Source organism: Saccharomonospora piscinae (assembly GCF_005862235.1).
In the GTDB taxonomy this organism is placed as follows: domain Bacteria; phylum Actinomycetota; class Actinomycetes; order Mycobacteriales; family Pseudonocardiaceae; genus Saccharomonospora; species Saccharomonospora piscinae.
On record NZ_VCEK01000002.1, the window covers coordinates 637,251 to 694,282 of the forward strand.

The 57,032-nt window shown below is 71.6% G+C and carries 53 protein-coding genes (2 of these 53 cut by a window edge); 28 read left to right on the plus strand and 25 right to left on the minus strand.

The annotated features are described in order from the left end of the window. Positions 1-292, plus strand: partial view of a hypothetical protein gene (locus FFT09_RS08700; protein WP_138382350.1) — the final stretch only. 548 nt of this gene lie to the left of the window's left edge; 292 of the gene's 840 nt are visible here — the last part of the coding sequence; the start codon falls outside the window, past its left edge; the stop codon is at positions 290-292. Here FFT09_RS08700 and FFT09_RS08705 read toward each other — a convergent pair. Continuing rightward, positions 226-1,458, minus strand: a complete 1,233-nt coding sequence (locus FFT09_RS08705; RefSeq protein WP_138382351.1) for an MFS transporter — start codon at positions 1,456-1,458, stop codon at positions 226-228. The two genes, FFT09_RS08700 and FFT09_RS08705, sit on opposite strands and share 67 nt — an antisense overlap. A 65-nt stretch (positions 1,459-1,523) precedes the next feature. On the opposite strand from FFT09_RS08705, the gene FFT09_RS08710 reads away from it, so the two are divergent. Further along, the gene (locus FFT09_RS08710; protein WP_081192896.1) at positions 1,524-1,901 is read left to right on the plus strand and encodes a MerR family transcriptional regulator; all 378 of its coding nucleotides are present in this window, start codon (positions 1,524-1,526) and stop codon (positions 1,899-1,901) included. 34 nt (positions 1,902-1,935) lie between these two features. On the opposite strand, the gene FFT09_RS08715 is transcribed toward FFT09_RS08710, so the two are convergent. The 5 genes from FFT09_RS08715 to FFT09_RS08735 all read right to left on the minus strand — a co-directional run bounded on the left by FFT09_RS08715 (position 1,936) and on the right by FFT09_RS08735 (position 5,836). Then, positions 1,936-2,484 (minus strand): ferritin, encoded by a 549-nt coding sequence (locus FFT09_RS08715; protein ID WP_138382352.1) that lies wholly within the window; start codon positions 2,482-2,484, stop codon positions 1,936-1,938. A gap of 136 nt (positions 2,485-2,620) precedes the next feature. Further along, positions 2,621-3,271: a class I SAM-dependent methyltransferase gene (locus FFT09_RS08720; protein ID WP_138382353.1), complete on the minus strand. Its 651-nt coding sequence runs from the start codon at positions 3,269-3,271 to the stop codon at positions 2,621-2,623. 39 nt (positions 3,272-3,310) lie between these two features. Continuing rightward, complete coding sequence (locus tag FFT09_RS08725) at positions 3,311-4,504, minus strand: arginine deiminase (RefSeq protein ID WP_420852697.1); 1,194 nt, start codon at positions 4,502-4,504, stop codon at positions 3,311-3,313. Between the two features lie 217 nt (positions 4,505-4,721). Then, positions 4,722-4,943, minus strand: a complete 222-nt coding sequence (locus tag FFT09_RS08730) for a hypothetical protein (RefSeq protein ID WP_081192904.1) — start codon at positions 4,941-4,943, stop codon at positions 4,722-4,724. An 80-nt stretch (positions 4,944-5,023) separates the two neighbouring features. After that, on the minus strand, positions 5,024-5,836 hold the full coding sequence (locus FFT09_RS08735) for a CPBP family intramembrane glutamic endopeptidase (RefSeq protein WP_138382354.1): 813 nt from the start codon (positions 5,834-5,836) through the stop codon (positions 5,024-5,026). A 150-nt stretch (positions 5,837-5,986) separates the two neighbouring features. Between FFT09_RS08735 and FFT09_RS08740 the strand changes: the two genes are divergently transcribed. Beyond that, positions 5,987-7,687 (plus strand): BCCT family transporter, encoded by a 1,701-nt coding sequence (locus tag FFT09_RS08740; RefSeq protein WP_081192908.1) that lies wholly within the window; start codon positions 5,987-5,989, stop codon positions 7,685-7,687. 58 nt (positions 7,688-7,745) lie between these two features. On the opposite strand, the gene FFT09_RS08745 is transcribed toward FFT09_RS08740, so the two are convergent. Further along, positions 7,746-8,540, minus strand: coding sequence for a DUF2470 domain-containing protein (locus tag FFT09_RS08745; protein WP_138382355.1), 795 nt, complete (start codon positions 8,538-8,540; stop codon positions 7,746-7,748). A 144-nt stretch (positions 8,541-8,684) separates the two neighbouring features. Here FFT09_RS08745 and FFT09_RS08750 point away from each other — a divergent pair, with 144 nt between their 5' ends. Both FFT09_RS08750 and FFT09_RS08755 read left to right on the plus strand, forming a co-directional pair. Then, on the plus strand, positions 8,685-9,539 hold the full coding sequence (locus tag FFT09_RS08750; RefSeq protein WP_037335481.1) for a hypothetical protein: 855 nt from the start codon (positions 8,685-8,687) through the stop codon (positions 9,537-9,539). Next, positions 9,536-10,168 carry an IclR family transcriptional regulator gene (locus tag FFT09_RS08755; protein ID WP_138382356.1) on the plus strand — a complete coding sequence of 211 codons (633 nt, stop codon included), beginning with the start codon at positions 9,536-9,538 and terminating at the stop codon, positions 10,166-10,168. The genes FFT09_RS08750 and FFT09_RS08755 overlap by 4 nt, the downstream gene beginning before the upstream one ends. A gap of 9 nt (positions 10,169-10,177) precedes the next feature. On the opposite strand, the gene FFT09_RS08760 is transcribed toward FFT09_RS08755, so the two are convergent. After that, positions 10,178-10,786, minus strand: coding sequence for a TMEM165/GDT1 family protein (locus tag FFT09_RS08760; protein ID WP_081193501.1), 609 nt, complete (start codon positions 10,784-10,786; stop codon positions 10,178-10,180). Between the two features lie 248 nt (positions 10,787-11,034). On the opposite strand from FFT09_RS08760, the gene FFT09_RS08765 reads away from it, so the two are divergent. From FFT09_RS08765 to FFT09_RS08780, 4 genes are all read left to right on the plus strand, one after another. Further along, positions 11,035-12,528 carry a cytochrome ubiquinol oxidase subunit I gene (locus FFT09_RS08765; RefSeq protein WP_081192914.1) on the plus strand — a complete coding sequence of 498 codons (1,494 nt, stop codon included), beginning with the start codon at positions 11,035-11,037 and terminating at the stop codon, positions 12,526-12,528. Between the two features lie 157 nt (positions 12,529-12,685). Then, positions 12,686-13,696, plus strand: a complete 1,011-nt coding sequence (gene cydB, locus FFT09_RS08770; RefSeq protein WP_138382357.1) for a cytochrome d ubiquinol oxidase subunit II — start codon at positions 12,686-12,688, stop codon at positions 13,694-13,696. Beyond that, positions 13,693-17,067, plus strand: a complete 3,375-nt coding sequence (cydD, locus tag FFT09_RS08775) for a thiol reductant ABC exporter subunit CydD (RefSeq protein ID WP_138382358.1) — start codon at positions 13,693-13,695, stop codon at positions 17,065-17,067. Before cydB ends, cydD begins: the two co-directional genes overlap by 4 nt. Positions 17,068-17,081: 14 nt before the next feature. Next, a complete protein-coding gene (locus FFT09_RS08780; protein WP_081192920.1) occupies positions 17,082-18,245 on the plus strand; it encodes a GAF domain-containing sensor histidine kinase in 1,164 nt (387 codons plus the stop codon). A gap of 17 nt (positions 18,246-18,262) precedes the next feature. Here FFT09_RS08780 and FFT09_RS08785 read toward each other — a convergent pair whose 3' ends face one another. Further along, on the minus strand, positions 18,263-18,919 hold the full coding sequence (locus FFT09_RS08785; protein ID WP_081192922.1) for a response regulator: 657 nt from the start codon (positions 18,917-18,919) through the stop codon (positions 18,263-18,265). A gap of 77 nt (positions 18,920-18,996) precedes the next feature. On the opposite strand from FFT09_RS08785, the gene FFT09_RS08790 reads away from it, so the two are divergent. The 3 genes from FFT09_RS08790 to FFT09_RS08800 all read left to right on the plus strand — a co-directional run bounded on the left by FFT09_RS08790 (position 18,997) and on the right by FFT09_RS08800 (position 23,238). Continuing rightward, entirely contained in the window at positions 18,997-19,758 is a 762-nt protein-coding gene (locus FFT09_RS08790) for a DUF427 domain-containing protein (RefSeq protein ID WP_081193503.1), read from the plus strand. Positions 19,759-19,858: 100 nt separating this feature from the next. Continuing rightward, the gene (locus tag FFT09_RS08795; RefSeq protein WP_138382359.1) at positions 19,859-22,114 is read left to right on the plus strand and encodes a hypothetical protein; all 2,256 of its coding nucleotides are present in this window, start codon (positions 19,859-19,861) and stop codon (positions 22,112-22,114) included. Then, the gene (locus tag FFT09_RS08800) at positions 22,111-23,238 is read left to right on the plus strand and encodes a hypothetical protein (protein ID WP_081192926.1); all 1,128 of its coding nucleotides are present in this window, start codon (positions 22,111-22,113) and stop codon (positions 23,236-23,238) included. The genes FFT09_RS08795 and FFT09_RS08800 overlap by 4 nt, the downstream gene beginning before the upstream one ends. A 10-nt stretch (positions 23,239-23,248) precedes the next feature. On the opposite strand, the gene FFT09_RS22880 is transcribed toward FFT09_RS08800, so the two are convergent. The 4 genes from FFT09_RS22880 to FFT09_RS08815 form a co-directional block, all read right to left on the minus strand. Then, entirely contained in the window at positions 23,249-23,392 is a 144-nt protein-coding gene (locus FFT09_RS22880; protein WP_167305350.1) for a hypothetical protein, read from the minus strand. A 136-nt stretch (positions 23,393-23,528) separates the two neighbouring features. Then, a complete protein-coding gene (locus FFT09_RS08805; RefSeq protein ID WP_138382360.1) occupies positions 23,529-26,288 on the minus strand; it encodes an AfsR/SARP family transcriptional regulator in 2,760 nt (919 codons plus the stop codon). A 61-nt stretch (positions 26,289-26,349) separates the two neighbouring features. Continuing rightward, complete coding sequence (gene coaA / locus FFT09_RS08810) at positions 26,350-27,282, minus strand: type I pantothenate kinase (RefSeq protein ID WP_081192930.1); 933 nt, start codon at positions 27,280-27,282, stop codon at positions 26,350-26,352. A 113-nt stretch (positions 27,283-27,395) separates the two neighbouring features. After that, entirely contained in the window at positions 27,396-28,016 is a 621-nt protein-coding gene (locus FFT09_RS08815; RefSeq protein WP_138382361.1) for a macro domain-containing protein, read from the minus strand. 109 nt (positions 28,017-28,125) lie between these two features. Between FFT09_RS08815 and pheA the strand changes: the two genes are divergently transcribed. After that, positions 28,126-29,031, plus strand: a complete 906-nt coding sequence (pheA, locus tag FFT09_RS08820) for a prephenate dehydratase (RefSeq protein ID WP_138382362.1) — start codon at positions 28,126-28,128, stop codon at positions 29,029-29,031. Here pheA and FFT09_RS08825 read toward each other — a convergent pair. The 3 genes from FFT09_RS08825 to FFT09_RS08835 form a co-directional block, all read right to left on the minus strand. Next, positions 29,009-30,244 (minus strand): MFS transporter, encoded by a 1,236-nt coding sequence (locus tag FFT09_RS08825; RefSeq protein ID WP_024876613.1) that lies wholly within the window; start codon positions 30,242-30,244, stop codon positions 29,009-29,011. The two genes, pheA and FFT09_RS08825, sit on opposite strands and share 23 nt — an antisense overlap. Positions 30,245-30,307: 63 nt before the next feature. Next, positions 30,308-30,658 (minus strand): metallopeptidase family protein, encoded by a 351-nt coding sequence (locus FFT09_RS08830; RefSeq protein ID WP_024876612.1) that lies wholly within the window; start codon positions 30,656-30,658, stop codon positions 30,308-30,310. A gap of 4 nt (positions 30,659-30,662) precedes the next feature. Beyond that, on the minus strand, positions 30,663-31,826 hold the full coding sequence (locus FFT09_RS08835) for a septum formation family protein (protein WP_138382363.1): 1,164 nt from the start codon (positions 31,824-31,826) through the stop codon (positions 30,663-30,665). 73 nt (positions 31,827-31,899) lie between these two features. Between FFT09_RS08835 and FFT09_RS08840 the strand changes: the two genes are divergently transcribed. The 4 genes from FFT09_RS08840 to FFT09_RS08855 all read left to right on the plus strand — a co-directional run bounded on the left by FFT09_RS08840 (position 31,900) and on the right by FFT09_RS08855 (position 35,217). Further along, positions 31,900-32,487: a hypothetical protein gene (locus tag FFT09_RS08840; protein ID WP_208544385.1), complete on the plus strand. Its 588-nt coding sequence runs from the start codon at positions 31,900-31,902 to the stop codon at positions 32,485-32,487. Continuing rightward, complete coding sequence (locus tag FFT09_RS08845; RefSeq protein ID WP_138382364.1) at positions 32,488-33,654, plus strand: glutathionylspermidine synthase family protein; 1,167 nt, start codon at positions 32,488-32,490, stop codon at positions 33,652-33,654. A gap of 43 nt (positions 33,655-33,697) precedes the next feature. Further along, positions 33,698-34,144, plus strand: a complete 447-nt coding sequence (locus FFT09_RS08850; RefSeq protein WP_024876608.1) for a DUF350 domain-containing protein — start codon at positions 33,698-33,700, stop codon at positions 34,142-34,144. A gap of 161 nt (positions 34,145-34,305) precedes the next feature. Next, a complete protein-coding gene (locus FFT09_RS08855; protein ID WP_138382365.1) occupies positions 34,306-35,217 on the plus strand; it encodes a haloalkane dehalogenase in 912 nt (303 codons plus the stop codon). Between the two features lie 37 nt (positions 35,218-35,254). Here the strand turns inward: FFT09_RS08855 and FFT09_RS08860 are convergent, their stop codons facing one another. Together FFT09_RS08860 and FFT09_RS08865 are read right to left on the minus strand one after the other, a co-directional pair. Further along, a complete protein-coding gene (locus FFT09_RS08860) occupies positions 35,255-35,587 on the minus strand; it encodes an ArsR/SmtB family transcription factor (protein ID WP_024876606.1) in 333 nt (110 codons plus the stop codon). Next, the gene (locus FFT09_RS08865; RefSeq protein ID WP_024876605.1) at positions 35,584-36,009 is read right to left on the minus strand and encodes an SRPBCC domain-containing protein; all 426 of its coding nucleotides are present in this window, start codon (positions 36,007-36,009) and stop codon (positions 35,584-35,586) included. The genes FFT09_RS08860 and FFT09_RS08865 overlap by 4 nt, the downstream gene beginning before the upstream one ends. A 130-nt stretch (positions 36,010-36,139) precedes the next feature. Between FFT09_RS08865 and serS the strand changes: the two genes are divergently transcribed. Both serS and FFT09_RS08875 read left to right on the plus strand, forming a co-directional pair. Continuing rightward, complete coding sequence (serS, locus tag FFT09_RS08870) at positions 36,140-37,405, plus strand: serine--tRNA ligase (RefSeq protein ID WP_024876604.1); 1,266 nt, start codon at positions 36,140-36,142, stop codon at positions 37,403-37,405. Positions 37,406-37,420: 15 nt separating this feature from the next. Further along, positions 37,421-38,383: a DUF3558 family protein gene (locus FFT09_RS08875; protein ID WP_081192944.1), complete on the plus strand. Its 963-nt coding sequence runs from the start codon at positions 37,421-37,423 to the stop codon at positions 38,381-38,383. Between the two features lie 6 nt (positions 38,384-38,389). Here FFT09_RS08875 and lhgO read toward each other — a convergent pair whose 3' ends face one another. Beyond that, complete coding sequence (gene lhgO / locus FFT09_RS08880) at positions 38,390-39,580, minus strand: L-2-hydroxyglutarate oxidase (protein ID WP_138382366.1); 1,191 nt, start codon at positions 39,578-39,580, stop codon at positions 38,390-38,392. Positions 39,581-39,726: 146 nt separating this feature from the next. Between lhgO and FFT09_RS08885 the strand changes: the two genes are divergently transcribed. Then, a complete protein-coding gene (locus tag FFT09_RS08885; RefSeq protein ID WP_244231278.1) occupies positions 39,727-41,430 on the plus strand; it encodes a hypothetical protein in 1,704 nt (567 codons plus the stop codon). A 13-nt stretch (positions 41,431-41,443) separates the two neighbouring features. Here FFT09_RS08885 and FFT09_RS08890 read toward each other — a convergent pair whose 3' ends face one another. Further along, entirely contained in the window at positions 41,444-42,259 is an 816-nt protein-coding gene (locus tag FFT09_RS08890; protein ID WP_138382367.1) for an HAD family hydrolase, read from the minus strand. Between the two features lie 66 nt (positions 42,260-42,325). Here FFT09_RS08890 and FFT09_RS08895 point away from each other — a divergent pair, with 66 nt between their 5' ends. The 4 genes from FFT09_RS08895 (at position 42,326) to FFT09_RS08910 (ending at position 46,142) form a co-directional block, all read left to right on the plus strand. After that, on the plus strand, positions 42,326-43,234 hold the full coding sequence (locus tag FFT09_RS08895; protein WP_081192952.1) for an LLM class flavin-dependent oxidoreductase: 909 nt from the start codon (positions 42,326-42,328) through the stop codon (positions 43,232-43,234). A gap of 201 nt (positions 43,235-43,435) precedes the next feature. Next, positions 43,436-44,659 carry a UDP-galactopyranose mutase gene (glf, locus tag FFT09_RS08900; RefSeq protein ID WP_024876598.1) on the plus strand — a complete coding sequence of 408 codons (1,224 nt, stop codon included), beginning with the start codon at positions 43,436-43,438 and terminating at the stop codon, positions 44,657-44,659. Next, complete coding sequence (locus tag FFT09_RS08905) at positions 44,652-45,209, plus strand: phosphatase PAP2 family protein (RefSeq protein WP_081192954.1); 558 nt, start codon at positions 44,652-44,654, stop codon at positions 45,207-45,209. The genes glf and FFT09_RS08905 overlap by 8 nt, the downstream gene beginning before the upstream one ends. A gap of 3 nt (positions 45,210-45,212) precedes the next feature. Continuing rightward, a complete protein-coding gene (locus FFT09_RS08910) occupies positions 45,213-46,142 on the plus strand; it encodes a decaprenyl-phosphate phosphoribosyltransferase (protein WP_081192956.1) in 930 nt (309 codons plus the stop codon). Between the two features lie 4 nt (positions 46,143-46,146). On the opposite strand, the gene FFT09_RS08915 is transcribed toward FFT09_RS08910, so the two are convergent. After that, positions 46,147-48,939, minus strand: coding sequence for an arabinosyltransferase domain-containing protein (locus tag FFT09_RS08915; RefSeq protein WP_138382368.1), 2,793 nt, complete (start codon positions 48,937-48,939; stop codon positions 46,147-46,149). A gap of 56 nt (positions 48,940-48,995) precedes the next feature. Between FFT09_RS08915 and FFT09_RS08920 the strand changes: the two genes are divergently transcribed. Then, positions 48,996-50,495, plus strand: a complete 1,500-nt coding sequence (locus FFT09_RS08920; protein WP_244231279.1) for a glycosyltransferase family protein — start codon at positions 48,996-48,998, stop codon at positions 50,493-50,495. 61 nt (positions 50,496-50,556) lie between these two features. Here FFT09_RS08920 and FFT09_RS08925 read toward each other — a convergent pair whose 3' ends face one another. After that, complete coding sequence (locus FFT09_RS08925) at positions 50,557-51,171, minus strand: hypothetical protein (RefSeq protein ID WP_138382616.1); 615 nt, start codon at positions 51,169-51,171, stop codon at positions 50,557-50,559. Next, positions 51,171-51,878 (minus strand): hypothetical protein, encoded by a 708-nt coding sequence (locus tag FFT09_RS08930; protein WP_081192964.1) that lies wholly within the window; start codon positions 51,876-51,878, stop codon positions 51,171-51,173. Before FFT09_RS08930 ends, FFT09_RS08925 begins: the two co-directional genes overlap by 1 nt. 211 nt (positions 51,879-52,089) lie before the next feature. On the opposite strand from FFT09_RS08930, the gene FFT09_RS08935 reads away from it, so the two are divergent. Next, positions 52,090-54,255 (plus strand): glycosyltransferase family protein, encoded by a 2,166-nt coding sequence (locus tag FFT09_RS08935; RefSeq protein ID WP_138382370.1) that lies wholly within the window; start codon positions 52,090-52,092, stop codon positions 54,253-54,255. Positions 54,256-54,263: 8 nt separating this feature from the next. Here the strand turns inward: FFT09_RS08935 and dprE2 are convergent, their stop codons facing one another. Together dprE2 and dprE1 are read right to left on the minus strand one after the other, a co-directional pair. Further along, on the minus strand, positions 54,264-55,019 hold the full coding sequence (dprE2, locus tag FFT09_RS08940; protein WP_138382371.1) for a decaprenylphospho-beta-D-erythro-pentofuranosid-2-ulose 2-reductase: 756 nt from the start codon (positions 55,017-55,019) through the stop codon (positions 54,264-54,266). Then, the gene (gene dprE1, locus FFT09_RS08945; RefSeq protein ID WP_138382372.1) at positions 55,016-56,377 is read right to left on the minus strand and encodes a decaprenylphosphoryl-beta-D-ribose oxidase; all 1,362 of its coding nucleotides are present in this window, start codon (positions 56,375-56,377) and stop codon (positions 55,016-55,018) included. The genes dprE2 and dprE1 overlap by 4 nt, the downstream gene beginning before the upstream one ends. Positions 56,378-56,446: 69 nt before the next feature. On the opposite strand from dprE1, the gene FFT09_RS08950 reads away from it, so the two are divergent. Together FFT09_RS08950 and FFT09_RS08955 are read left to right on the plus strand one after the other, a co-directional pair. Beyond that, a complete protein-coding gene (locus FFT09_RS08950; protein WP_024876588.1) occupies positions 56,447-56,881 on the plus strand; it encodes a GtrA family protein in 435 nt (144 codons plus the stop codon). Positions 56,882-56,968: 87 nt separating this feature from the next. Continuing rightward, positions 56,969-57,032, plus strand: the beginning of a protein-coding gene (locus tag FFT09_RS08955; protein WP_138382373.1) for a glycosyltransferase. The gene runs 1,883 nt beyond the window's last position; the window shows 64 of its 1,947 coding nt (coding positions 1-64); the start codon lies at positions 56,969-56,971; its stop codon lies off the right edge, out of view.

The following is a 57,032-nucleotide window of genomic DNA, read 5'->3' on the forward strand; positions in this document are numbered from 1 at the left end:
GACGCCGCCACCGGAGGTCTGTGCGGACTACTCGCTGGTGGAGGGTTCCGAGGCCGTGCGGTACGTGACGATCTCCCGGGAGCGCGGACTGGTGGGAGTGCGCGCCGCGAGCGCCGTGACACCCGAGGGGGTCGGCGTCGGCACCGCCGCGGACCGGCTTCCCAGCGTGTATCCGCACGGCTCCGGAGGTGAGACACGGTTCAGTGCCTCCACCGGGCCGGGGCGTTACGAGTTCGCCCTCTCCGAGGGAATGGTCAGCGACCTCCGACTGGTCGCACCCTCTGACTGCTGACCGGGAATCCGGGGGAAGCCGGAGCCGCGCAGGACCACGACCAGTACCGGAAGCAGCAGGGCGAGCACCCACAGCGGGAGCACGGCCGCACTCGTGAGGCCGATGGCGATTCCGCCCACGGCACCGCCCGCCGCCATGGCGGCGTTCCATATCGTCACGAGCACGGCCTGGGCCGTGTCGGCGACCTCACCGCCCGCGCGAGCCACAGCGGTCTGCAGGAGTGTCGGCGCGCCGCCCCAGCCCAGGCCCCACGCGGCGATCGCGACGGCCACGAACACCGCACCGCCGGTGAGCCCGGCCAGTGCCGCCGACGCCGCACCGACCAGCAGCACGCTGCACAGCGACAGCAGGCGGAGGCGGCGGTCGATGTGGATGCCCACCAGCCAGATGCTCACCATCGAGGCGATCCCGAACACGAGCAGCATCACGTCGACCCGTGAGGCGAGTCCGACGCTGCCGAGCAGGGCGGCGATGTAGGTGTAACCGATGGTGTGCGCGAGGACGAACAACGCGGTCACGACCAGTACCGGCACCACGCCGGGCCGCGCGAGTGCGCGGGCCAGCGGGAGCCGCTCCCGCGCCTCGGCGCCCGGCCGGTCGGGCACCACTGCCACCACCCAGACGAGCAGCACCAGGGCAAGCCCGGTGACCAGTGCGAACGTCCAGCGCCAGCCGACGGCGGTGCCGAGGAACGTCCCGGCCGGGACACCAAGCGAGAGCGCGAGTGGGATGCCCGCCATGACCACCGCGATGGCCCGGCCTTCTCGTCCGGCCGGAGCAAGGCGGCGGGCGTAGCCCGCCAGCAGCGCCCAGACCAGCCCCGCCGCGATGCCGGCCACGAAACGGGCACCCATCACGAGCTCTACCCCGGAGCCGACCGCGGTCACCGTGTTGGCTGCGGCGAACCCGGCCACCCCGGTGAGCAGCACGTGCTTGCGCCGCCATCGCGCCGTCGCGGCGGTGAGCGGTATCGCCGAGAGGGCGGTGCCGATCGCGTAGACGGTGACCGTCTGGCCCGCCGTGGCCTGGCTGACACCGAGGTCGCGGCTCAGGCCCGGCAGGACGCCGGCGGGTAGCGCCTCGGTGAGAACGGTGAGGAACGCGGCCGTGGTGAGGGCCAGCAGGGCGCCTACAGGCAGCCGGTCAGTGGTGGTGTGGTCTCGCATGGACCGTATGCTCGAACCCTCACATCGGTGTGAGGGTCAACGCGAAGCTTTGTGAGGGCGGACACATGCGGATCGGAGAGTTGGCAGATCGCACGGGTACTTCACGCAGACTGCTGCGCTACTACGAGGAGCAGGGGCTGATCACGGCGCGGCGGGGCGCCAACGGCTACCGCGACTACGACGGTGACACCGTGGACCGGGTGGGACAGATCAGAGGGCTCCTCGACGCCGGACTGCCCACCCGGATCATCCGGCGAATCCTGCCCTGCCTGGACGGGCCGACCGACCTCTACTTCCCCGACGCGACGCCGGAGATGCTCGACACGCTGGAGCGGGAGCGCGACCGCATGACGCGCCGTATCGCCTGCCTGTCGAAGAACCGTGACGCGATCGCGGCCTATCTCGACCGCGTGCGCCCGCGCCGCGAGGGGCGAACCCCGTGAGGGCAGCCCCTGCGACGCGACCGCAGGGGTGAACTCACAGCGCTCCGCCCGCCACCGGAGGCATCGCCGGGTCGTTCTCGTCGGTGACCTCTTCGCGGTAGAGGAACTGCTCGACGGCGAACACGTCACCCTTCGCCATGTCCACCACGTTGAGCAACCGGTTCATCGCGGCGATTTCCTCGACCTGCTCCCTGAGGAACCACTGGACGAACTGCTCGCCCGTGTAGTTCTCGTCCTCCCTGGCCGCTTTCGCGATCTGCCGGAAGTCGGATTCGACCTCCTTCTCCTGCTCCAGGGCGAGCGCGACGGGCTCCCGGATGTCGGCGAAATCGTTGCGGACCTCCGGTACATCGGGAATCTCGACGTGGTGGTCGGTGTCCAGCAGGTACTGCACCAGCGCCATCGCGTGATTGCGCTCCTCCAGCGACTGCCGGTAGAAGAATTTGGCGAGTTGCGGCAGGTCCTTACCGTCGTAGAACACCGCCAGCGCGACGTACTGCTGCGAGGCGTGGAACTCGTTGCGGATCTGCGCCTGGAGCAATTCGTACAACTTCGACCGTGGATTCTTCTTCAAGGTGACCATGCCCCCACTATAGAGGCGAGATCGGCGATTATCCACCCGAAAGCGGTGATGTCAATCCCATTCGCGCTATTCATGAGGAAAGGTTTCGCTCAATTAATAAAGGCTAGCCTCAATGAGAGCAGGCTTGCCTAATATCTCACCCGGGTGGGGCCGGGCGCCGCGCGGCAAGCAACACCTGCGGGCGCATCGACGGTTCCGCGGGCAACCGCAACTCCGCGACCACCTCAAGCCCGGCGTCGGCCAGCATCCCGGCCAACTGCTCGGGACGGTACAGGTGGGTCGTCCAGGACACCGGCAGACCGCCGTACCCCTCGGTCCGCAGGACGTCGCCGTCCCCGACGTGCGTGCCGACCAGCGCCTGACCGCCGGGGACGAGCGCCTCGGCGAAGGTCCGCAGCACGCCGGGCAGTGCCGCCCTCGGGAGGTTGAACAGCGACCACCAGCCGAGCACACCGCCGAGCGAGGCGGGCGCGAGAGTGAGCTCGGTCGCCGAGGCGACGGAGAACCGCAGGCCGGGGTACTGCCGACGGGCGTGGTCGACCATGCGCGGCGACAGGTCGACGCCCGAGACCTCCAGGCCGAGCTCGGTGAGGTGCGCGGTGACGGTGCCGGGGCCGCAGCCGACGTCCAGGACCGGACCGAGCCCGCGAACGGACTCGGCGAACGCGGCGAGCACAGCCCGTAGCCACGGCGTCGCTTCCAGTCGCCCCACGGCGAGGTCCACGTAGGCGTCGGCGACCCGGTCGTAGGACTCGCGCACCGTGTCGAGGTCGGAGGGCTGCCGCATGGCGGCACTCTACCGGTGCGTGACGGCACGGCCGGCGCTTCAACCGTTGTCGGTGGACTCCCTGATGACCGGGCACGACATGCAGCGAGGACCACCCCGCCCCGATCCGAGTTCCGACCCCGCGATGCGCACCACCTCGATGCCGGACTCCTCCAGCCGTGTGTTCGTCTCCACGTTGCGCTCGTAGCCGATGACCACACCCGGAGCGAGCGCCAGCGTGTTGTTCCCGTCGTCCCACTGTTCGCGCTCCGCCGTGACCGGGTCGAGGCCCGTGTCGATGACGTGCAGCCGGTCGATGCCCATCGCGTCGGCCGCCGCGTCCAGGAACGGGGTGGGGCCCGCCACGCGCACGCCCTTCTCGTCGTCCGGGGTGAGCGTGTAGGCGATGAGGGAGTCCTGGGCCAGCGGGTACATGACCACGGCGTCGGGGCCCACCATGGTGCACACGGTGTCGAGGTGCATGGTCGCGCGGTCCTGCGCGATGGGTACCGCGAGGACGGTGTGGGCGATGTCGTCGGCGAACACCGAACGCGCCAGCGATTCGGCACCGGCGGGCGTGGTGCGTTCCCCGACCCCGACCGCGAGGACACCGGGTGCGAGCAACAGCACGTCGCCGCCCTCCACCGGCGCCGAGTGCGCGCCGTACGCGCGGACCGCGCCCGTGAACCGCGGGTGGTAGGCGTACACCAGATCGAGCAGGGCGGTCTCCCGCCGCCGCGCGGGCATCGCGAGCGACGAGACGGCGACCCGGTCGCCGATCCACACCGACGAGTCGCGGGTGAACAGCAGGTTTGGCAGCGGGTCCACCGCGAAGTCGTGCGGGTGGTGCATGCGCCGTACGAGCGAGCCACCCTCCGAGGTCGGCAACTCCTCGAACGTCATCCCCGACGTGAGCACCTCAGCCAGCGCGGTGGGGTCGGAGCCCGACAGGTGCGAGCGCAGGACGTCCGCCAGCTCGGCTCCGAGCCGCCTGCCGTCCACCGCGGCGTGAACCCCGGCGGCATGCGCTCGGGGGTCCTCCAGCGCCGAGCGCAGGACGTCGGTGAGCAGCAGGACCTCGACGTCGCGTGCCCGCAACACCTCGGCGAAGGCGTCGTGCTCCTCCTGGGCCCGATCCAGCCACGGGATCGAGTCGAACAGGAGCTGGTCGTTGTTGCGGGGGGTGAGCCGCCGGAGCTCGTTGCCAGGCCGGTGCAGCAGGACGGTCCGCAGCGGTGCCACTTCGCTGTCCACACGAGGAGTGGATCGGGGGGAGTTCCGGTGGGTACGGGGGGTGGTCGTTTCGGTCACACCGGCGAGCGTAATGACCGTGGTCGGCCCGGGGGAGGACGCGAAACGACGCGGCGCGGCGAGGTATGCGTTCGACCGGGGACGGCGTGCCGTCGCAACGAAGCGGATGCCGTGCGCGCGGTTCGTTGCATCCGAGCCGATGAGCTCGCGAACCCGGGCGTCAGGGACGGCCGCGGTGCGCCCGCTGTGCCTGCTGTGCCTGTTTCGGCGCGAGGAGATCGGTGGCCGTGGCGGGGCCCGCGAGGCGTTCCGCGTTCGGCACCGTGGTGAACACCCAGTTCTGCACCCCGCCGCCCATGATGTCGGCGTAGCGCTCGGCGGCGTCCCGGTTCGCGAACCGGATCTGCTGGTCGTTCACGCGGTGAGTGATCTTGCAAGCCATGGTCCCCTCCTGACCGTGCCGTGATCGTGTCGCTGGCTTCATTAGAACACGTGTTCGAATGAGTGGCAATATCAGGGCGGTCAGGGCAGCCACGACACGTGCTCGCGCAGCGCCGCATAACCCACGAACGCCACCACGTCGAGCAGGGTGTGGGCCACGACGAGTGGCCACAACCGGTTCGTGCGCTGCCACACCCTGCCGTAGACCAGCCCCATCACCACGTTGCCCACGAACCCGCCGAGTCCCTGGTAGAGGTGGTACGTCCCCCGCAGCACCGACGACACGAGCAGCGAGGCGTTCTCGGACCACCCGAGCTGCCGCAGCCGGGTGAGCAGGTACCCCACCACGAGCACCTCCTCGGCGAAGGCGTTGCCGAACGCCGCCAGTGTCAACGCGACAGGCCGCCACCACGCCTCGTCCACTGTGGAGGGCTGCACGGCGAGGTTGAAGCCGAGGTGCCATGCGGTGAAGTAGAACGCGAGACCGGGAATGCCGATCCCCGCCGCCAGCGCCACCGCCCACAGCAGATCGCGGCCCGGCCGCCGCCGGTCGAGCCCGATGCGCGACAGCCGGACACCGGCCCGCCACAGCAGGTACAACCCGAGTGCGCCCCAGCCCACGAGCTGCACGACACCGAGCAGTTGTTTCAGCAGATCGATGACGCCGAGTGTCGCCCGGGTGACGTTGATGGCCACCTGTTGTTGCGCGAGCGGTTCCGGCCGCAGCATCGCGTCCAGGAGGGACAACGCACTGCGCACACCGGACAGACCCAAAGTAATGGAGAAAACAAGGACGACTTCGACGACGAGAATGCGTCGCTCACGGGGATCGGTCGTTCGCCCTGGGTAGTCGGGAACACGGGGCCGGACCCAGTCGCGCGCTCGAGTGGACACTGTGGCACGTTACATGAGAACTGGTTTTTCCAGGTCACGAACGTGGCGGACAGGTTGTTAGGACCCGGCTTCATAACTTTCCGCCGAAACGAATAGCTCGGGTACTAGGGTCTTACGGTCCGAAAAATCCCGAAGAAGGAGGCAAGCCTCGTGACGGCAACGTCCGATCCTGAGGCCGTCGCGCCACCTGGTACGCGACGACCGTGGTACAAGACGGTCGCGCCGCGGGTGTTCTGGCCGTCTGCGGCGATCATTCTCGCGTTCGTGCTGGCCACCGTGATCGCGCCGGACGCGATGGGCGACGCGATCAGCGCGATCCAGGAAACGGTCATCGGTACGTTCAGCTGGTACTACATGCTGATCGTGTCCGGCTTCGTGGTGTTCTCGCTGTGGGTGGGGCTCAGTCACTACGGTGACATCAAGCTCGGCCCCGACGAGGAGGAACCCGAGTTCGCCCTCAAGTCGTGGTTCGCGATGCTGTTCGCGGCGGGTATGGGCATCGGCCTGGTGTTCTGGGGCGTGGCCGAGCCGCTGAACCACTTCGCCGGCATCCCCAACCGCGCCACCGGCATCGGCGACGACGAGGCCGGGGCGCAGGACGCGCTCGTGCAGACGTTCCTGCACTGGGGACTGCACCCGTGGGCCATCTACGTGGTCGTTGGTCTCGCCATCGCGTACGCCATCCACCGCAAGAACCGCCCGGTGTCCATCCGGTACGCGCTGGAGAAGCTCATCGGCAAGCGCGTACACGGCTGGCTCGGTGACGTCATCGACGTCGCCGCCATCGTGGGCACGCTGTTCGGTGTGGCGACGTCGCTCGGTCTGGGTGTCATCCAGATCGGTGCGGGCCTGAACTTCCTCGACGTGGTCTCCGAGCCGAGCAACCTGACCTACGTGGTGCTCATCGGCGCGATCACGCTGATGGCCATCGTCTCGGTGGTCACCGGGGTGAAGAAGGGCATCAAGTACCTGTCCAACTTCAACATGGTGCTCGCCGCCGTGCTGCTGGTGTCGGTGCTGGTCCTCGGCCCGACGCTGTTCATCTTCAAGGATCTCGTCCAGTCGATCGGTGACTATCTGCAGAACATCCTGCAGATGAGCTTCAACACCACGGCCTACGAGGGCGAGGACGGCAACGCCTGGCAGGGCTGGTGGACGGCGTTCTATTGGGGCTGGTGGATCTCGTGGGCACCCTTCGTCGGTGTCTTCATCGCGCGCATCTCGCGGGGTCGCACGGTGCGCGAGTTCGTCGCGGGTGTCCTGCTGGTGCCCACGGCGGTCACGATGTTGTGGTTCACGGTCTTCGGCGGCACCGCCCTGTACCGGGAGCTGTTCGGCCAGGGCGGCCTGGTTGGCACCGACGAGGACGGTGCGAGCACGGTGGACACCGAGGCATCGCTGTTCAACGTGCTGGAGGCGCTGCCGGGTGGCACCCTGCTCGCGATCGGCGCGGTGGTCCTCATCGTGCTGTTCTTCGTCACCTCGTCGGACTCCGGCTCGCTGGTGGTCGACATGCTGGCCTCGGGCGGCGACCCGAACCCGCCGGTGTGGAGCCGGGTGTTCTGGGGTCTCGCGGAGGGTGGCGTGGCCATCGCGCTGCTGCTCGCCGGTGGCCTGAGCGTGCTGCAGACCGTGGCGATCCTCATCGCGCTCCCGTTCAGCATCGTGATGATCGGGATGTGCGTGTCGATCTGGCGCGACTTCCGGGGTGAGCGCAACTCGATGCTGCGAATCCAGCGGAGGATGCAACGGCAGGAGCTCACCGAGCACGTCACCAACAGCCTGATCGACGAGGGGCTCGTGGAGCCCAGCGACGACGGTCAGGCGGAAGCGGCCAAGACCAAGTCCTGACCCTTCCATGACACGGACTGCGGCGCCCCGGCATCCAGCCGGGGCGCCGCAGTCGTGTTCAGGGCCGTTCGCGGCGGTTCAGGAACGGGCAGCCGACGAGCTTGCGCAGCTCCACGGCGAGTTCCGGCGGGTGTTCCACGGGGCGCGAGAACGCGAGGCGCACGTCGTGGTCGTCCTCGTCGGTCTCGACGCGCAGCCGAATGCCGTGCCGGTCGACGCCGAGCGGGCGCAGCCTGCCCTCCTGGAGTTCCGGTGGCAGCCGCCGGGTGAGCCCGCCGAGGACGTCGGTGTGGTCGTGTTCGAGATGCCGCAGCCAGCGTGCCTCGTAGCCCAGGAAGGGGTCGGCGACGGCCGCGTCGAAGGTGACGGTCGACAGCGAGTGGGTTCCCTCGCTGTCGGCGAGGACCACCGATGCGGGGGTGAACCGCAGCAACGAGAGGCCGTGCCCGACGTCGAGCAGGCGGGGATCGGGTTCCTCCGCTGCCTCTGCCAGCGTGACGGCACGCGCGCGTGCCGCCTGGTCGTCGAGGCCGCGCAGCCATCCGGTGAGCCACAGCAACCCCCGCACGGGCTGCCGGAGGGCGACGGGCGCCTGGTCGGTGATCTCCAGTGTCACGGCCAGCTCGGCCGCCGCGTCACCGTGGATTCCCGCCGCGAGCGGGTCGTCCGTGGGCAGCACGATGCTGAGGTCGTCACCGGCGTGCAGGTGCCAGCACACCGGGGCGGTGCGGTCGGCGTGCGCCTCGTGGCCGAGCGCGGGCAGCAGGCTCGTGGGGCCGCCGCGCACCGCGATGGTCTTGGCTCGCTCGGCGGGCCGGGGCGTCGGGGGCCGGTGGGGGACGGGTTCGCTCACGGCTCACCTCCTCTTAGGTAAGCCTAACCTTTAGATCTTGGCGGGGGAACGTGGTGTGGCGCACGCGCCAGTGCTGGCGTCCGAATGGCGGACAGTTTTGTCCGCATTCCGTTCGCTACTAGCGTGGGGGACGTGACAAGCGCTGTGGAACTCCCGCCCCCCGGCCCCCGTGGAATCCCACCCCTGCTCGCCCGGCTTGTCGACGACTCGGCACTGTTCCCGCCCGGCGACGCGGCGATGCCCGACGCGCTCACCGGCTACCTGGAACACAGGTCCGGCGAGTACGCCGGAGTGCAGGGAGTTTTCCTGTGCCCGGCGTCCCGGCTCCCGGAAATGATCACTGAGCTGATCAAGATCCGGCCGAAGGAGCCGCTGCCGCTCTCGCTGATCATCGACACCGGACTCGGCGGGGTGCCGAAGGCCATTTCCATCGTCGAGTCCCGCGACGAACTCCTGTCGCTGCGGATGGTGGAGATGCCCGCGCCCTCGGACGTCGACGAGGTCTGGCTGGAACGGGTGTCGGAGTTCGTGCCCGAGGACGTCGTCCGCGTCGTCGAGCCCCGGCGCGGTGTCGGCTGGCTGGACGGGGTGCGCAACGTCATCGAGCACGGCAGCTGGCCCAAGATCCGGTGCGGCGGGCTGTCCAGCGAGAACTTCCCCGGTGTCGCCGAGGTGGCCGACTTCCTCGCGGTGGTCAGCGGGACGCCCGGCGCGTCGTTCAAGGCCACCAACAGCCTCCACCGGGCGGTGCGCCATGCCGAGGAGCACACCGGCTTCGAGCACCACGGGTTCCTCAACATGCTGGTCGCCGCGGGGCGGAGTCTGTCGGGCGGCGACGTGCGCGAGGCACTGGCCAGCACCGACGGCGAGGCGCTCGCCGCCGAGGCAGGGCAGTTGAGCGACGAGGCCGCCAAGGCCGTCCGGTCGCTGTTCGCCTGCTATGCGTCGGCGACGTTCGACGAGTCGATCACGGACCTGTCCGGCCTGGGCCTGCTGTGAGCGGGGAGGGCTCGCTGACGCTCGATCGCGGGCTCGCCCTGTTACAGGCCGTGGCGGACGCGGCGGGGTCGTCGACGACGGTGACCGAACTGGCCGACGTCGTCGGCACGAGCCGCGCGGCCGTCTACCGGCTGCTGGTGCCACTCGTCGAGCGTGGCCTGGTGTGGCGCGACGGCAGTCACGTGCGTCTCGGCGCGGGAGTGCTCCGGCTGGCCGAGCAGATGCTGCCGAGGGTTCGCGCGGCGGCCCGCCCCGTGCTGCGCGGACTCGCCGACGCGACCGGTGCGACAGCGCACCTCTCGATGGCCGAGGGCGATCAGGTCCACGTCGTCGCGGTGGCGGAGCCCTCGTGGACGACCTTCCACGTCGCCTACCGGCTGGGCAGCAGGCATCCCGCCTCGCGCGGGGCGGTGGGCAAGGCGCTGGCGCTGCGGCCCAAGGGCCGGGGGTGGGCCGCGGCCTCCGGTGACCCCCAGCCCGGCATCCACGGTGTCGCGACCCCGGTGCGGGGCGTCGTCGGGATCAGAGCGGCGCTGGGAGTGGTGTCCCTGACCCCGCTGGACAACGCGCTGGTCGGAGCGCAGGTGCAGGAGGCGGCCGGCGCGCTGGCGGCCTCGCTGCGCGGCTGACGGCGGAACTCAGCCGAGCACGGCGCTGCCGAGCGCGACGAGCGAGAACCCGGCGAAGACGAACCCGGCGATGCGCTGGAGCAGCCGGGGCCGCAGGCGCGAGCGGATCTTGCGGCCGAGCAGCACCGCGATCCCGGCCACCGTGACGAGCGCGGCGAAGGACCCCAGGCCGACCGCCAGTGGCTGCGCGGAGCGCGCGACCAGGCCCGCTGTGGCGAGTTGCGAGGCGTCACCCCACTCGGCGGCGAACAGCACGCCGAACGAGGTGAGGGCGGCCCGGACGAACGAGACGGGCGTGCCGCCGCGTGCGGCATCGTGCGTGGCCTCCTCCTCCGAGGGCACCGCGCGGAATCCCTCCCGCAGCAGCATCGCAGCACCCAGGCCGAACATCACGCCCACGGCGACGGACACCAGCGTCTCGGGCAGGAACGTGAGGACGCTGCCGAAGCCGACCGCGATCAGCGCCTGCACCGCGAAGGCGGCGGACACTCCGGCGAAGACCGCTTTGGGGCGAAACCGCGTGGTGAGAACGAGCGTCGCCACGAATGTTTTGTCGGGGAGTTCGACGGCGGTCACCAGGGCGAACGTCGTGGCGAACGCGATCAGTGCGGCGGACACGGCACTCACTCACCCCTTTCGCCTGCAACGATAAAGGGGGAATTGCGAGAAGCCCAGTTGATCGACGTCTCGAATCGGTTTTTCAGGTGCGCTCAGAAAAGCGTGCCGGAATGCCGAACGGGCAATTTCGCCACGCCGAAACGTGGATTTCGGGGCGGCGGCCACGCTGGGGGCAGGACCTTGGTCCTGACCACTGCGGGACCACGGGACCTGACGCGAAACCGCAGGACGAGGGCAGAGTCGATCTCGTGGAAGTCCTGGATCTCGCGCGGTGGCAGTTCGGCATCACGACCGTCTACCACTTCCTCATGGTGCCGCTCACCATCGGCCTTTCCGTGCTCGTGGCCGGTATGCAGACGGCCTGGGTGCGAACCGGTGACGCACGTTACTACCGGATGACGAAGTTCTGGGGGAAGTTGCTGCTCGTCAACTTCGCCATGGGTGTGGTGACGGGCATAGTCCAGGAATTCCAGTTCGGCATGAACTGGAGCGCGTACTCGCGGTTCGTCGGCGACGTCTTCGGTGCGCCACTGGCGATGGAGGGGCTGGTGGCCTTCTTCGTCGAGTCGACCTTCCTCGGGTTGTGGATCTTCGGATGGGACCGGCTGCCGAAGCGGGTTCACCTGGCCTGTGCCTGGGCGTTCTCGCTGGCCACCATCGCGTCGGCGTACTTCATCCTCGCCGCGAACTCGTGGATGCAGCACCCCGTCGGCGCGGAGTTCGTCGACGGCAGGCCGACGATGACTTCGATCTGGGCCGTACTGACCAACTCGACGGCCCTGGTGGCCGTGCCGCACACCATCGCGGGCTCGTTCGCGGTGGCGGCGGCCTTCCTGGTGGGGGTCGCGAGCTGGCACCTGTGGCGCAGGCGGAACGGCACGGACGAGCACCGCCCGGTCTGGCGGTCGTCCCTGAAGCTCGGCGCGTGGGTGGGGGCCGTGTCGTTCGCCGTCCTGGGCGTGAGTGGCGACCTGCAGGGCAAGCTCATGTTCGAGCAGCAGCCCATGAAGATGGCGGCGGCCGAGGCGCTGTGTCACACCGAACAGCCCGCCAGCTTCTCGATTCTCGCCGTCGGCGACGTGGCGGACGCGGACTGCGACAGCGTGAAGACCTTCAACGTTCCCGCCCTGCTGTCGTTCCTCGCGCACGGTGATCTGGAGACCGAGGTGCGCGGGATCGACGACCTCGTCGGCGAGTACCAGGACCGCTACGGCACGCACTACCCGGACGACGACCGGCTCGGCGAACTCGCGGGGCAGCCGATCGACTACGTGCCGAACCTGCCCGTCACCTACTGGGGATTTCGGGTCATGGTCGGCTTCGGTGCGCTCAGCGCGGCGGTCGGGATGGCGGCGCTGTGGCTGACCCGGGGCGGCCGGATACCGGAGTCCCGGTGGTTTCCCCGTCTCACCCTGGGCGCGATCGTGCTGCCGTTCGTGGCCAACAGCGCGGGCTGGATCTTCACCGAGATGGGCAGGCAGCCGTTCGTCGTGGTCCCGAATCCGACCGGAGTGGACGGCGTGTGGATGTTCACCGCCACGGCGGTGTCGGACCTGACCACCGGCGAGGTGTGGACGTCGCTGATCGCGCTGACGACGGTGTACGCGGTGCTCGCCGTCGTGGAGGTGTTCCTGCTGACGCGCTACGTGCGGGGTGGGGTCGAGGGCGTCCTGCCCGCCTCCGGCGGTGACGGATCGGACCGGGACCGAGGGTCCGGCGACGCGCTGGCGTTCGCGTACTGACCGAAAGGACGACAGATGCGACAGGCAAGCACGGTCAAGATCAGGTTCTCCACGGGCCTCCACCTGCGGTTTGTGGACAACTCACCCGGTTGTCCACAGCTTGTGGATCAATTGTTTCACGTGAAATGACCACACTGTCGAGGGAAGGCTGACGTCGGTGGATCTGCCCACGCTCTGGTTCTGCGTCATCACGCTGTTCTGGCTGGGGTACCTCTTTCTGGAGGGCTTCGACTTCGGCGTCGGCATGCTGCTGCCCGTGCTCGGCCGGGACGACACCGAACGGCGGGTCATGATCAACACGATCGGTCCGGTGTGGGACGGCAACGAGGTCTGGCTGATCGTCGCGGTCGGCGCGACCTTCGCGGCGTTTCCCGCCTGGTACGCGGGCCTGTTCTCCGCCGCCTACCTGCCGGTGCTGGTGCTGCTGCTCGCCCTCATCGGCCGTGGAGTGGCGTTCGAGTACCGGGGCAAGGTGGACTCGGCGCGCTGGCGGGCGAACTGGGACCGCGTCATCGTGCTCGGATCGTGGCTGCCCCCGCTGGCGGTGGGGCTCATGCTGGCCACCACGGTGTTCGGGCTTCCGATCGACGCCGACGGCGACCGGGTCGGCTCGGCCCTGGCGGCGGTGCGCTGGGAGACGGTGCTCGGGGGTGTCGCGATCGCGGCGTTCTCGCTCGTCCACGGCGCCGCGTTCCTCGCGCTCAAGACCGACGGTGACGTGCGCCACCGCGCGCGGGCGTTCGCGCTGCGGTTCACGCCGCTGGCGCTCGCGCCCCTGGTGGGGCTGCTGCTGCTCGTCCAGTGGCGCGACGGACTCACCTGGACGCTGGTGCCGCTGCTCGTCGTGCCGATCGCGGGCGCGGTGGCCGTCGCGCGCCTGCTGGCGGGTCGCGAGGGGCAGGCGTTCGCCGCACTGGGAACGGTGATCGCCGCGGCCGTGGTGGCGCTGTTCGGCGCGCTGTATCCCGAGGTCCTGCCGTCCACACTGGACGCGGCGAACTCGCTCACCGTGGCGGACGCGGCGTCCAGCCCGTACACGCTGCGGGTCATGAGCTGGGTCAGTCTGTTCGGGGCACCCGCCGTGCTCGTCTACCAGGGCTGGACGTACTGGGTCTTCCGCAAACGCATCGGCACCCACCACATCCCGAAGGTCCACACTCCGACATGAGCGACCCGAACACCGCGAAGCACACGAGACCACCCACCCACGAACCCCTTTCCGCCACGGTGCCCTCCGGACCGTCCGAAGGAGACACCGCGTGGGTGGGCAGGGGCCCGCTCGGCGCGCTGCCCGCACTGTCGGTGTCGGCGCGCCGGGCGCTGGCCCTGACCGGAGTGCTGTCGCTGCTCAACGCGGCCGCGCTGGTGGCGCAGGCGTTCCTGCTCGCGGCCGTGCTCGCCGATCTCGTCGCGGGCGAGGTGACCGGCCACGCGCCCCGGGTGGCCGCCCTCGCCGGTGCGGTGGTCGCCCGCGCACTGCTCGGCTGGGCCACCCGGGTCGTCGCCGTGCGGGCGGCGGCGGGCGCGAAGGAGGAACTGCGCGCCAGGGTGGTCGACCACGCGCTGCGCCTGGGTCCCGAGTGGATCGACCGCAGGGGAGCGGCGGAGCTGAGCGCACTGACCACCCGCGGGCTCGACGCGCTCGACGCGTACTTCACCGAGTACCTGCCCGCGCTGGTCACCGCGGCGGTGGTGCCGCTGGCGGCCGGTGTCGCCGTGCTGTCCGTCGACTGGCCGTCGGCGGTGCTGGTCGCCGTGACGCTGCCGCTGCTGCCGATGTTCGCGATCCTCATCGGCAAGCACACGGCCGAGAGGGTGGGCGAGGCCACCGACGCCGTACACCGGCTGTCCGGGCACCTGCGGGAGCTGGTGCGGGCTCTGCCCGTGCTGACCGCGTTCCGGCGTGCCGAGGCGCAGGCCGAGGCCGTGCGCCGGGTCGGTGACCGCCACCGCACCACCACGCTGTCCACGCTGCGCCTCGCGTTCGCGTCGGCGTTCGCCCTCGAACTCGCGGCCACGCTGTCGGTGGCGCTGGTCGCCGTCGTGATCGGCGTACGGCTCGTGTCCGGTGATCTCGCGCTGGCGGTGGGCCTGGGCGTGCTGATCCTCGTGCCCGAGTGCTACCAGCCGCTGCGCACCCTTGGCTCGGCGTTCCACGCGAGCCAGGACGGGGTGGAGGCGGTGCGCCGGGTCTCCGATGTGCTGGCCGTGCCGGTGCGCGCGGAGGGCACGCGGTCGCCGGGGCGCGGCGTGGTGCGGGTGCGGGACCTGCGGGTGCGCCGCCGCGACGGGTTCGCGCCCGACGGGGAGTCGTTCACGCTCCGGCCGGGGCAGCGCGTGCGGCTCACCGGGCGCAGCGGCGCGGGCAAGACGACCACGCTGTCGGTGCTGCTCGGGTTCGCGACACCGGATTCGGGCTCGGTGACGGTGGACGGTGTGCCGCTGGCCGATGTCGACATGGCGGCATGGCGAGATGTCGTCGCCTGGGTACCGCAGTCGCCCCGGTTCTCCGGCGGCACCGTTCACGACGAACTGGCGCTGACCGGGGCGTCGGCGGAGGACGTCCTCGCCGCGTTACGGCAGCTCGACCTGGCGGAGTTCGCCGAGCGGCCCGTCCACCGGCTCTCCGTCGGGCAGCGGCAACGGGTCGCCGTGGCGAGGGCGTTGCTGCGGGTCCGGTGCGGCGCGTGGCTGCTGCTGCTCGACGAGCCCACCGCCCATCTCGACCCCGCCGCCGCCGAGCGGGTGTGGGCGGCCGTGGCGCGGGCTCAGGACGCCGGTGCGGCGGTCGTCGTCGCGGCACATCGCCGCACCGGCACGCCGCCCGTGGCGGGCGGGCAGGACCCGGAACCGGCGAGCCCGGGCTCCGGACCGCCGCAGGCCGATCCGGAGCCCGGCACCCCGGCGTCGACACGGCCGCTCCCACTGCGCGACCTCGCCGACCGCAGGCTGGTGCGCGGCGTGGTACTCGGCGCGGCGGCCCTGCTGGCCGGGATCGCGCTCACGGCCACCTCGGGGTGGCTCATCGCCAGGGCAGCGCAGCAGCCGCCGATCCTGACGCTCACCGTGGCCGTGGTCGGCGTGCGCGCGTTCGGTCTCGCGCGCGCCGGGTTGCGGTACGTCGAGCGGCTGGTGACCCACGACGGCGCGTTCCGCGTGGCGGCGCGGCTGCGGGAGCGGCTGTGGCGCGCGCTGGTGCGGCAGGGGCCCGCTCGCGCGCTGCGGCACGACGAGGAACTACGCCGGCTCGTCGACGACGTCGACACGGTGCGCGACCTGGTGCCGCGCGCCGTGACACCACCGTGGGTCACGGCCGCGGTGGTGCTCGGTGCCTGCGCGGTGCTGTGGGTGGTGCTGCCCCCGGCAGGCTGGGTGCTGGCCGGGGCGTCGGCGGTGGCGGCGCTGGTGGCGCCCTCGCTGGCGGTCCTGCTCGACCGCAGAGCGACGGCCACGCTGGCCGAGGGGCGCCGGGACGTCGCGGGGCGGGTGCTGGCGCTGTTCGACGGCGCGGCCGAACTGGTGGCGTTCGGCGCGCACCGCCGCCACCGCGCCACGCTCGCCGAACGCGATGCCGGGCTGGCGCGGCTGGCGCGTGGACAGGCGTGGGGCGCTGGCGCGGCCGAGGCCGTCGTGACCGTGGCGACCGGGCTCGCCGCCGTCGCGGGGGTCGTGCTCGCGGGCGACGCCGTCGGCGCGGGCACGCTCGACCCCGTGCTGGCCCCGGTGCCCGCGCTGGTGGCGCTGGCGCTGGCCGAGGCGTTGCAGCAGCTGCCACCCGCCGCGCAGCAGCACGACACCCTGCGCCGCGCGCGCACACGGCTCGCCGCCACGCTCGACGGCGACACGCTCCCGCCCGCCGACGACGGCGGCCGTGCGGAGATCGCCGAGGGCGGGGCGATCGGGCTGCACGGGGTCACCGTGCGCTGGCCCGCCGGGACCGGGCCCGCGCTGCGCGACGTCGACCTGACGATCGCGCCCGGAACCCGCGTCGCCGTGGTCGGCCCTTCCGGGGCGGGCAAGTCGACGTTGCTCGCCACGGTGCTCGGATTCCTGCGCCCGGAGCGGGGCAGGGCGGTGGTGCCCGAACGGGTGGCGTGGGCGCCGCAGGAGCCGCAGCTGGTGTCCACCACGGTGGCCGAGAACCTGCGCCTGGCCGACCCGCACGCGGACGATCGGGAGCTCGCCGCAGCACTGGAGATCGCGGCGGCGGGAGAGCTCGGTCTCGACGTGGTGCTGGGAGACGCGGGCCGGGGACTGTCGGGCGGGCAGGCGCACCGGGTCGCACTGGCGAGGGCGGTGCTCGCGGCGCGGACCGCCGACGTGGTGCTGCTCGACGAGCCGACGGCCCACCTCGACGCGGCCACGGCCCGTACGGTGCTGGCCAACCTGAGGGTCGCGCTCGCGGGCCGCACGGTGATCCACGTGACCCACCGGCGCGAGGAGGCGGCCGACGCGGACCTGGTGGTGGAGGTGCGGGACGGCCGGGTGCGCGCACTCGCGGCACCACAGGCACCGGTGGGAGCGGGTGAGCGGGCATAAACTGGACTCTGCTCATGGAACCCACCCTCGCCGCGCGGGCGCTCGCCGCGGCCACGGAGATCACGGCGTCGGCGTTGTCCGACGTCGATCCGGACGCCGTGCTGGCCACCGTCGTGCGCCACGCCGTCGAACTCGCCGACGCCGACCTCGGCCTCGTCATGGTCGGTGCCGACGACGGCGGCGTCACCGTCGAGGCCGGGCACGGTGCCACCGGTGCCGCCGGGGCCGACCTGCTCGGGCTGGTGCTGCCCGCCGAGTCCGCCGCGGGCCGCGTGGCGGCCGGGGGCGAGACGGTGGTGACCGACGACGTCACCAGCGACCCCCGCACGTCGCGGTTCGTGCCCGCCGTGCTGCGGGCGTACGGCCCGTTCGCCGCCGCGTCCTTCGGCCAGGGCGGGCGGCTGCTCGGCGCGCTCACCGTCTACCGGGACCGGGGAGCCGAGCCGTTCTCACCGGAGATCGTGGAGGTGCTCACCGCGTTCGCCGGGCAGGCCGGCGTCGTCCTGGCGCTCGCGGAGGGCGCCAACGCCCGGCATCGCGTCACGCTCTACGAGGAGCGCGAACGGATCGCGCGCGAGCTGCACGACGTGATCGTGCAACGCCTCTACGCGGCGGGGATGCAGCTCGACCGGGTGCGGCGCCGGATGCGGTGGCGCTTCGCGCAGGCCGACGGCGCGCGGCTCGGGGAGGCGATCGACCAGCTCGACGCGACCATTCAGGAGATCAGGGGCACGGTGCGCGAACTGCGCACCACGGAGATCGAACCGCACGGCGCCGAGCCCGCTGCCACCAGGACCGACCTGGCGGAGTCGGCGCGCGGTGAGGTGCGCATCGCGGGCGAGCTGCTCGGCTACCCGCCGACCCTGGAGCTGTCCGGCGAGCTGGCCGACATTCCGGCCGAACGCGCCGACCACGTCAGGGCGGCCCTGCGCGAAGCGCTGTCCAATGTGGTCCGTCACTCCGGTGCGAGCGAGGTGCGCGTCACGATGCACCGCGACGGCGAGAGGCTGCGACTGCGGGTGCGCGACAACGGCTGCGGTGTGCCCCGCGACGTCGCCAGGCGTGGCCTGCGGCATCTCGCCGAACGCGCGGAGGGGGCGGGCGGGACGTTCGCGGTCAACTCCTCGCCGAGCATGGGCACGATGGTGGCCTTCGACCTGCCCCTCGACGCCGCGTAGCGAGCGTGCGGTGCCGGTCAGCCGCGGCGGTCACCGTGGTGCTCGCCGTGCCTGGCCACCCACGCCGCCGCCTGGGTCCGGCGCCGCATCCCGAGTTTGGCCAGCAGCGACGTGACGTAGTTCTTCACCGTCTTCTCGGCCAGGAACAGCCGTTCGGCGATCTCGCGGTTGGACAGACCCTGCCCGATGAGGTCGAGCACGCTGCGCTCCCGGTCGCTGAGGACGGCCAGCGGGTCAGGGGCCGACGGGCCGCGCATCCGGTCGAGCAGGCGCGAGGTCGTCAACGGGTCCAGCAGGGAGCGACCCGCCGCCACCTCGCGCACGGCGTGGACGACGTCCTGGCCTCGCACCTGCTTGAGCAGGTAACCGGAGGCTCCCGCCATGATCGCGCCGAGCATGGCCTCCTCGTCGTCGAACGCGGTGAGCACCAGGCAGCGGACGGCGGCGGGGCGGGAGCGCAGCTCGCGGCAGAGCGCGATGCCGTCGGTCTCGTTCTCTCCGAGCCGCACGTCCACCACCGCGACATCGGGTTCGAGGTGCAGGGCCACGGCCAGCGCCTCGTCCGCGCTGCCCGCCTCGGCCACGACCTCGATGTCCGGCTCGTCGCTCAGCAGGTCACGAAGTCCCCGCCGCACGACCTCGTGGTCGTCGACGAGCAGCACGGCGATGGCCATGTGGTCGAGCTTAGGCGTGGCCCCACGAGCCGGGGACGACGGGAATAGGGGCACCGCCGGACGGCGTTGCTGTGACCATGGACACACGCGGGGATGTCGAGAGCCGGAACCGGAACCGCGTCGAGCGGGGCTCGAAGCGGGTGCGTGCCGTCTTCGCGGGCGAGGTCGTGGCCGACACGACCCGGCCGCTGCTGGTGTGGGAGGTGCCGTACTACCCGACGTACTACCTGCCAGCCGACGACGTGCGCACGGAGCTGATCGTCGCCACCGGTCGTTCCCGCCACTCTCCGAGTCGCGGCGAGGGCCGGATCGCCCACCTCGTGCTCGGTGACCGGCAGGCCACCGACGCCGTCACCGAGTACCCCGATTCGCCGATCGAGGTGCTGCGCGGGCACGTCCGCCTGTCCTGGAGCGCGATGGACGCCTGGTTCGAGGAGGACGAGGAGGTCTTCGTCCACCCGCGCGACCCCTACGTGCGGCTTGACGTCCTGCCCAGCTCCCGCCATGTCGAGGTGGTGGTGGACGGGGTGACCGTCGCCGAGTCGCGGCGGGCGCGCCTGCTGTTCGAGACCAATCTGCCGCCCCGCTACTACCTGCCTGCCGACGACGTGCGCGACGAGTTGCTGGAACCGAGCGACACCGTGACCCGCTGCCCGTACAAGGGCGAGGCGGAGTACTACTCGGCGCGGGTCGGCGACACGCGCGTGCCGGACGTCGCGTGGTGTTACCGCGAACCCCTGCCGGAGAGCGAGCGCATCGCCGGGCACGTCGCGTTCCACCAGGAACGGGTGCGGGTGCTGGTGGACGGTGAGGTGGACGACGGGGGCACCGCGCGCTGAGCCGTCACGCGCCAGGATGCCGCCGTTAACCCGCAGGGATTACTCGAAGCGCTGGTCAGGCGCACCCTTGGTTTACTCGGACTGGACCGAAAGGGGTGGCATGTCCGAGTGGCGTCAGCGGGCCGCCGGCGCGGTCGAGGCCGAGTTCGAGCACGCGCGGCAGGGCGGTGAGTGGAGCATGCTGGGTCCGCTGCGGCGGACCGTCGACGGCGAACATCTCGTCGACCTGCGCGGGCGCCGGGTGCGTCCACTGCTCGACGTGCGGTGCTCCGGCCCCGACGGACCCCGGCAGAGCGCGGCCGTCCCGGTGAGCGCGGAGTACCACCACGGGCTGTTGTGGCTGGACGACGTGGGGCCGGTGCCGTCCGGATGCGACCACGTCTGGGCGCGGGAGAGCACGCACGCCGATTTGCTCGCGCGGCTCGCGCGTGGCCTGCGCGACCTCGGTGCCGCGCCGCTGGCCGACCGCCTCGCCCACGGGATGCTCGACCCGGCGGGGCAGGACGCGTACGCGACGTGCTTCGTGCCGGGGGTCCACCTCGTGTGGGGACCGCCGGGCAGCGGCAAGTCGCACGTGGCCGCCGAGGCGGCGGCCGAACTCGCGCGGCGGGGCAGCCGGGTCCTGCTCGTGACCTCGGAGGCCGCGGCCACGCGCGCCTCGCTGACCGCCGTGTCCGATCCCGAACGGTTCGCACTCCAGACCGACCTCGCCGAACTGTCCGAGGTGGAGCGGCACCTGCGGGACATGGACGACGAGCTGCGCGACTACGACCACGAGGCGTTTCTGGCGGCGGGCCGCCGCATCGAGAACGCGCAGCGTGCCGCCGCACTGGAGACGGACTTCGCGCGGTTGCGTGAGCGGCACTGGCAGCGGGCGCGGGAGCTGTCGGAGGCACGGGAGGCGCTGGGCCTGGCCACCCGCACCCACGACCGGGTGGCGGGGGAGCACGCCCGCCGTGCGGAGGCCAAGGTCCTCACCCAGCAGCTCACCGCGGTGGAGGAGAATCTGGCCGGAATCAGGGAGCGGTCGCGGCACCGCGGCCTGCTTTCCCGGGGCCGCCGGGCCGACCGGGAGGAGCTGCGCGCGGCCGAGGAGCAGCGGCGCGCGCTCGTCGCCCGCATCGAGGACTGCCGTCGCCGGGTCACCACGGTGTCCGACGACGTGAAGGCGCTGCGCGCCGCGGTCGACGAGGCCGGCACCCGCGCCGACGAGGCCGAGCGGGCCGAGTCGGAGGTACGCGCGCAGCTCGACCTCGTGCGCGGCGAACTGGGCAGGCTGCACGCCTCCGGCATCGGCGACGACGCGGACCACCGCTACTACGCCGACTGCCTGCACCGGAACCTGCCGAACCTGCACGCCGACCGGGAGGCGGTGCGCGAACGCGGCAGGCACCGCGCGGCGCTGCGCGGCCGGTTCGAGGAGCGGCTGTGGTGGATCGGCGAGCGTGGGCACGAGCTGCGCTGCGGTGACGAGTCCTGGTGGTGGCGCTCCGAGGCGGTCGTGGTCACCACCATGGACGGGCTCGCGGCGGCCGAGGGCGACTTCGACGTGGTGCTGGTGGACGACGCCGGGTCGGCCCGCCTGTGTGACGTGCTGTTCGCCGTGGGCCGGGCTCGCGAGACGGCCGTCGTGTTCGGTGACCTCGCGCAGCCGTGGCCACAGGTGGTGCCGGAGTGGCTGGAACAGCGGGCGGACGTGCGGCAGTGGATTCTGTCGACACCGTTCAGCCACTGCGGCATCCTGACGCCCTCCGACGCGCACGCGCACCCCGGCTGCGCGGTGCTCACCGGCCAGTACCGGGTGGGGCCCGCGATCCAGGCCATCGCGAGCGACATCGGCTACACCGCGCTGCTGGCCGCCGAGGGCAGGCACACCGACGTGGTGCTGCTGGACACGGCCGGCGAACCCGTGGAACGGGCGGCGCTGGTGGGATTGATCGCCGAGGACGGGGGCGCGGTGCTCGTGCCGTCGGAGGAGCAGATCGCCGGGTGGCGCGACGTGCTGCGGGACACGCTCGGGGTCGACGTCGGCACGGTCGGCACCGTCACCGGCCACGAGTTGCCGACGGTCGTGCTCGACCTGACCGGCGACGGCTGGTACGACCGGGTGCGCTCCTTCATCTCCGGCATCGCCAGGGCTCGCGACCGCCTGTACCTGCTGGCCGATCTGGGGGCGGTGCGGTCGGCACCCACCGGTACCCCGCTCGGCGCGGTGCGGGCGCTGGAACTTCAGGGCGGGCTCCAGGTGCGGCGCCTCGGCGAGGTGCTCATTCCCCGGCAACGGCAACAATCCGCTACCGACTGGACCGTGACCGTGATCAACCGCGAGCCCGCGGATGGCACGATACCGGGGTGACCCCCCGATCGGACCTGCGGACGTTCCTCCGGACGTTGGACACGGACACGCTGGCCGACCTCCTGGCCGAGCACGCCGAACACGACGCCGGACTGCGGTCGCGGCTGGAGGAACTGGCCGGTGACCCGAGCGAGCCGCGGGGCGAGGCCGAGTGGTCCGGGGCGACCCAGACCGACCCCGTGCAGCTCTCCTCGGTGCTGGACACGGTGCGACGGCTGCTCGACGCGAACACCGCCGCCGACGTCGCGCCGCTGGCTCGCCGGGCCGTGGACCGGGTCTTGGCGGCCACCGGATCGGGTGGTGGGCTGCCGCCCGCGCTGGCCGAGCAGTTCGGCCGGGCCGTGTCGCTGTACGCGCGGGCGTGTGTGGCGCATCCACCACCGCCGCGCGAACTCGCGGAGTGGCTCACCGCGCTCGTCCTCGACGGGCCTTCCGGCCCCGGGGTGCGCCTCGCCGATTTCGCCGACGCGCTGGGGGAGGAGGGCCTCGCGCACGTCCGGGACGCCGTGGCCGTGATTCCCGTCGACGAGGGCGGCCACCGGGCCGACGCCGCGCGCCGCCTGCGGCTGGAACTGGCCGAGACCACCGGCGACGTCGACACCGTCGTGGCCCTGCTGTCCGAACGGTTGCCGCGACTCGACGTCAGCCTGCGGATCGTGCGGGTGCTGCGGGCGGCGGGACGGCATTCGGAGGCCATCGCCCATGCGGCCAACGCGCTGGGACACGGCAAGGCGGGCTCGGGTGCCGGGCGTGGCCCACTGGTCGAGGCGCTGGAACGGGTACGCACCGAACAGCCGCCCGTCGACACCTCGGACGTCGAGGCCCTGCTGCGGGACAACCGCTGCGACGACGCGTGGAAGGCCGCGGCCCGGCACGAGCCCTCCGACATGATCCCCCTGTACCGCGAGCACGTGGAACGCCTGATCGACTCGCGCAACCCGCAGCTCTACGACCGGGCGGCCGGTCAGTTGCGCAGGCTGCGGATGCTGTACCGGCGCGCCGGAGTGCCGCGCGAGTTCACCCCCTACCTTTCGGAGCTGGTGGGCAGGCACCGGCGCAAGACGAGACTGCTCGACGAGCTGCGCAGGGCCAGGATCGCGTTGCCCAGGACGGCGGCGACCTGAGCAAGGGGCGTCAGCGGGCAGGCGAGTCGTTGCCTTCGGCCCGGCGCGGGCCCCTGACGTCGACGAGGTCGAGGGCCACGGCGCCGAACGCCATCACGAGCAGCACCGTCACGCCGAGTGCCGCGCCGATCCAGGTCAGAATGTCCTCAAGCATGGTGTGCCCTTCTCTCGCGACGGTGGCGTTGTTCCTGCCTCCAGAGTCACGAACGGGCCGGAATCGGGGTATCGGCCAACCGGTTACCGCCGAGGAGGCGGATCGGCCGATCGGCGGAGAGCCTGGCGGCCGACGTCTACTCCCGCGCCGCGCCGTAGTGGGTGGCCAGCGCCGCCGCCACCGCTCGGGCCGTGCGCGTGAGGGCGACGGCCTCGCTGGGGCTGCGCTCACGCTGTGTTCGCACGAGTTCGTCGGCGCCCGCCCTGTCGCCGGCCGAGGCGAGGCAGCGCAGTGCGATGTCCACGCACGCGCGAAGCTGTCGTGGCGCGTGCATGCGATGCCAGTCGTCCAGCGTGAGTTGCAGCAGCTTCGCCGCCTCCGGCACTCGGCCGAGGGTCAGCAGCACCTCGGCCAGCGCGGTCCCGGCCGAGGCCGCGATCCAGACCGCGCGAGCGGCCCTGGCCTCGCGCCGGGCCCGGACGAGGGTGATTGCCGCGTCGGCCGGCTCGCCGGGCACCCTGGCCATCCCTTCGGCGTAGGACGCCAGCGCGAGGCGGCAGGCGGAGCTGGCGGCGCGGGCGTGGCGCGCCGCCACCTCGGCCGAGGCCAGTGCGTCACCGGCCCGCCCGCCGCGCGTCGCGAGCAGGGACAGAAACGCGTGGGCGTCGGCCACCCCGAGGTCGGGCACGTCGGCCAGCCCGAGCAGTTCGTGGCAGGCCGCGGTGGCGCGGTCGTCGTCACCGAGGTCGTAGTAGGCGCCGACCAGGGTGCGCACCGCCGCCGCGCGGTGCGGCGGGGTGGTGGCCAGCTCGGCCGCCCTGGCCGCGAGCCGCAGGCCCTCCTCGGGAAGCCCGCAGTACACGGCGGCGTCCGCTCCCGAGGCGGCGGCCAGCGCGTGCCGGGACAGCCGAGGGTCGGCCTCCCTGGCGATGTCGAGCTGCCAGGGCAGCAGACGTGCTCTCGGACGGTAGGTCGTCAGCATGCCGAGCTGCCCGGTCAGTTCGGCCGCCAGCGCGGGTTCCTCGGGCACGGCCCAGCGCAACACCGCACAAAGGTCGTCCTCCATCCGGCACAGCCGTGCGAATCCCGCGAGGCCGTCGCCTCGGGCCGCCAGCGACGCGGCCTCGGTGACCTGCTCGACGAGCCACAGCGCGTGCCGCTGCCGGGCCTTGTGCGTGGACTCGGTTCGGCCCCGCCGCCGGTGGGCGAGCCGGTGAACCGCGTCGGGAAGCCGGTACCGCGCTCCGCACTCCGCGGTGACCGCCGTCAGCAGCCCGGCGCGGTGCAGTTCGGCGAGCGCGTCACCCGCGTCGCCGCCGGGGTCGGCCACAGCGGCGGCGGAGCTCACGTCGATCTCGCCGCCGAACACCGTGAGCCTGCCCAGCAGGTCCCGCCCCGCCTCGGGCAGTTCGTCGTACGCCCATTCGACCACATCGGACGCACACGCCCGCGCCGGCGACGGCGTGACCCCTCCGGCACCGGCGACGCGGGCGGCGAGCAGTTCCACCGACAGCGGCAGGCACGGCACAGCACCCAGCACGGCACGGGCGGTGTCGGCCTCGCCCTCGTCGCGCGGGAACGCCGCGCTGACCCGGCGGGCGCGGTCGAGGAACAGCCGCCCCGCCCTGGACACCAGCGGGTCGCGCGTGCCGTCGCGCGCGAGCGGCCCCAGCGGGAGGACCCGCTCACCCGCGAGTCCGAGCCGGACCCGGCCGGTGACGACGATCGTCACGTCGCGGCACCGTCCCCGCAGCCGCCGCACGAGCGCGCGCACGTGGGACAGCAGGTGCTCGCCTCCGTCGAGTACCAGCAGCAGCCGCCGTCCGCACAGGTACTCGGCGAGCGCGGCGGCCCCGTCGTCGCCGTCCCCACCACCCTCGCCCATGCCCGGCCAGGGATGGACTCCCAGCGCGGCGGCCACCTCAGGGCACAGCCGCCCCGTGTCGCAGGTGGACAGCCGCACCCACGTCGCCGGAACATCCGTTGTGGCCAGTGCCTCGGCGACCAGGCGGCTCTTGCCGCTACCCGGGGGACCGGTCACGGTGACGAGCCGGTCGCGGTCGAGCATCGTGGACAGTCGCGCCAGCTCGTGCCCGCGCCCCACGAAGAGGTCGTCGGCGCCACGCTCGCCCGGCGGCTGCGCGGGTTCGGTGCCGGTGACGGCCCGGTAGGTCTCGCGCAGCTCGGTGCTCGGCCCCTCGCCGAGATCGTCGGCCAGCCGTTCGACGAGCTGGTCGTAGCAGGTCACCGCGTCCGAGGTCATGTCGAGCCGGTGCAGTGCCCACATCGCGTACCCGCAGGCGCGCTCGCGGAGCGGCTCGGCCGACAGCAGGGCGAGCAACCGGCCCGCGGCGTCCTCGACCGCGCCCACCTCCAGCTCCCGCGCGGCGAGGTCCTCCACCGCGCGCGCCCTGAGCTGGCGCAGGCGCAGGGCCTCCGGGTGTTCCCTTCCGTCGCGGCGCAGGTCCGGCAGTGCCTCGCCGCGCCACAGTGCCAGCGCACGGCGGAGTGTCGCGATCGCCTCCCGCGCGGGACACCAGCGGGCGGCCTCCACCATCCGCTCGAAACACACCGCGTCCACGCGCGCGGCGTCGATCACGAGTACGCACCCGGTCGTCGACCAGCTGATGTCCGCCTCCGGCGCCAGCAGGGTGCGCAGCCGGGTGACGCGGGTGTCGAGGGCGTCGAGCGGGCTCCGGGGCCGGTCGTGCGGCTCCCACGCCGCGTCGAGCAGGGACTCCGCCGGCACGGCGCGGTTGGCGTGGGCGACCAGCATCGAACAGATCGCGCGCAGCGCCCGGTCGGTGACCGGCTGGTCGGCACCGCGCCTGGTCAGGCTGAGTGGACCGAGGACGCGGACAAGCGGGTGGACAGGGCCCTTGCTCACAGGCGTCATGGTCGGGGCCTACTCGGGGGTTCTCCACTCGTGGACCCGACCGGGTGATTGTTGGGGGCTCTCAGAGCTTGCGCAGGCGAACCCGGTTGATCGAGTGGTCGCAGTCCTTGCGCAGCACGAGCGTGGCACGGGGCCGGGTGGGGCGGATGTTCTCCTCCAGGTTCGGCCCGTTGATCGTCCGCCACAGGTGTTGTGCCTCGGCCCTGGCCTCGTCGTCGGGCAGGCTCGCGAAGTGGTGGAAGTGCGAGGCCGGGTCGGCGAAGGCGGTGTGCCGCAGTTTCAGGAACCGCTCGACGTACCACCGTTCGATGTCGGCGGTGTGCGCGTCGACGTAGAGCGAGAAGTCGAACAGGTCCGACACGGTGAGCCTCGGCCCGGGCTGCAGGACGTTGAGCCCCTCCACGATGAGGATGTCGGGCCTGCGTACCACCTGTTCCTCGCCGGGCAGGATGTCGTAGGCGAGGTGGGAGTAGACCGGTGCCCTGACCTCCTCGGCGCCGGACTTGACCTCGGTGACGAACCGCAACAACGCCCTGCGGTCGTAGCTCTCCGGGAAACCCTTGCGGTGCATCAGCCCCCGGCGGACCAGCTCGGCACGCGGGTGGAGGAAGCCGTCGGTGGTCACGAGGTCCACCCTGGGGTGGTCGGGCCAGCGGGCCAGCAGTGTGCGCAGGATGCGCGCCGTGGTGGACTTGCCCACCGCCACACTGCCCGCGATGCCGATGATGAACGGGACCTTCGTGCCGTGCGTGTCCTCGCCGAGGAACGTGGTGGTGGCCTCGTACAGCCGTTGCCGCGCCGCGACCTGGAGGTTGATCAGCCGGGACAGCGGCAGGTAGACCTCGGCGACCTCGGTGAGGTCGAGCTGCTCCCCGAGGCCGCGCAGGCGGGCCAGTTCGGCGGCGGTCAGCGGCAACGGCGTCGACCGGCGCAGCTCCCGCCACTGATCGCGTTGCAATTCGACATAGGGGCTGCGCTCACGGACCCGTGGCATTCGCTCACTCCTCGCCCGTCGATGGGCCGGCGCGGACATCACTTGACGCGCACTCAACGGTAGGTGGTCGCGGACCCGAACGGGCTGTGACGTTCTCCACCTCCCGCGTCACCTCACCGAGGGAAGAAGATCTCCTCCCACGCCGCCGTGACCTGCCGCGCGCAGGTCGCGGGGGACACCCCGCCCGTCCCGGTGCCGAGTCCTGGCATGGCGATGGTCTCGACCACGTCGCGGAACCGCGTGCCGTACTCGAACTGGCCGTCGCGCCAGAGCAGGAACACGGCCTTCGCCGCGAGGTAGGGATGCACGGAATCGGCGGGCAGCCGCTCGCCCGGCCGCCGCATGGTGGGTGCGCTGATCAGCCATTCCGGCGCGAGTTCCCCGGTGGGGACGACGACGGCCTCACCGATCGGCAGTTCCCCACCGTGGTAGGCGAGGATGGTGCTGCGGACCTGCTGCTCCACGTCGGGGAACGCCTGTGCGTAGACGGCGTCGATCCCGCCGCGCATCCAGCCGAGCCCGTTGGCGGGGCTCACCACCGCCTGCGCTCCGACGTCCAGTACCGAGCCGAGGTGGACGCGCACCGTCCCCTCGACGGCGGCGGAGACGGTCCGCCATGCGTGCGCCAGCGAGTCGTCGAGCGCGCACAGCACCAGTTCCGGGGCGACGGGCGAGGTCGCTGTGCCGGGGCCGTGCGAACCCTTTCCGGTGTGCGTGCCTGATTCGGCGGTCACAACACCAGCATGGCAAAAAACCCCGATCGTGGTAACCGTGGTTTTCGGCGCCCGCGCTCGATCCACGGGTGAGGATCGTCTCACCGGCCCCCGGCGTAGCCTGGAACGCATGTCCCGCATCGCCTACTTCGGTCCGTCCGGCACGTTCACGGAGCAGGCCGCCCGCGTGCTCGCGCGCGGGCGCGAGCTGGTCGCCGTCGAGACCATTCCGGCGGCGCTGACCGCGGTGCGCAAGGGTGAGACGGATCTCGCGTGCGTGCCCGTGGAGAACTCGGTGGAGGGTCCGGTCACCGCGACCCTCGACGGGCTGGCTGAGGACACGCCGCTGGTGGCGGTGGCGGAGGCGTTGCTGCCGGTTCACTTCACGGTGCTCACCCGAGGGGGCACCGACCCCGTTCGCACGGTGGCGAGCCACCCGCATGCGCTCGCGCAGGTGCGGCACTGGCTGGAGCACAACCTGCCCGACGCGGAGCCCGTGGTGGCGTCGTCCACGGCCGCCGCGGCGGTGGGGGTCCGGGACGGCCGCTACGACGCCGCCGTCACCGCACCCGTGGCCGTCGAGACCTACCCGCTGCACGTGTTCGCCGACGGTGTCGCCGACGTACCCGATGCCCGGACCCGCTTCCTGCTGCTGGGGCCGCCTGGACCGCTGCCGGAACCGACCGGTGCCGACCGCACCTCGATCGTGGCCGCCGCGGCCAACCGCACGGGCGCGCTGGCCGAACTGCTCGGCGAGCTCGCGAGTCGTGGCATCAACCTCACCCGGCTCGACGCGCGGCCCCTCAAGGGCAACTACGGCTACTACCGGTTCTTCCTCGACTTCGAGGGGCACCTCTCCGAGGCCAGGGTGGGCGACGCGCTCGCCGCGCTGCGGCGTCGCTGCGAGGTGCGCTTTCTCGGTTCCCACCCGCGTGCCGACGGTGTCCGCGCCACGGTGGCCGCGGCGGCGACCGACGAGGACTTCGCCGCCGCTTCGCGGTGGGTGGACGCGGTCAGGAGTGGTGAGCTGGCGTGAGGTCGTGACCCCGCACCGTCACCGCCGCCAGTACCGCGACGCCCAGTAGTGCCACCCCGGACAGCACGAACGTCGCGCTCGGGGTCCCCAGCCACCGCGTCGTCACGCCGCCGAGCAGCGCGCCGACCGGTAGCGCACCCCACACCACGGTCCGCCACACGCCCAGCACCCTGCCGAGCAACTCCTCCGGAACCAGGGTGTGCCGTGCCGTCGCGACGACGACGTTGACGGCCACGATCGCCGCCGCGAAGACCCCGAACAGCAGTCCGGACACCACGGGCTGGTCGCTCATGCCCATCGCGAGGAAGGCCGCCCCGCCTGCCACCACACCGCCCACGAGGGTCGGCGCGCTGCCCACCCGGTCGGTCAACCGGGGTGCGACGGCGGCACCCGCCAGCCCGCCCGCACCGCCCACGAGTGCGAAGAGACCGAACGCGGCCTCGCTCAGCAGCAGATCGTCCAGGGCGTAGAGCACGAGCTGTGCCTGGGCCATCTCGCTGACGAGGTTGATCAGCCCCGCGACGATCAGCAGCCGGAGCAGCAGCCGGTTGCCCCGCAGCCAGCGCAGACCCTCCGCGATGTCGGCGCGCACGGCGGTCCTCGTCGGCGCTGGTTCCTCGGCACCGCCTCCCCGCCGGGGGTGGTAGCTACCCGCCATCGCGGCCAGCAGCGCGGCGCCGAGCGCGAACGCCGCCGAGTTCAGCAGGAACGGGAAGGCGGCGAACAGCGCGAACGTCAGGCTGCCGACCGGGCCACCGAGGAACGTCTGCCCCACGATCTCGGTGGCCTGCAACTTGCTGTTGGCACTCGACAACCCGCCCCGGTCGACCACCGAGGGGATCAGCACGTTCGCGGCGCTGTCGGCGACCGTCTCGGCGATGCCCACCACCAGCGCCGCGACGTACACGACCCAGATGGTGGCCGCGTCGAAGTGGATCAGTAGCGCGGTCGCACCCACGGCGGCGGCTCTCGCGCTGTTGGCGAGCACCATCGCCCTGCGCCGGTCGACCCGGTCGAGCATGGCGCCCGCGAGCAGGCCGAACAACAACCACGGCACGAACTGCGCCGCGGAGAGCCCCGCGATGAGCAGGGGGTCCTGGGTCAGCCTCGCCGCGATGAGCGGAAAGGCCACCTTCGCGATGCCGTCACCGAGGTTGGCGAAAGCGCTGGCGCCGAGCAGCCATGTCAGCCGTCTGTCGCGGTCAGCGGCCATCGGAACCCGGCACGCGGCGGAACACGACGACGGTCGTCGTCGCGGTGAGACCCTGGCGCATGGCTACCCCCAGCCGAGTTCGTGCAGGCGGTCGTCGTCGATACCGAAGTGGTGCGCCACCTCGTGTACCACGGTGATCAGCACTTCCTCGACGACGTCGTCATCGGTGTCGCAGATCGCCAGGATGGCCTCCTGGTAGATCGAGATCCGGTCGGGCAGGACGCCACCGTAGTCGTGGCCGCGTTCGGTCAGGGCCACACCGTGGTAGAGACCAAGCAGGTCGGGCTCCTCCTCGTTGCGGTCCTCGACCATGATCACCACGTTGTCCATCGCGCCGGCGAACTGCTCCGGTAGCTGGTCGAGCGCGTCGGCCACCAGCTCCTCGAACCGCTGGCGCGGCATGGTCACGCCCATGTGATCACCCGTCCGTCCCGGGGTCGGCGGCCTCTCCGGAATCGTCGCTGTCGTCGCCGCCCTGGTCACCGCCGTCGGCGTCGCCACCGTCGCCGCCGTCGCCGCTGTCGCCGCTGTCGCCACTGTCGCCACTGCCGTCGGTGCCCTGGTCGCCGCCGTCCTGGTCACCGCCGCTGTCGCCGCCGTCGCCGTCCTGCTGCTCGCCGTCGGCGTCGTCGGCGCCCTCCTGCACGCTGCCCCGCACCGGTGCCAGCCCGCTGTCGTCCTCCAGTACGGCACCGACCTTGCAGTTCACCAGCGTGGAACCGGCCTCCCAGCTCTCCTCCGAGCGGATGTCCCAGCTCACGATCAGGCCGTCACCGGCCAGATCCTTGACGTCCCTGCCGCCCGTGTACTCCTCCACCTCTTCCGCGCACGTCGGGTCGAGCCACGCCATCTGGTCGTCCTCGGAGGGATGGGCGTCGAACTCGTCGGCGAGGTCCACGAGGGCGACGATCTCGTACGAGTGCTCCGAGTCACAGGTGGTGGGATCGCCGACGCTCTTGTCGACGAGTGCGAGGCAGGTGCCTGGCTCCCACACGGCGGACTGGTCCACGTCCTCGGCGGGCTCCGACAGCACCTGCAGGCCGCCCCCGGGGCCCGCCCACTGGAGCCCGCAGTGCAGCGTGCGGTCGCCGCCGGACCACTGTGCCTCGTCCGGGCGCAGCACCCCGATCGACAACTTGCCCTCCGGGTCCAGCGGGCCGTCGAGGTAGTCCTCGACCAGCTCACCGCAGCGCTGTTCCGTCAGCTCCCGCCACGTCTGCTCGTCGGGAAGGCGTGCCTTGGGGCCGTACTCCGACGACAGGTCGGCCAGCCCGACGACCTCGAAGAGGTGTTCGTCGTCACAGGAGACCCGTTTCACGTCGCTGGCGTCCGGATTCGTCCAGTTCAGGCAACTTCCGGGAGGCGAGCGGAACGCCTCCTGCCTCGCCTGCGCGATCTGTTCCTCTTTCTGCTCGGCCTCGCGCTGCGCCACCACCTGCGGACTTTCCGGCACCCACGCAAGCAGCCAGCTCAGTGTCATCGCGACGAGAGCACCGAGAAAGGCGCCACCCATCAACACACGGGTACGCAGCGCCGGGTCGGTCGGCTTGCGGGCGGGCTGGTCGGACATCGGCTCCATCATGCCTGTTTCGCCATGCGGCCGGGAACGAGTGGCTAAGGTGACGTACCGCAAGACTCGCGGTCTGGGAGTGTCGATGACGGGTAACGAGGAAAACGACGAGGATCGGCCTGCGCGCGGCTCGATGCGCTTCCAGGATCCCGAGACGGCGACGCCTCGGGAGCCGACCCTGGCGGAGAAACGGGCGCGCGCGAAAGCCGTCGACGAGCGCAGGCGCACTGCCGAGGAGAAACGGCAGGCGCGCGAGGAGGCCGAGAGCAAGGCGCGCTCGCGGCGCAAGCTGCTGGCGGGCGGCGGTGTGACGGTCGGGCTCGTGGGACTGGTCGCGGCCTGGTACGTCGTGGCCGCGCCCGAGGAGGTCACCGCCGTCTGCACCACCGCCGACGGCACCATCGTCGACGACGACTACTGCGACGACGACTACGTCAGCTCGCACCACGGCTACCACAGCGGCGGCTGGATCTTCCTGCCCTCGCCGGGCGGCGGAAGCCCGCAGCAGTACCGCTACAACTACGGCGGCAGCGGCACCGAGGGCCAGCGTGTGCAGGGCGGCAGCTTCTCAAGGCCCTCGAACGCGACCATCAACACCAAGTCCGGTTCCACCGTCCAGCGCGGCGGCTTCGGCATCAGCGGCGGCAGCTTCGGCAAGGGTGGAGGGTCGTAGGTGCGCAGGGAGACGGGAACACCCCGCCCCGGCTGGGAGAAGATCGTCGCCGAGCAGGGGCTGGTGTTCGGCACCCCCGCGCGGTACGCGACGGGTCAGGCACGGCCGTACTGGGACGAGTCGGTGCACTACGTGCTGGAGATGGACGAGGTGCTGTCGGTCGAGGCCGACGTCGAGTTGCTGCACTCGATGTGCCTCGACGCGGTCGACCACGTGGTCACCACCGAGCGCTACGCCGAGTTCGGCCTGCCCGAGTGGGTGTGGCCGCACATCGCGGAGTCGTGGCGGCGCGGTGACCCGCATCTCTACGGCCGGTTCGACCTCCGCTACGACGGCGGCAGCCCCGCCAAGCTGCTGGAGTACAACGCCGACACGCCGACCTCGCTGCTGGAGGCGGCTCTCATCCAGTGGTACTGGAAGACCGACGTCCATCCCGACGACGACCAGTGGAACTCGCTGCACGAACAGCTCGTGGACCGCTGGCGTGCCGTGGGCGCGTCGCTGCCGTCCAAGGAGGTCCATTTCAGCTGGTCCGGCGCCGATCCGACCGGCGAGGACCACCTGACGGTCACCTACCTGCAGGAGACGGCGGCCGAAGCCGGGCTCGACACCGTGGGGCTGGCCATCGAGGAGATCGGCTGGGACCCGCTGCTCGAACGGTTCGTCGACCTCGAAGAGGCACCCATGAACACGGTGGTGAAGCTGTATCCGTGGGAGTGGGTCATCGACGAGGAGTTCGGCCGCCACGCCGTGACGTCGCTGCCGCAGACCCAGTGGGTCGAACCGCTGTGGAAGATGCTGCTGTCCAACAAGGCGATTCTCGGCGTCCTGTGGGAGAACTACCCCGGCCACCCCAACCTGCTTCCCGCCTTCAACGACCAGCCCGGTCTGCTGACGGAGTACGTGCGCAAGCCCAAGCTCGGCAGAGAGGGCGCGAACGTGCGCATCGTGGCGCCCGGCTACGAGACCGAGACCGGCGGCGTCTACGGCGAGGAGGGGTTCGTCTACCAGGCCTTCGACCCACTGCCGGAGTTCGGCGGTTACCGTCCCGCGCTGGGTGCCTGGATCGTGGGGGACAACGCGGCGGGACTCGGGATCAGGGAGACGTCAGGGCTCGTCACCGACGACGGTGCCGCGTTCGTCCCCCACCGCATCCCGCAGTCGTGATAGGACACGCCCGAGATTTGCTGACTCGAACTGGGAGAACTCCGTGCTCGTAGCACTGTCCGACACCTTCGGTACCGACCTCGCCCGGGGTATCGGGGCGATCTTGCTCTACGCGATCGTCGGCCTGGTACTCATGTTGCTGGGTTTCTACGCCATCGACTTCACCACGCCGGGCAGGCTGTCCGAGCTGGTGCGCCGTGGTCTGCCCAACGCGGTGGTGATCACGGCGTCGGGGCTCGTGTCGATGGCGTTCATCGTGGTGGTGGCCATCTGGTCGTCGGCCAGCGACCTGACCGAGGGGCTCATCACATCGCTCGTGTACGGCCTGATCGGCATCATCGCGCAGGTGCTGGCGGTGCGGCTGCTGGAGTTCGCGACCCGCATCGACGTGCGCTCCACCATCGAGCAGGAGCGGTACACCCCGGCGAGCTTCATCGTGGCGGCGGCCCACGTCGCGCTGGGTCTCGTGGTGGCCGTGGCGATCTCGTAGTCGTCCCGTCCGTGCCGCGAAGGCTGCCGCGAAGGCCACCTTCACTGCGCCTGGCGCAGCGGGGGTGGCCTTCACTGCGTCAGCGAAACGCCACCGTCCGCACATAAAGCCTTGGTTTCTGGCCGTCCAACGGGCGGCGGATGTCGACTACCGTGAGGCGGGTGCGGCTACTGCGGACTCCTGAGGACCGATTCACCGACCTACCCGACTTCGACTACCCCGCGTTGTACGCGGATGTCGACCACCCGCTGGACGGCATCATCAGAGTGGGCTACGTCGAGGCGGGTCCACCGGACGGGCCCACGGTCCTGCTGCTCCACGGTGAGCCGACCTGGTCGTACCTCTACCGCAGGATGCTGCCGGTACTGGCCGACGCTGGTATCAGGGCGGTCGCGCCCGACCTCGTGGGTTTCGGCCGTTCCGACAAGCCGGCCGAGATCGCCGACCACAGCTACGAGCGCCACGTCGAGTGGCTGCGTACCTTCGCCTTCGACGCTCTCGACCTGCGCGACGTCGTGCTCGTGGGCCAGGACTGGGGTGGCCTGCTCGGCCTGCGGCTCGCGGCCGAGAACCTCGACCGGTTCGCCGGGGTGGTGGCCGCCAACACCGGCCTGCCGACGGGTGACCAGTCGATGCCCGAGGCGTGGTGGTCGTTCCACGACGCCGTGGAGAACGCCCAGGTCCTCGACATCGCCCGGTTCGTGCAGTCGGGCTGCCGCCGCAGCCTGACCGAACCGGAGCGCGCGGCCTACGACGCGCCGTTTCCCAACGAGATGTACAAGGCGGGTCCGAGGGCCATGCCCGCGCTGGTCCCGACCAGCCCGGACGACGAGGCGACCGAGGCCAACCGCTCGGCGTGGCGCACGCTCACCGAGTCGGACCTGCCCTTTCTGTGCGCGTTCTCGGACGGTGACCCCATCACGGAGGCGATGGGGCCGATCCTGCGCCGCGCCATGCCGGGTGCGGCGGGGCGCGAGCACCCGACCATCGAGAACGCGGGCCACTTCCTCCAGGAGGACGGTGGCGAGGAACTCGCGCGCGTGGTCGCCGGGTTCGTGCGGTCGCTGGGCTGATCCGCGCCCGGGAACGGGACCACCCCAGCGACCGGTGTCAGGACTGGTCCTCGGCGGCGCGTTTGACGGCGGCGAGGCGCCGGTCCCAGTCGGCGGCCAGGCCCGCCATCCAGCGCGCCGTCGCGTCGAGGGCCTCGGCACGCACCGTGTAGCGCACCTCACGGCCCGCGCGCTGCGGTGCCACCAGTTCGGCCTCCTCCAGCACGGCGAGGTGCTTGGCCACGGCCTGCCGCGAGACGGGAAGCCGCTCGGCCAGTGTCGAGGCGCTGGCCGAGCCCCGCTCCGACAGCACGTCCAGTACCGCGCGCCGGGTCGGGTCGGCCAGCGCGCCGATCACCGCGTCCACCTTGCCCACCTCGGCCGGGCTCATGCCGCGACGGACTTCCGCAGCGCGTCGAGCTGGGCTTCCCAGCCGCCCGTGTTCTCGTCGAGCGCCTGCGCACGGTGCTGCTGCGGCAGGGTCGCGAAGCCGCTCTCCACCACCGTGAGGCGGGTGCCGCCCTGTTCCTCGGCCAGGGTGAACTCGACCAGCGTGGAGTTTCCCTCCGCCGGTTCCGTGCCCTCGAAGGCGCTGGCCCACCGGTAGGCCAGGTAGCGCGGCGGTTCGGACTTCTCGATCACGATCGGGTAGTCGCCCTCCTGTGCGTTGTGGGCGACGAAGCGTTCCCCCGTCCGCGGAGTGAGCCCGCGGCGGCCGCCGTCGTCGACCCAGGAGAACTCGACGAGTGTGGCCCACACGCGGTCGGCGGGGGCGTCGATCAGCACGTCACGTTCGATGCGGTCCGGATTCATGGTGCCTCCCTTGATTGAGTGCAACCATAGAGTTGCACAAGTGGCCACGAAGTGCAACCCATGAGTTGCTTCAAGGGGTCGGCCGACCGCGTGCGCGCCACCGGACGTGGGCCGGTCTACCCTGCTAACCGTGATTGACCTGAGGACTCTGCGCGAGGAACCGGACGTCGTGCGCGCCTCGCTGCGCGCGCGTGGCGAGGACGTCGGTGTGGTGGACAGGTTGCTGTCCCTCGATGCCGCACGCAGGTCCGCCATCGCCACGGCCGACCGGCTCCGCGCCGAGCAGAAGCAGCTCGGCAAGCGCATCGGCAGGGCATCCGGCGAGGAGCGCGAGTCCCTGCTCACGCGGGGCAAGGAACTCGCGGCCGAGGTCAAGACCGCCGAGGCCGAGCAGAACCGCGCCGGTGACGAGTTCGAGCAGTTGCACCGCGTGGTGCCGAACGTGATCCACCCGGACGTCCCCGCCGGCGGCGAGGACGACTTCGCGGTGCTCAAACACGTCGGCACTCCCCGCGAGTTCGACTTCACGCCCCGCGACCACCTCGAACTCGGGGAGGCACTCGGCGCCGTCGACATGGAACGCGGAGCCAAGGTGTCGGGCGCCCGGTTCTACTTCCTCACCGGGATCGGCGCGCAGCTCCAGCTCGCACTGCTGAACATGGCGGCGGCGCAGGCCACGGCCAAGGGCTTCCAGTTGATGGTGCCGCCCGTGCTCGTGCGGCCGGAGGTCATGGCGGGCACCGGATTCCTCGGGGCCCACTCGTCGGAGGTGTACCACCTGCCGGACGACGACCTGTACCTGGTGGGCACGTCGGAGGTGCCGCTCGCTGGCTACCACTCCGACGAGATCCTGGATCTCTCGCGCGGGCCGAGGCGCTACGCGGGCTGGTCGTCCTGCTTCCGCCGGGAGGCGGGTTCGTACGGCAAGGACACGCGCGGCATCATCCGCGTCCACCAGTTCGACAAGGTCGAGATGTTCGTCTTCTGCAGGCCGGAGGACGCCGAGGCCGAGCACGCGAACCTGCTCGCGTGGGAGGAGGAGATGCTCGCCAAGATCGAGGTGCCGTACCGCGTGATCGATACGGCGGCGGGGGACCTCGGCACAAGCGCGGCGCGCAAGTACGACTGCGAGGCGTGGGTGCCCACCCAGCAGGCCTACCGCGAGCTGACCTCGACCTCCAACTGCACGACCTTCCAGGCGCGCAGGCTCGCGGTGCGTTACCGCGACGACGACGGCAAGCCGCAGGTGACGGCGACCCTCAACGGCACGCTCGCGACGACGCGCTGGCTCGTCGCGATCCTGGAGAACCACCAGCTGGCCGACGGCTCCGTGCGGGTTCCGGAGGCCCTGCGGCCGTTCCTCGGTGGGCTCTCCGTCCTGTCGCCGTCGGCCTGAGCGGGAGGGAGATCCATGCGCGGCAGGGTGCTCGCCGTACTCGCCACTGCCCTGCTCGCGGCAGGGTGCGCCACGACGGTGGCGGGCGTCCCGACGGCCCAGCCCCGGCCGAGCGCTCCCGCCGGTCCCACGGGCGAGCCGTGTGCGCTGCTCACCGCGGAGCAGGCGAGCGCGCTGAAACTCGCACCGGAGGGCGAGTTCACCGCGGGCGATCCCGGGCGGCTGATGCCGGCGCTGTGCGTCTGGACGCCCGCGAACCCCGACCTCGGACTGGACCCGCTCACCGTCAACTTCTCGGTGGACATCGCGCTGGCCGAGTACTTCGCCGGTGCCGAGCCCGAGTGGGAGAAGGAGATCGGCGGTCTGCGGTGGGCGCGTTACCTCGACCCGGTCGGTGGCGAGGGCCTGTGCAACCTCGCCACCGAACTGTCCCCCTCGTCGTTCGTGACCATCGTGAGCGGCGACTTCGTCGAGGACGAGGGCGCGTGCGAGCAGGCGGAGGCGGCGGCCCCGTTCGTGGCCTCCCACCTGCCCGGCGGCGAGCCCGCACCCGAGATCAGGCCGGAGCCGCCGAGCCCGCTGGAGTCGGTCGACCCCTGTTCGTTGCTGGAGGCCGAGCAGGCTGAGGAACTGGACCGGCGTGCCAGGGGTGAGTTCAGCGAGGGCGACACCACGCTGCCGCCGCGTTGCGTGTGGGTCGGCGCCGACGGCGACGAGCGCGACACCACGATCGTCGGGGTGGCGGCCGAGCGGGCCGTGCCCGAACCGCAGTCGGAGCCGACCACCGTGTCGGAAGGCGGTCGGCAGTGGCGGTTGTACCGCACCGACCTGCCGACTCTGTGCCGAGCGGACCTCGCCGTCACCGAGACCTCGTACGTGAGCATCACCGTCACCCAGTCCGACGTGGACCCGGACGAGGTGTGCGGCAGGGTCGAGGACGCGATCCCGTTCGTGACCGCGAACCTGCCCGGCGAGTGAGGGCGTTCAGCGCGTGATGCCGAGGCGGTCGGCGACGTCGGCGGCGATCTCCAACGCGCTCGTGGCCGCGGGGGACGGCGCGTTGAGAACGTGGACCTGGTCGCGGGCGGTCTCGACGAGGAAGTCGTCGACGAGCGTGCCGTCCGGCCACACCGCCTGGGCCCGTACTCCCGCGGGACCCCGCACGAGGTCGGCTCGGCCGATCGCGGGCACCAGCCGCGCGAGGCTCGCGGCGAACCGGTGGGCCGACAGCGACCGCGCCACCTCCGAGTATCCGGCCGGTACCGCGTGGCGGCGGGCGAGTCGCCAGGTCCCCGGGAAGGTCAGGGTCTCGGCCAGGTCGGTGACCGAGACGTCGCGCCACCGGTAGCCCTCCCGTTTCAGCGCGAGCACGGCGTTGGGTCCGGCGTGGACGCTGCCGTCGAGCAGGCGGGTCAGGTGGACTCCGAGAAACGGCAGCGCGGGGTCCGGCACCGGATAGATGAGCCCGCGCACGAGATGGCGCCGGTCGGGCCGCAGCGTGTGGTACTCGCCACGGAAGGGCACGATCCGCGCGGACGGGGTGATCCCGGCGAGCCGGGCCACCCGGTCCGCGTGCAGTCCGGCGCAGTTGACCAGCGCGTCGGCCCGCAGGACGCCCTGCGGCGTCGCGACCTCGACACCGCCGTGTCGCCCGGCGCGGATGCCGAGCGCCGGCGTGCCGAGCCGCAGGTCGGCTCCCGCGTCCGACAGTGAGTCCACCAGCGCCCGGCACACCGCCGGGAAGTCGATGACGGCCGTGGAGTGGACGCGCAGCGCCGCCACGCAGGCGACCTCGGGTTCGTACTCGCGGGCCTCGGCGGCGCTGACCACCGTGGCGGGCACCCCGTTGTCCTCCGCACGCCGGGCCAGCTGGTGCAGGGCGGGGCGTTCCCGCTCGGTCGCGGCCACGACGAGCTTGCCGCACACGTCCACGGGCACGCCGTGCTCGCGGGCGAATGCCACGATCGAGTGGTTCCCGGCCACCGACAGCCGCGCCTTGGCCGAGCCGGGGCGGTAGTAGAGCCCGGCGTGGACGACGTTGGAATTGTGCCCCGTCTGGTGGGCCGCCCAGCGGTGCTCCTTCTCCAGGACGGTGACGTGCCGACCCCGCGCGGTGAGTTCGCTCGCCACCGCCAGCCCGAGGATGCCGCCACCGACGACGAGCACACGACGCACGGGGTGGACCCTACGCCCTGCGGCGGCGGGGGAACGGAGTCTCGCCCGGAACGCGAAACGCTGCGGTCGTATCGGACCACCGGCCACGAGAGCGAGTAGCTTTCACGTCGGAGGGTGCGGATCGGTCGACGCGTGCGGGGTGCAGGGTGCTGGCAACGGTCACGGTGGGGGTGTGGCTCGTGCTCGCCGCGTTCGTGGCGGGGTACTGGCAGCGGATCAACACCGACCGGTCGTGGCGGCTGGGCGCGCTCGGGCTCACCCTGCTGCTGTCCGTGCTGCACCAGGTGCTGTACTCGACCATCGCGGGCGAGTCGTACGTGACCTTTCGCTACTCCCGCCATCTCGCCGAGGGCTTCGGCGCGGTCTACAACCCCGGTGAGTACGTCGAGGGCTACGCGAACTTCCTGTGGATGCTGCTCGTCGCGCTGCCCGGCCTCGTCGCCGACGACCCCGACGTCATCGTGGCAGCGGCGGTGGTCCTCGGCGTGGCCGCCACCCTCGGCAGTGTCGTGCTGGCTTACCGGCTGACCAACCGCATCGTCGCACTCGCCCGGTCCGACGATCCCGCGCTGCCCGGCCTCGGTGTGCTCGCCGCCGTGCTCACCGCCGCGGTCAGCTCGCTGGCCGCCTTCGGTATGGCGGGGGTCGAGACGCCGCTGTTCGTGCTTCTCGTGCTCACGGCGTGCCTGGCGCTGGTCGCGGGCCGTGCCGTGGTGGCCGGTGTCGTGGTGGCGCTGGCGATCATGACGAGACCCGAGGGCATCGTGCTCGCGCTGGCCGGACTCGTCTGGTTCGCTCTGGACACCCTGCGCGGCCGCCGGGACGTCCACGCCGTCGTGGCGTACCTCGCCGGAGCCGCGGTCCTGCTCGGGCCGTGGACGGTCTGGCGGCTCACGGTGTACGAGTACCTGCTGCCCAACGTCGTGGTCTCGCGCTGGAGCGGCCCGTGGTCGCAGCGGCTCGCGGGCGGATGGGACTACGTCGCCGAGTTCGCCCTCGCCTACCAGGCGTTCGTCGCGCTCGCCGTGGCGGCGCTGGCGCTGCTGCTCACCCGGCGTCGTGTGCCGGGGCCCGTGGCGCGTGCCCGTGCCGCCGTCTGGCTGCTGCTCGCGCTCGCCGCGAGCCAGGTGGTGGGCGTCGTGGCGGCCGGAGGCGGCTGGATGCCGGTGTGGCGGCTGCTCGCGCCGGTACCGGTGTTGCTCGCCGTCGCGGGCGTGGCCGCGTACGGGTTGTTCGTCGCGACCAGCCCGTCGTCGGCCGGACGAGCCGGGGGCGGTGTGGTCGGAGCTACCCCGCTGGTGCGGGGGCGCACGGTTCCGATCGTGGTGGTGGCGCTGGCAGGGCTGTCCCTGGCGGTCTCACTCGCCCACCCGAGCGCGCTGCCCGCCATGCGGGAGCTGGACCGGTCCGCGACCCAGCTGGCCGAGATCGGGCGGTGGCTCGACGACAGCCTGCCTCCCGGCACGGTGGTCAGCACGCACAACACCGGTGCGCTGGCGTACGAGGCCGGTACGTCGGTGGTGGTGGTCGACGTGTTCGGCCGCACCGACGAGCACATCGCCCGCCAGGGCGAGCCGCTGCCGGTCACGGCCCGGGGCGTGTACGTGGCGAGGGACTTCGACTACGTGGTCAACGAGCGGTCACCGTCGGTGGCGGTGGAGGAGTCCGGCTACACCACCGAGCAGCAGTGCGGCATCAACCCCGCCTACGCCGGGTTGTACGAGGTGGCGAGCTTCCGCCGCACCGGAACGCCCTACTGGGTCTCGGTGTACGTCCGGCGAGTCCCCGCCGACGATCTGATCGAACGGCTCGACAGCCATCCGGACTTCACGTACGTGTCCTGCGTGTAGCGCGCGCGCCGCGTCAGAACCAGCGTTCCAGCACCTGCGCCACCCCGTGTTCGGCGTTGGAGGCGGTGACCTCGTCGGCGGCGTCCAGCACGACGGGGTGGGCGTTGGCGACGGCGACACCGTGGCCGGCCCACTCCAGCATCGGCAGGTCGTTGGGCATGTCGCCGAAGGAGATGACGTCACCCGACGTGGCGCCCAGCCGGGCGGCCACCTCGGCGAGGCCGGTGGCCTTGGTGATGCCGGGCGAGGCGATCTCGATCAGCCCGCCGCCGGAGGAGAACGTGATGTGGACGCTGTCGCCCAGCACGCTGTGTGCCGCCGCCGCCATCTCGTCCGAGGTCATCTTCCGGTGGCTGACCAGCAGCTTCACGGCTGCGTGGCCGAGCACCTCCGCGCGGGGCACCACGGAGCCCTCGCCGTCGCCCCAGGGGTTGTGGTACTCGGACTCGATCACGAAGTGGCGCACGTCCGGGTCCTCGGCCTTCGCCCCGACACGCTCCGCGGCCAGCCGGCATCCCGGCAGCGCGTGGTTCAGCGCATCGGCGACGTCCATGAGGTGGACCGGGTCCAGCAGGCCGTGTACGTCGACCACCCGGTCGGCGCCGATGTCGTACAGCACGGCGCCGTTGGCGCACACCGCGTAGCCCGACAGGCCGGTGGCCTCGGCCACGGGCGGGATCCAGCGAGGCGGTCGTCCGGTGACGAGCACCACGGGGACACCGCCGCCCGAGGCGCGCGTTACCACGTCGGCGGTGCGCGGCGCCACCGTCTCCAGGGGGGTCAACAGGGTGCCGTCCACGTCGGAGGCGATCAGGCTGGGTTTTTCCACAGGACCAGTTTCCCAGATCACGTCCATGCTGCGGGGTGTCGTCCTTCACCGCTAGCGTCTGGACCCGTGCGCGTAGGCATTGTGATTCTCCCCGAGGACAGGTGGTGGGCAGCCGAGCCGAAGTGGCGGGTCGCCGAGGAGTACGGCTTCGACCACGCGTGGACGTACGACCATCTCGGTTGGCGTTCCCTGGTGGATGGTCCGTGGTTCAGTGCGGGGCCCACGCTCGCGGCGGCCGCGATGGTGACGTCCACCATCCGGCTCGGCACGTTCGTGGCCTCACCCAACTTCCGGCACCCCGTTCCGTTCGCCAGGGAGGTCATCACCCTCGACGACCTGGCCGACGGCAGGCTGGTGCTGGGTGTGGGGGCCGGTGGCCAGGGCTACGACGCCGAGGTGCTCGGCACCCCCGAGCTGTCACCGGGCAGACGGGTCGACCGGTTCGTCGAGTTCGTGGACGCGCTCGACGGGTTGTTGCGCACCGACGGGTTCGACTACTCGGGCGAGTACTACTCGGCCAAGGGCGCGCGCAACCTGCCCGGGTGCGTGCAGCGTCCCCGCTCGCCGTTGCTGATCGCCGCGAACGGCCCCCGCGCCATGGCCTACGCCGCCCGCCAGGGCGAGGGCTGGATCACCACCGGGCAGCCCGGAGCGGTCTCGACGCAGGAGCAGTGGTGGCAGGGTGTCGCCACGCTGTCCGCCCGGTTCGACGAGACCCTCGCCGAGACGGGCCGGGGAGAGGTCGTGCGCTGTCTGAGCCTGGACGCGGCACCGGTGTTCTCGCTGTCGAGCCGCGAGGCGTTCGTCGACGCCGTGGGCAGGGCGCAGGAGCTGGGCTTCACCGACGTGGTGGTGCACTGGCCGCGCAGCGGGGAGCCGTACCAGGGTCAGGAATCGGTGTTGGAGGAAGTCGCCGCCGACGTACTCCCCGGTATCCAGGGACGGGAACCCGTCTCCGATGACTCGGACGAGTGAAACATGGGGATGTCGGAACCCGCGCCGGGGCGGATTCGTCGAACCGGATGCGACCGGCGTCACGGGCACCCGGGGGACGCAGGGGCTGCCCGGCCCTCGTGCGACGGGTGAAGTGCGGCCAGGGGCAAGCCCACTTCACGGGGTTTTCATAACGACGGCCTCACCGCACGAGGGCCGGTGCGCGTCGGTAGCCTTTCGCCCGTGAGCGCGGACACGAACCCCACAGACAACCCGAACGGCGCGTACACCGGCTTCGACCTCGTGGTCGTCGGCTCCGGCTTCTTCGGCCTCACGGTGGCCGAACGCGCCGCCAGCCAGCTCGGCAAGCGCGTGCTGGTGCTGGAACGGCGTGAACACATCGGCGGCAACGCCTACTCGGAGGCCGAACCCGAGACCGGCATCGAGGTCCACCGCTACGGGGCCCACCTGTTCCACACCTCCAACAAGCGGGTCTGGGACTACGTCAACCAGTTCACCGACTTCACCGGCTACCAGCACCGGGTGTTCGCGAAGTACCAGGGGCAGGTCTACACGTTCCCCATGAACCTGCACCTGATCAACCAGTTCTTCGGCAAGTCCCACTCGCCGGACGAGGCCCGCGAGCTGATCTCCGAGCAGTCCAGCGAGATCGACACCAAGGACGCCAAGAACCTGGAGGAGAAGGCCGTCTCGCTCATCGGGCGCCCGCTGTACGAGGCGTTCGTGAAGGGCTACACGGCCAAGCAGTGGCAGACCGACCCGAAGGAGCTGTCCCCTTCGATCATCACCAGGCTGCCGGTGCGCTACACCTTCAACAACCGGTACTTCAACGACACCTACGAGGGCCTTCCCGTCGACGGCTACACGGCGTGGCTGGAGCGGATGGCCGACCACCCGAACATCGAGGTGCGTCTCGGCGTCGACTACTTCGACGTGCGCGACGCCATCCCGGAAGGCATCCCCACGGTCTACACCGGCCCGCTCGACCGGTACTTCGACTATGCGGAGGGACGGCTCGGCTGGCGCACGCTGGACTTCGAGCAGGAGGTCGTGCCCACCGGCGACTACCAGGGCACGGCCGTCATGAACTACAACGACGGCGACGTCCCCTACACCCGCATCCACGAGTTCCGGCACTTCCACCCCGAGCGGGAGTACCCGTCCGACAAGACGGTGATCGTGCGCGAGTACTCGCGGTTCGCCGAGGACTCCGACGAGCCGTACTACCCGATCAACACCTCCGCCGACCGCGAGAAGCTGGAGCGCTACCGCGAGCGGGCACGCAAGGAGGCGCAGGAGCGCAGCATCCTGTTCGGCGGCAGGCTCGGGACGTACAAGTACCTGGACATGCACATGGCCATCGGGTCGGCGCTGTCGATGTTCGACAACAAGATCGCGCCGCATCTCACCGACGGCGCTCCGCTCGACGGGTCGATCGATGCTTGAGCAGCGTCCCGCTGACGAGGCCGTGAGCGACGCGAGCTCACGGCCCTCGGGGGAGCTGGCGTTGCTCGTCGGCGCGCAGCGAGCCCTCGCGAAGCCCGCCGTCGTGCGGGCGGCGCGCGGGCTGTCGCACTTCGGCGAGCACAGCGCGGGCTGGTTCGCGCTCGGCGTGGCCGGGGCCGCGCTCGACCGGGGCAGGCGCGTCGAGTGGCTGACCGCGGCAGCGGGGGCCGTGGGCGCGCACGCCGCGTCCATCGCGGTGAAGCGGGTGGTGCGCAGGCCGAGGCCGAAGCACCCCGAGGTGACGGTGGGGGTCCACACCCCCGCCCAGTTGAGCTTTCCCTCGTCACACGCCACGTCGACCACGGCCGCTGCCGTGCTGTATTCGGGGCTTCTCGGGCGTAACCTCGTGCCCGCCCTGGTGCCTCCGATGCTGGTGTCCCGCCTCGTGCTCGGTGTGCACTACCCGACCGACGTGCTCGCCGGCGCCGCCCTCGGTGGTGCCGTCGGCGGCATCCTGCGCCGCAGGCTGACCTCACGGAAGCGGACCTGACGAATGAGTGAGACGACCGAGCGCGCCGACGTCGGCGACGGTGCTGTCGCCGGTAAGGGCGCGATCTCCACGCTGCTCGGCGTGGGACGCACCGCGCGACCACGGCAGTGGGTGAAGAACGTTCTCGTCTTCGCCGCTCCGTTCACCGCGGGCCAGATCGCGAACCTCGACGTGCTGGTCGACGCGGCGATCGCCTTCGTGGCGTTCTCGCTGGTGGCGAGCTCGGTCTATCTCATCAACGACGCGGTCGACGTCGAGGCCGACCGTGCGCACCCGACCAAACGGAACCGGCCGATCGCCGCCGGTGTGGTGCCGATCCCGCTGGCCTATGCCTCGGCGGTGGGGTTCTTCGCCGCCGGGGTCGGGGTCAGCCTGCTCGCCGACTGGCGATTGCTCATCGTGCTGGTCGTGTACGAGGCGATCCAGCTGGGGTACTGCTTCGGGCTCAAGCACCAGCCGGTGATCGATCTGGCGATCGTCGGCTCGGGATTCCTGATGCGGCTGATCGCCGGTGGTGTGGCGACGGGAATAGCACTCTCGCAGTGGTTCCTGCTGGTCACGGCGTTCGGTTCGCTGTTCATGGTGGCGGGCAAGCGCTACGCCGAGGTGATGCTCTTCGAACGGACCGGTGCGAAGATCCGGTCCTCGCTGAAGAAGTACTCCGCGAGTTACCTGCGGTTCGTGTGGGCGACGTCGGCGGCCATACTGATCATGTCGTACTGCCTGTGGGCGTTCGAACAGCAGCAGCGGGTGCCCGGCACGATGTGGAGTGTCATCTCGATCGTGCCGTTCGTGATCGCCGTGCTGCGTTACGCGGTCGACGTGGACGGCGGCAACGCGGGCGAGCCCGAGGAGATCGCGCTGCGCGACCGCGTGTTGCAGGTCCTGGGCGCGAGCTGGGTCGTGGCCCTCGTGTTCTCGTACTACCTCTGATGACTCACCCCGGCACGCCCGGCAGCGGCGGCGCGACGTAGTCGAAGCGGAACACGCTGATCGGTTCGCTGAGTTTGTCCCCCCGCAGGTAGGTCGGTACGGGTACCTGGCGGGCCACCGCCAGCAGTGGCGCGTACGGCCCACCCGCGGCTCTCGCGGTGGACATGCCCGCGAGCCAGCGGCTGTCCGGCCCCGCACCCACCAGATGCCCGACGGGTTCGGTGACGCCGTGGGCGAGGGCCGCGGGACTGCGGCACGGCAGGGAGAACGCGCTCACCCAGTCGAGCGCCACCGGTCGGGACACGGGCAGGTACTCCGGTAGCGGCACGACGCGGGGCAGGCGGGCAGCGCCGACGGCCACCCAGCCCTGCCCGTCGCGGGCGTCGCTGACGACGAGCCGCACCCGGTCGGCCGAGCCGGGATCGAGCCGGGCTTCGCGCCAGGTGCCGCCTCCCAGCCGCAACCGGACCTCCCGAATCACGGTGCCGTCGCGGTCGGCGAACTGCGCGGTGGCCGCCACCGCTCCCGTGCCGGCGATCGGCACCACCAGTGGCGGCGAGTCGGGTGACGCGGCGCCTTCGGGCACCGTGGACCACGGCGTGGTGAGGGTGCCCCGCGCGCCGTCGCTGCCCCACACCGGCGCGCCGCCCTCTCCGTAGCCCGGTGGCGGCGGTACCTGCGGTGGGTAGGCGCCGCGACGGAACCCGTCCGCGCGAATCTCACTCGATCCGGTGACAGGTCGCAGCAAGCCGGTGCCCGGCTCCGGTTCCACGGTCAACCACCGCTCGACGCCACACCCGCCAGGGTCCAGGGTGGCCCTCGCGACGCTGTAGGCCCCGGGGCGGGCGAGCGCGGGATAGGTCACCGACAGGACTTCCAGCGCCACCACCCCCGTCACCACGCAGGGCAGCACCCACGCCGGTGACGGCAGCCGCCGCCAGCCGACGACCAGCCCGAGCACGGCCAGCAGCACACCACCCGCGAACACTGCCTCGCCCAGCGCGATGCCGATATCCGGCGGTTCCAGCGACCACGGCGTCCCGGTGCCCGCCAGGAACCACCAGCGCAGCGGCGCGGCCAGACCGTAGGCCGACACGGCGCCCGCAGCGAGGACGAACAGCGACCGCGCCCATCCCGGCCGCAGCGCACCCGTGCGAACGGTGTGGACCACGGCGGCGAGCAACACGGCGGCGAGGCCGCCGAGCGCGCCGAAGTGGTGCGTGTACTTGGTCGGAGTGAACGCGAGCGCCACGAAGAACAGCAGCGACACCAGCACCGCACGGCGGGTGGGCCGGGCGGCGAGTCCCGGCACCCGGCGCGCCACCAGCAGGGCGATCAGCACGGCGAGGCAGAACCACAGCAGCACCAGCGGCATCCGGCGGTTCAGCCCACCCTGGATCGGGTCCAGCAGGGCGTCGTAGCGCATCGGCTCGTCGAGGACACCGAAGCTCGGTCCGATCGTGGTCCGCACCTCGGTCGAGTGCAGCACCGAGGCCAGGGACTGGTCGGCGAACATCAGCAGCAGTGCCGCCGCACCCGAACCGAGGACCACCGGCAACACCCGGACGCCGTGCAGCCGCACCACCCGAGCCAGTCCCGGTGCGGCGGCCACGAACGGTGCCAGCGCGACGACCCCGGTCGGCGTGACGGCCACCGTCGCGCCCGCCACGGCCACCGACGCGCCGAGGGCGCCGAGACTCCGCGTCACCACAGTGCGTTCGACCAGCAGGAAGACCGCCACCACGCCGAGCATCACCCACGGTTCGGGGCGGAGCCCGACGCCGAACTGGACGTACCAGAGCGCGAAGGCCGCGGCGGCGGCGAACCGCGTGAACGGTGTCGCCCGGGGAACGAGCCGGGGGAGCAGCAGCCGGTCGATCAGCACCCAGAGCAGCAGGCCGAGCAGCACGGAGGGCAGGCGCAGCCACCACGCCGCGCCGCTGACCTCGGCCACGCCGCGGTACAGCTCGTAGAACCAGCTGAACGGCGCCTCGGGTGCGTTGAACCAGCGGAAGTAGTTGCCGACGACGTCACCGTCACCGGCGGCCTTGAGCATGGTGACGATGTAGCCGTCGTCGACCGTCGGTGCCCCGACCACGAGCCAGCCCGCGAGGACGCAGGCCACGGCGGCGTCGGCGGGGCGGGGGCGCCACCAGCGTGGTGGCAGGACGCGGACGCGGCGCTGACCGGGCAGCGTGGTGCGGGCGAGCAGGACGAACATCGCCGCCAGCGCGGCCACGGTCACCGCGGCCAGCGCGATCCGCGCGGCACCCGGTGTGCTCTCGTACCGCGTGTCGGGCACCACCGTCGCCCGCAACCCGGTTTGAGCCGGTGCCTCCGTGAACATCCCCGTGACGACGGGGATCTCGATGGTGTGAGCCACTACCTCGCCATCGCGACGCACCGTGGTCCCGGTCTCCTGCGAGGTGACCGACCACGCGCACGCCGATTCCACCGAGGAGGTGATGACCTCGCGGTCGCCGACACTCACCGTAACCGTGCTCGGGGAAGCCCGGATGTCGAGCCCGCCGTCCGCGACGTTCTCAACAGGCGCGTTACGGGGTGCCGTGGTAGACAGCAGCAGATCTTCGTCCGCGCCGCGGACGTCGGCGCAACCGAACGTCACGTCGAGCCGGTGGGGTTCGTAGGGAAACAGCGGCAGGGTCCGGTTTTCCACTTCCCCGTCCGGCCAGCTGTAGCGAGTGGACTGCTGGTCGACCGGAGCGAGCACGAACAGCCCTGCGGTCACCGAGGACAGCAGGGCGCACATCGTGATCAACCAGACACGGAAGGTCACCGTTGGAGCGTAGAGAACCGTCCCCCTTCGGGACGCGGCGGGCCACCCTCGTCGTCGTGGGCGCCGCCGCGGTGCTCGCGGCCGCGATCTTCGCCGTCGTCAAGGACAGCCTCATCGACGACGCCTACATCACGCTGTCGTACGCCAAGAACCTCGCGGTACACGGCGAGTGGGGCCTCGTGCCGGGCATGACGGCCAACTCGGCGACCTCACCGCTGAACGTGCTGCTGCTCGGCGCGTTGACGGCGCTGACGCGGGTCACCGGTGACGCCCACCCGGTCGTGGCGCTCGGCGCGCTGACGGTGCTGGCGACCGCCGTGCTCGCCTGGGGCTGGACCCGGCTCGCGCGGGCCTACCGGTTCCCGTGGCCCGTGGCCGCGCTCGGTGTCCTGGTGGTGCTGAGCAATCCGTTCGTGCTGTCGGCGATCGGCCTGGAAGTGCTGCTCATCCCGGCCGTGCTCATGCTGCTCACGGTCTTCGCCGTCGAGGGCAGGCCCGTGGCGTTCGGCGTCGCCGCGGCCCTCGCCGTGCTCACCAGGCTGGATCTCGTGGTGTTCGTGCTCGCCATCGCGCTGTGCGCGGTCGCCATCCGGCGGCGGATCGGCCACGCCGTACTCGCGGCGGTGGTGGTGGCGGCTCCGTGGTACGTCTTCAGCTGGATCGCGCTCGGCTCGGCCGTGCCGGACACGCTCGTCATCAAGCAGGAACAGGACGGCCTGTTCGGCCGCTGGACCTACGCCACCGGCCCGGTGATGTACTACTTCGGCCAGGAGGCCGCGGTGCTGCTGGCGTTCGGGCCCGCCCTGCTGGGGCTGATCGCCTGGTGCGGGTTGCTGGCGGTACGGCTCGCGCGGACGTGGGACCGCTTTCCCGGCGTCTCCGCACTCGTGGGGCTCGGTGGTGGTGCCATCGCCTACTACCTGGTGTACACGGCGCTGGGCGTCGGTCCCTACCACTGGTACTATGTCGCGCCCGCGACCGCGCTGGCGATGTTCGCCGTCGCCGCGCTCGGAGTGTGGCTGGCGGTGGCCCGGGAGCACGCCACGCTGATGGTGCGGGCTCCCGTCACGGCACTCGGCGTCGTCGCCGCGCTCGTGGCCGGTGCCGTCGGGGTCGGCGCGGCACAGGGAGTGCCGTGGCGGTCGCCGGTGATCTTCGGCAACTGGGCCGGTGCGACGGACTACGCGCACGTGGGGCGCCAACTCGGCGAGCGCGTGGGACAGGGCACCGTGGCCTCGCCCGGTGAGATCGGAACCCTGGCCTACCACTGCGAGTGCCGGATCCTCGACGTGTTCTCCGACCGGGGCAGGGTGGCCGAACTGGTGAAGGACCGCGTCGCCGAGTCGGGCCCCGTGTCCTCCGCGCTGCTGGAGTTGAACTACCTGTTCTTCGACCACGACGCCACGCGAACGCCGGTGGAGTACCGGTTGCGGTACGAACGCGGTCCCGGCGGGGGTGACGACACCTGGCAGGTGTACTCCGAGGCGCTCGGCGTCGGGCACTTCACCCTCGTCGCCGCGCGGCAACCGGACACCCGTCCCCACCCGGAGGGCTGAGGGCTGAGGGCTGAAAACGACCGGGCTTGAGTCCCCCGGGTGCCCGGCGTGCCCGGAGAGCTCAGCGCTGCCGGTGCGCGCGGTCCTGCGCCCGGCGGACCTTCATCGCCGCGTGGACGTCACACGCGAACAGCGTCGAGCCGTCCGCGAAGCCGAACGCGATGACCCGCCGTGGTGGCACGCTGCGACCGAGGAAGGGCGCGTCGAGACTCGTGAGCCGCTGTGGTGACAGTTGTTCGACCGTGCCGAAGCCGCCGTCCGGGGGGACTTCCGGACCGGCGAGGTGCTCGGCCGGGCACACGACCGCGACACGGCGGTCCGTGACGACCACCCGCGCCTCGCCGTGGCTCGCGGCGAGGTGATCGGCCAGCCGCACCGCGTCCCGGTCCTCGGCCTCGGCCTCGGCCCAGTGCCCGAGCGTGGGGTCGTCCGTCCAGTCCTCGGCAGGCAGCTCCGCGACGGGAAGCGGCCACCTCGGCGGCGTGGCGCGCGCGGACGGCAGCTCCCGGGCCGGGCGGTGGGGGACGAGCCTGCGACCGCCGATGCGCGCTCCCACATGGGCCCGAATGGGAGGGCAGGCCAGCAGCAGCCGCTCGCCCCGCCGCAACCAGAGCCGGGCCAGTTCGGTCTCGACCAGTTCGTCGACCTGGGTGGCCGCCCTCGGGTTCTCCTCCATCACCGGCCCTCCCCGCTCAGCTCGGCCATCCACTCGAACACGCTCTCGTCCTCCACACCCAGCAGCAGGTCGAGACCCGAGCCGTCCACGAAGGACAGCCGCAGGCACGGTCGCGTCCGCATCCGCAGCCGCCTGCGGGCGACGGCGACGTCGTGCAGGTGCTCCCGCCCGGTCGCCGCCACCACCGTCATCGGCTTGCGCGCCACCGCGACCCCCTCCGTGTTCGGGCCGTAGCGTCGCGTGCGGTCGGTGAGGACATGGACGAGGTCGCGTCCCCGTTCGAGGGTTCTGCGCAGCAACGGAGTGCGAGGCTCGCCGGTCGACGGTGGCCGCACGTCGAGCACCAGCAGCCGCGCCGAGGTCAGGGCCCACGTTCGCCACGGCGTACCGCCCCGTGGCTCCACCCCGGTGAGCAGTGTCCTGGCCCGGCAGTCGCCGTCGGCACCGAAGACCACGACGGCGGGCGGGACGGCACCCTCGCCGGGGAGGTCGGTCCCCATCGCCATCCCGACCGCCATCGTGGCGGCACCCATGCCGAACGCGCCGAACCCGCGCGGCACGGCGTGGCCGTGCGGCTGGCCCGCGGCATCGTGCCCGGCCACGTCGAAGGCGAACTCCCGCCCGTGTGCCGCCCACAGCAGCACCTCACCCTCGGTGGTGACCTGCCGGGCGAGCGTGGCGGCACCGGGGGCGTCGGCGAACGCCATCAGCCCTCGCTCCGGGCCGACCGATGGGGCCGGGAATGACGTTGTGCGCTGCTCACGGCGATCCACCTCTGTCGTCCGCGCCGACTGTGCCTGTTCGGACGTGAGCAGTGCGTGTCCGGTTCCCCTCGCGGGGTATCCGGGCGCGCCCCACCCAGGCGGGCGGGCGAGGCGGTAGGTAGCTTACGAACACGGCCCGACAGGACAGGCGGAGATGACGGCGGAGACGGACAGGCAGGCTGACCAGCCCGGCGAGCCCACCCCCGCGGAGGCGCCGGAACCGTCCGAGTCCCCTGCGGCCTCGGGGACGCGCACGCCGCCTCCCGCGCGTTCCGCGACCCGCGACCGGGCCGCCTGGCTGGTCGGCGCACTGGCGCTGCTGCTCGGGAGCGCGTTCGTGGCGGTCGACCTCGCCTACAACCAGGGCAACCTCATCGCGCCCATCGACGACGCCTACATCCATCTCCAGTACGCGAGCCAGCTCGGCTCGGGCCACTTCTTCGAGTACAACACCGGCGATCCGGTGTCCACGGGCGCGAGCAGCCTGCTGTACGTGTTCGCACTCGGCGCGGCCCACGCGCTCGGGTTCTCGGGCACCGCGCTGCTGGCGTTCGCGGTGGCGCTCGGGCTCGTGTGTTTCGCCGCCACGGCGTTGCTGACGTGCCGGCTCGGTACCGCGTTGCTCGGCAGGGCCGTGGGTGTCTGGTCCGGCGTGCTCACCGCCGTGAGCGGACCGCTGCTCTGGGGCGCGGCCAGCGGGATGGAGGTCGGGCTCACCGCGCTGCTGGTGACCGCCTCCGTGCTGGCGTTCGTGCGCGAACGCCCCCGGGCCCGGTTCACCTGGACTCCCGTGGTCGCCGGGCTGCTGGCGCTGGTGCGTCCCGAGGGACTGTTCTTCGCGGCGATGCTCTGCGTGGCGATGCTGTGGACATTGTGGCGGGCCAGGGCGCTCACGCCCGGCAGGATTCTCGCGAGCGTCGTCCCGCTGCTCGTCGGCGTGGCGCAGTACGTGTTCTTCCTGCTCGCGACCGGCACACTGCGTGCCAACGGCGTCCAGTCGAAGTCCCACCTCTACGACCGGCCGATCTTCTATCCCGGTGAGTTCGTCGACCGGACCTTCGCCAACATCCGCATCGTCGTCGACCACTTCACCGGACTCAACAACACCGACTTCACCTTCCCGCTCGCGCTGGTGTTCTTCCTCGGCGGGATCGCCTACCTCCTGGTGACCCGGCCCGAGTGGCGGGCGCTGTGTTTGGCCGTCGCGGCGGGCTTCGCCGCCGTGGTCGTCTCCGCCGCCACGCTGAGCACGGCACTCCTGCACGAGCTGCGCTACTTCCAGCCGTTTCTGCCGTTGTTCCTGGTCTTCGCCGCGGCGGGCGGATACGCGCTCACCAGGCTGGTGCCCCGGGAGGGACCACGGCGCTACGCGCTGCATGCCGTGCTGCTCGTCATGCTGCTGTTCACCGTGGTGGCCACGCCGACGTGGGCCGTGCGGCTCGGCAGGCAGGCCGCCACCATCCGCGACACCGACGTGTCGGTGGGCGCGTGGGTGAGCGGCAACCTGCCCGAGGACGCGATCGTGGGGGTGAAGGACGTCGGTGCCATCGCCTACTTCGGCGACCGGCGGGTGGTCGACACCATCGGGCTCGCCACCAACGGGATGGCCGAGGCCAGCAACAACGGGACCGGCAGCCTGTACGAGGCGCTGCGGAGCCTGCCCGAGGGCGAGCGCCCCACGCACTTCGCCGTGTACGAGCCGTGGCCCGGAGCGGCCATGCGGCCCTTCGTCGACGCCGGAGTCTTCGCCTCGCCCCCGCTCGTCACGTTCTCCGTTCGCACACCGCCGGACCTGAACAACCGCCGAATCGTGCCGTTCACCGAGATGCACGTGTACGCCGCCGACTGGACCCTCGCGGGCAGCGGGGACCGTGCCCCGATCCCCGGCAGGGTGCGCGACCAGGTCAACGTCGGTTCGCTGGGCAGCGAGGACCACCACGACTACGAGGTCCGGTCGGCGGTACCAGGCTTTCAGCCGAACACGGTGCTGCGCAGGCAGGGCGACGTCGTCGACAGCGGGCGCACGATCGTGGGCGGGGAGCGCCTCACCGCGCGCGGGCTCATCCCGGGCCGTCCGCTCACCGTGGCGACGCGCGTGCTCAGCGGGGCGGAGAACCGCGAGGTCCGCGTCCGGATCGACGGCCGGGACGCGGGGGTCTGGCGGCTGCCGGACTCACCGGACGCCTGGACGACGGCCGAGTTCACCGTGCCGGGCGAACTGGTGACCTCGCCGGAGGCGACGGTCGAGCTGGAACCCACCCGGCCGCTGCTGTCGCCGCACCCCGAGTACACGTCCTTCGGGTACTGGTTCGTGCAGTAGCGCGGGGCTCAGATCGGCAGTTTGCGAAAGATCGGCCTCGGCACGTGCCGCAGCGCCGACATCACGTACCGGAACGCGCCCGGCGCCCACACCAGGTCCTTGCCGTCGCGGGCCGCCTTCACGGCGATGTCGGCCACCTGCGGCGCGGTCTGCTCCAGCGGAGCCTTGCCCATGCCCTCGGTCATCTTGGTGCGGACCTGGCCGGGACGGACCACCGTCACCGTCACCCCGTGCGGTCGCAGTGCCTCGCCGAGGCCGAGGTAGAAGCCGTCGAAACCCGCCTTGGTGGAGCCGTAGACGAAGTTGGACCGCCGTACGCGCTCGCCGGCCACGGAGGACAGCGCGATGACCTTGCCGTGCCCCTGCCTGCGGAGCCGGTCGGCCAGCGGCACGCCGACCGAGACGGCGGCCGTGTAGTTCACCGTCGCCAGCCGCACCGCCGTCTCGTGGTCCTGCCACGCCCGCTCCGCGTCCCCGAGCAGGCCGAACGCCACGACGGTGACGTCGATGTCGCCGTCGGCGAACGCCGCGTCCAGCACCGAGGGGTGGGAGGCGGTGTCGGCCGCGTCGAAGTCGACGCTCGTGACCTCGGCTCCCACGGCCTTGAGCCGCGCGGCGGCCTCGTCCCGGCGCGGCGACGGCCGTGCCGCCAGCACCACCCGCAGCGGCCTGGTCGCGCAGTACTTCTCGGCGATCGCGAGCGCGATGTCCGACGTGCCGCCGAGCAGCAGCAGCGATTGGGGATTGCCCACGGCGTCGATCACAGTGCGAGCCTCCTGGCCATGTCGGAGATGAAGATGCGGTCGGGGTCCACGGAGTCCCTGACCTTGCGCCACTCGTCCAGCCTCGGATACATGCGGTGGAACGTCTCCGGCGACGTGCGGGAGTCCTTCGCCGTGTAGAGGCGGCCACCGGCGGCGAGCACCGCGGCGTCCAGCTCGTCGCAGAACGTGTCCAGCCCCCGCTTCACCGGGAAGTCCACACTGAGCATCCACCCCGGCGACGGCCACGACAACGGCGCGGGGTTGGCCTCGCCCATGCGCTTGAGGACGTTGAGGAACGAGTAGTGCTCCGAGGTGGCGATCCGGCGGCACAGGGCCTTCAACTCGTCCTCGCGACCGAACGGCACGGAGAACTGGTACTGGAGGAACCCTGCCGAGCCGTAGCCCCGGTTCCACTCCCGCAGCATGTCGAGCGGGTGATAGAACTGCGTCAGGTTCTGGATCTTGCCTCGGGCGCCCCGCTTCGGCACGGTGCGCTGCCACAACTCGCCCAACATCGACGCGGTGATCTTGTTGACCATCCCGCTGGGGAAGACGTCCGGAATGGTCGCCAGCACGGGCGCGTCGAACTTCAGCGGCTCGGCCCTCAGCTTGTCCGGCAATTGGTCCACCGTGGCCAGGCCGCCGCGCGAGAACGTCGCCCTGCCCAGCCGGTGGTTCGGTGAGATCAGATCCGGCACGGCCATCGAGTAGTCGTAGTGCAGGTCCGAACCGTCGGTGAACAGCGCCAGCGTCTCGTCGAGATCGGCCGTGCGGTCCGCGTCCACCACGAAGTAGGCGGTCTCGGTCCGTTTCATCCGGACGGTGGCCCTGAGCACGATTCCGGTGAGCCCGATGCCGCCCACGGTGGCCCAGAACAGTTCCCGGTCGGGCCCTTCCGGCGTCAGCGTGCGCACGCGCCCGTCGGCCGTGAGCAGGTCCATCGAGCTGACGTGGTTGCCGAAGCTTCCGGCGCTGTGGTGGTTCTTGCCGTGGATGTCGTTGGCGATGGCGCCGCCGATGGTGACCTGCCGCGTGCCCGGCAGCACCGGCACCCACAGGCCGTGCGGCAGCGCCGCGCGCATCAGCGCGTCGAGGCTCACCCCCGCGTCCACGTCCACCTCGGCGCTGCCGGCGTCGATCGAGTGAATATGGTCGAGCGGGGTCATGTCGACCACCAGGCCACCGGCGTTCTGCGCCGGATCACCGTAGGAACGGCCCAGACCTCGTGCGATGACGCCGCGTGACCCGGCCTCGGCGACGGCGCGCGCGATGACGTCCACATCGGGCGTGCTGAGCACGTCGGCCGTGGTCGGCGCCGTGCGGCCCCATCCGGTCAGTGTTCGCCGTTCGGTGCTCACCCGGACCAGAGTAGCGGCGCCCGCCTGCCTAGACTCGGACGGGACGACCCGGCGGCGATGAGGTTATGCGTGGTGGCTACGGATTCGCAGGCGAGCGAGGCGAGCAGCCCCGGACTGCTCGCCCAGATCGGGCGGTTCGTCCTCATCGGCGGCTTCTGCGCCCTCGTGGACTCCGGGCTCTACTGGCTCCTGCTGCAGGCGGGCACCTGGGTCCACCTGGCGAAGGCCCTCAGTTTCATCGCGGGCACCACCACGGCGTATTTCCTTAACCGTCGTTTTACTTTCACTGCGGCACAAACGGGTGGGGCAGGCCAGGTCGGCGGATTCATGCTGCTCTACACGGTGACGTTCTTCGTCAATGTGGGTACGAATGCGCTGGCCCTACATCTGCTGCCCGACCTGCGGTGGCGCGTGGCGCTCGCGTGGGTGGTCGCGCAGGGCACGGCGACCACCATCAATTTCATCATGCTCAAGTGGGTTGTGTTCAGGGAACCGAGGGGATGACGGGTAGGGAGCCGAGTGCTCCGGTCGGCCTGTACCTTACTGGGCGACTCCCGCGTGAAGGCTTTTCATTTGGAGGACTGAGGTCTCATGCCCGGTAAAGCGGCACCGGCCACCGCACCACAGCAGGCCAAGACCGGCGGCACCACCGACG

Coding starts and splice junctions, on each gene's coding strand:
- FFT09_RS08705 (WP_138382351.1), bottom strand. CDS start 1,458: ATGCGAGACCACACCACCACTGACCGGCTGCCTGTAGGCGCCCTGCTG.
- FFT09_RS08780 (WP_081192920.1), top strand. CDS start 17,082: ATGGAACCCACCCTCGCCGCGCGGGCGCTCGCCGCGGCCACGGAGATC.
- FFT09_RS08715 (WP_138382352.1), bottom strand. CDS start 2,484: ATGGTCACCTTGAAGAAGAATCCACGGTCGAAGTTGTACGAATTGCTC.
- FFT09_RS22880 (WP_167305350.1), bottom strand. CDS start 23,392: ATGCTTGAGGACATTCTGACCTGGATCGGCGCGGCACTCGGCGTGACG.
- FFT09_RS08790 (WP_081193503.1), top strand. CDS start 18,997: ATGGACACACGCGGGGATGTCGAGAGCCGGAACCGGAACCGCGTCGAG.
- FFT09_RS08865 (WP_024876605.1), bottom strand. CDS start 36,009: ATGAATCCGGACCGCATCGAACGTGACGTGCTGATCGACGCCCCCGCC.
- FFT09_RS08825 (WP_024876613.1), bottom strand. CDS start 30,244: ATGGCCGCTGACCGCGACAGACGGCTGACATGGCTGCTCGGCGCCAGC.
- FFT09_RS08710 (WP_081192896.1), top strand. CDS start 1,524: ATGCGGATCGGAGAGTTGGCAGATCGCACGGGTACTTCACGCAGACTG.
- FFT09_RS08785 (WP_081192922.1), bottom strand. CDS start 18,919: ATGGCCATCGCCGTGCTGCTCGTCGACGACCACGAGGTCGTGCGGCGG.
- FFT09_RS08905 (WP_081192954.1), top strand. CDS start 44,652: ATGCTTGAGCAGCGTCCCGCTGACGAGGCCGTGAGCGACGCGAGCTCA.
- FFT09_RS08720 (WP_138382353.1), bottom strand. CDS start 3,271: ATGCGGCAGCCCTCCGACCTCGACACGGTGCGCGAGTCCTACGACCGG.
- FFT09_RS08835 (WP_138382363.1), bottom strand. CDS start 31,826: ATGATGGAGCCGATGTCCGACCAGCCCGCCCGCAAGCCGACCGACCCG.
- FFT09_RS08860 (WP_024876606.1), bottom strand. CDS start 35,587: ATGAGCCCGGCCGAGGTGGGCAAGGTGGACGCGGTGATCGGCGCGCTG.
- FFT09_RS08730 (WP_081192904.1), bottom strand. CDS start 4,943: ATGGCTTGCAAGATCACTCACCGCGTGAACGACCAGCAGATCCGGTTC.
- FFT09_RS08935 (WP_138382370.1), top strand. CDS start 52,090: ATGACGGCGGAGACGGACAGGCAGGCTGACCAGCCCGGCGAGCCCACC.
- coaA (WP_081192930.1), bottom strand. CDS start 27,282: ATGCCACGGGTCCGTGAGCGCAGCCCCTATGTCGAATTGCAACGCGAT.
- pheA (WP_138382362.1), top strand. CDS start 28,126: ATGTCCCGCATCGCCTACTTCGGTCCGTCCGGCACGTTCACGGAGCAG.
- FFT09_RS08795 (WP_138382359.1), top strand. CDS start 19,859: ATGTCCGAGTGGCGTCAGCGGGCCGCCGGCGCGGTCGAGGCCGAGTTC.
- FFT09_RS08875 (WP_081192944.1), top strand. CDS start 37,421: ATGCGCGGCAGGGTGCTCGCCGTACTCGCCACTGCCCTGCTCGCGGCA.
- FFT09_RS08930 (WP_081192964.1), bottom strand. CDS start 51,878: ATGGCGTTCGCCGACGCCCCCGGTGCCGCCACGCTCGCCCGGCAGGTC.
- FFT09_RS08925 (WP_138382616.1), bottom strand. CDS start 51,171: ATGGAGGAGAACCCGAGGGCGGCCACCCAGGTCGACGAACTGGTCGAG.
- FFT09_RS08805 (WP_138382360.1), bottom strand. CDS start 26,288: ATGACGCCTGTGAGCAAGGGCCCTGTCCACCCGCTTGTCCGCGTCCTC.
- FFT09_RS08840 (WP_208544385.1), top strand. CDS start 31,900: ATGACGGGTAACGAGGAAAACGACGAGGATCGGCCTGCGCGCGGCTCG.
- FFT09_RS08910 (WP_081192956.1), top strand. CDS start 45,213: ATGAGTGAGACGACCGAGCGCGCCGACGTCGGCGACGGTGCTGTCGCC.
- FFT09_RS08830 (WP_024876612.1), bottom strand. CDS start 30,658: ATGGGCGTGACCATGCCGCGCCAGCGGTTCGAGGAGCTGGTGGCCGAC.
- cydD (WP_138382358.1), top strand. CDS start 13,693: ATGAGCGACCCGAACACCGCGAAGCACACGAGACCACCCACCCACGAA.